A 57,098-nucleotide genomic window follows, 5' to 3' on the forward strand; every position below is an offset into this window, starting at 1 on the left:
TCCACCACGGGGCAGGATAGTGCATGGTTCGTTTTGGATGACGATCTGGTGCCGAGGCCGGCCCCCATGCCGGATGACATCCGGCAGGTGGTTGACCGGATCGCGGAAAATTGTGAACCGGCGCTTTGTACTGTTCTTTTCATGGCTGGGGCGGGCGGGTCGCTTCGGGCCGGTGTGACGGAAAACCCGGTTCGCCTGACCCGGTCGGTCAAGGATGCCCTGACCCGTGTGACCTGCGGCGGGGCACCGGTTTATGTCTGGCCCGGCGGCGGGATCACGGTGCTGGTGGATGTGGCGGCCATGCCGGACAATTCCTTTGGATATGTGCCAACGCCCGCCCTTGTGGCTCCCATCGAATTTTCCATGAGCCGACAGGATTATGAGGCGCTGGGCGGCCATATGGACAGCATCATTCCCGTCAGCGAGGTTCTGGGACGGGACCGGATCATCACGCTGACCGGCGCGGACACACGCCCATGACGCAGGCAACCGGCAGACTTCTGGAGGATGGCCGGCGATTGCATCTGCAGCATGGCCCGATTGATATCATCGCCGAAGGGGTGGGCCCGGCCGCAGTGGTCGAGCAGGCCTATGATCAGGGGATGAGGTTTTTCGGCACAATTCTTGCCGATCTGGTGTCGGTTCTGGAGACTTTGCGAACCCCCATCCGGCCGGGGCCGGTTCCGGCCCTTGACGGGGTTGCCCGATCCATGTGGCTGGCGGCCCACCGGTTTTCGGACAATACGTTCGTCACCCCCATGGCAGCGGTTGCCGGGGCGGTCGCCGATGCGGTCAAGCAGGCCATGCTGGCAGGGTGCCCGCTGGAAAAGCTGTATGCCAATAATGGCGGGGATATTGCCCTGCATCTGTCGGGGGATGCCCTGTTCCGCTCCGGGATTGTCAATGATCCGGATGCGCCGTCCGTGGATGCAACCCTGACGCTGGGGGCTGCGGACGGGGTTGGCGGGATTGCCACATCCGGGTGGCGGGGCCGGTCTTTGTCGGCGGGGATTGCCGATGCGGTGACGGTGCTGGCGGATACCGCCGCTCATGCCGATGTGGCCGCAACCCTGATTGCCGGTGCGGTAAATGTGGACAGCCCCCGTATTGCCCGGAAACCGGCGCGGCAGGTTCGCGATGAAACCGATCTTGGCGACCTGCCGGTAACGGTGCAGGTTGATCCGCTCTCGCCAGAGGAAATCAATATGGCCCTTGACGCCGGGGTGCGACGGGCGGAACAGTATATGACGGCGGGGTTGGTGACGGGCGTTTACCTGTCCCTGCAAGGAACAACAAGAAACATATCAAACAGGATTATCCAATTGGGGAGAACAGAACATGAGTGAACTGGTCAAGGTTCGTAAAATTTCAACACAGGTCGAGGAAGTCTATCACGAGGGCGGACCCGTCCGGGCCGAACCGGTGCTGAAGGGATCAATCGTGGCGGTGGTCGAGAACCCGTACGCAGGGCGCTATGTGGAGGATATTACCCCGTTTATGGAGGCGTTGAAGCCGCTGGGTCTCAAGCTGGCGAAACAACTGATCGAGGCGCTGGGCGGGGATGCCGAGACTATCACCAGCTATGGCAAGGGCGCCATTGTGGGTGAGGACGGCGAAAGTGAACATGGTGCCACCTGGCATGTGGCGGGCGGATATGCCATGCGCGAGGCTCTTGGCAAGGCCTTGGCGATTGTCCCGTCCTCCAAGAAGGTGGGACATATGGGATCGCGCCTTGAAATCCCGCTGACCCACAAGGATGCGTCTTATGTGCGCAGTCATTTCGATGCCATGGAAGTAGGCCTTGGGGATAGCCCGCGCCGGGGGGAAATCCTGTTTGCACTGGTCATGACCACAGGCGGGCGGCCTCATGCGCGCCTCGGCGGTTTGGCGGCGGAGGATATTTCCCAGAATGACGGCCTGAGATAACGGGCACAGGCGGGACGCGCGGCAGACGGTAAAGGGTAGACGGCAGACAGCAGACGGCAGACGGGAGGCAAGATGACAGGAACAGTAATCGGCGTCGATGTGGGCGGGACCTTCACGGACCTGATTTCGGCGGACCCCGAAACCGGACAGGTGGCCGTTAGCAAGGTTCCCACAACCCTCGACAATCAGGCCTTCGGGGTTATCGAGGCCATGCAGGGGGTGGGCGTCGATCTTTCCGACGTGGTGGCCATCAATCACGGGACCACCACCACCACCAATGCGCTGCTGGAGCGGAAAATCGCCCGGGTGGGACTGGTGACCACCCGGGGCTTTCGCGATGTTCTGGAACTTGGCCGCCGGACCCGGCCCCAGCCCTATGGCCTGAAAGGCCGGTTCAAGCCACTGATTTCGCGAGAATACCGCATGGAGGTGCCAGAGCGTATCAATGCGGATGGCGAAGTTGTCGTCCCGCTGGACGAGGCGGCGCTAAGGGATAAAATTCGCACTCTTGTTGAGATGGGGGCGGAAAGCCTCGTCATTCATTTTCTGCACAGTTATAAAAATCCCGATCATGAAAAACGGGCGTTGGAGATTGCCCGCGAGATGTGGCCCAACCGGTTTGTGACGGCAGGCCATGAAATCCTGTCCGAATACCGGGAATATGAGCGCGGCACCACGGCGGCTATCAACGGGGCGATCCGGCCGGTGCTGGATCGCTATATCAACCGGCTTCAGGAAGAACTGACCCGGGGGGGCTTTGCCCATGATCTTCTGGTCATGCAGGGCAACGGGGGCAGTGTTTCCTCGCGCATTGTGGCGGAAAGTGCGGTCAATACGGTCATGTCGGGGCCAGCCTCAGGCGTGATGGCGGCGGCGGCCACCTGCCGCGAGGCCGGGATTGACAAGGTCATCACCTACGACATGGGGGGGACCAGTTCCGATGTAGGCATGGTTCAGGGCGGCGTTCCGCAGGTGACGGCGGAACTGGATCTTGAATATGGCATGCCGATCCATGTTCCCATGGTGGATGTGCATACCATCGGGGCGGGCGGGGGGTCCATCGCCTTTGTCAATGAGGCGGGCCTGTTGCAGGTCGGGCCGGAAAGTGCCGGGGCCACGCCAGGGCCGATCTGTTACGGTCGCGGCGGCACGCAGCCCACCATCACCGATGCCAACCTTGTGCTGGGCCGGTTGGATGCGGAAAAGCTGCTGGCAGTCGATCATCCGGTGTCATTAGAGGATGTCCGCCGGGCGTTTGAACGCGAGATCGGCCACCATTTCGGCATGACCGCAGAGGAAGTCGCCACGGCAATTCTGCAGGTTGCCAACAACCGGATGGCCGGGGCAATCCGTATGGTCAGTCTGTCGCGGGGCCATGATCCGCGGGACTTTGCCCTGTTCGCCTTTGGGGGCGCTGGCCCGTTGCATGGGGGCGCATTGGCGCGGGAACTTGGCATTCCGCGTGTGGTGATCCCGGCCCGGCCCGGCATCACCAATGCCCTTGGATGTGTGGTGTCCGACCTCCGGCATGATTTCGTCAATACGGTCAACACCCCGCTGGCCGCCGTGAAGATCGAGCAGGTGCGCGAGATCATCCGCCAGCAGATCAATGATGGCAAGGCCATGATCGAGCGGGACGGGGTCGCGACCCGTGAACTGGTCTATCTGTTTTCCGCCGATATGCAGTTTCAGGGACAAAGCCACATGCTGAGTGTGGAGATCAGTGGCCCGGACGTGACACGGGAGGAGTTACAGCGACGCTTTGACGAGGTTTACTGGAAACGGTTCGCGGTGGAACTACCGGAAATCAAGGCGGTGCTGGTCAATCTGCATACGGCCGTGATCGGCAAGCGGGACAGTGTTGATCTGAAAACCCTTGCCGGGACAGCACAGGCGGATCGGCTTGAGGCCGCACAGCGGACAACGCGCCGGGTCATGTTTGCCGGTGACTGGTTCGAGACGCCCGTTTTTTGGCGGGAAAAACTGCCGCAAAGCCTGAGTTTGACCGGTCCCGCCATTCTGGAGCAACTGGACACCACCATTGTGATCGAGCCGGGTGACCGGGTGACAGCGGATCCTGTCGGCAACCTGATTGTGGAGGTGCATGATGAAAGAGCTTGATCCCATTACCCTGTCGGTCATCCAGAATGGCCTGATCCAGGTCTGCAATGAAATGGATCTGGCCTTTGTGCGCGCGGCCTTCAGCCCGGTTATCTCTGAGGCGCTGGACCGGTCGGACGGGATTTATGCCGCCGATACCGGCGAGTTGATCGCGCAAGGGGAACTGGGCCTGCCGATCTTTGTCGGGACCATGCAATTCTCGACGCAGGCGGTGATTGAACGGGCGAAAGAGGTGCGGCCCGGGGACATCTATATTGTCAACGATCCCTATCTTGGGGGAACGCATCTGATGGATGTGAAGTTCGTCCGCCCGTTTTTCTATAAGGGGAAATTGTGGGCGTGGCTGGCCAATACAGGGCACTGGCCGGATCTTGGTGGTGCGGTCCCCGGCGGTTTTTCCGCCAATGCCACAGAAGTGGAGCAGGAAGGATTGCGCCTGCCGCCGGTAAAATTGTTCAAGGAAGGTACGCTGGACGAGGAAATCCTGTCTATCATCCTGTCCAATATCCGGATCGCGGACCAGCGGATTGGCGATATCAAGGCGCAGGCCGCGGCGCTCTCCATCGGGGATCAGCGCCTGACCGAACTTCTGGACCGGTATGGCGAGGATGTGGTCACCCGGTCCATTCGGGAATTGAAGGTCCGGGCGTCCGAGCAGATGCAGGCCAAGATCGCCGATATTCCCGATGGATGCTATCACGGGGTGGCGTATGTGGATTCCGATGGGGTTGTGGATGAACCCTTGAAAATCGATATGAAGGTGACTTCAAAGGGGAACCGCTTGCATTTCGACATGTCCGGTTCCAGCGCGCCCTGTATGGGGCCCATGAATTCGGTGCTGGCGACGACCAAATCCTCCATCTATCTGGCCATGAAGCATATTTTCCCGGATATCCCCATCAATGCGGGTACGTTTGAACCGCTGGATATTGACGATCCCGAGGGAACGTTTCTTTATGCCCGTTATCCCCGGCCCGTGTCGGGATGCGCCGCCGAGGTCAGCCAGCGGATTGCGGAGGCGGTGTTCAATGCGCTGGTCGATGTGATCCCCGACCTGCTGTTCGCGGCCCCGGCGGGGACATCAGGCAATCTTGCGGTAGGCGGATATGACCCTGAGCGAGAGAAGGCCTATGTGATGTATGTGATTTCGGGTGGGGGCTATGGGGGCTACCGGGAGGGGGACGGTCTGTCAAACGGCTGTTCCACGATCGGTATTTCCAAGACCACACCCATTGAGGTGATGGAGCAATATTACCCCGTTCTGTTCGAGGAATATTCCCTGCATGAAGGGTCCGGCGGTGCCGGGCGGCAGCGCGGCGGGTTCGGGGTGAATTACCGGATACGCCTGCGTCGCGGCGAGGCGCGGGCCTCCATGGTTATGGATCATGGCCGGTTTGGCCCGCTGGGGGCACTGGGCGGTGAGGATGGCGGCACCAACAAGGTGCTGGTGGAGGCCGGCGGTCAGGCGTATGTGCCGCCGCACCTGTCCAAGGATCAGGATATCCAGATCCGGGCCGGGGATTGCATTTCCGTATCCACACCGGGCGGCGGCGGTTTTGGTGATCCGTTTGATCGGTCGCCGGACCTTGTGGCCCGCGATGTCCGGCGGGGATATTACACAGCTGAACAGGTTCGCGAACGGTTCGGGGTGGTTATTGACCCCGGTACCGGCACTGTGGATGAACTGGAGACCTACCGCCTCAGGACGGCGGCGGAGTAGGCCGCCGCCGCCGGGTCAGGGCCTGCAGCGGTGTGGCGATCAGGCCGCGCGGCAGCAGGACGACGCTTGCCATAAAGGCAAGGCCAAGGATCAATGTCCAGAAATCGCCGAACAGTTCTGACAGCCAGCCTTCGGAAAAACGGGTCAGCAGCGCCCCCAGAAACGCCGCAAGCAGCATTTCTTTGCCGCCGATGGCAACCCAGATCAGAACCTCGGTTGATAGGGAAAAGCCGATCAGGGTGGGCGAGACAAAGCCGTCAACGGTAACAAACAGCGCCCCGGACAGACCCGCCAGTGCGGCACTTGCCGCAAAGACCACCAGCTTGATCTGAAGCACACTGAACCCGAAAAAAGCCAGTCGGTCGGGATGGTTTCGAAGGGCAGTCAGGACCAGCCCGAATGAGGATCGGGTGAGAATGTTGAGCGCAAGGAACAGCGTGACCACGATGGCCAGAATGACATAATAGGTCGGCAGCGCATCCCAAAGTTCATAACTGTATCCGAACAGGCCGATATCGAGGGGCGGAATATCCAGAAGCCCGTTATATCCGCCAAGGGCGTACCAGTTGCTCATCAGGCGTTCCAGAACCACGGCAATGGCCAGCGTGACAATCGCCAGATAGGCCCCGCCGATGCCCCGGCCCGCAAACAGGAACCAGCCAAGGGCCAGCGCCAGAAGGGCCGGTCCCGTGATCGCCACCAGCAAGCCAAGGTAACTGTTTGTCAGGTCCGGGAAGATCATGCCCTTGGTGACGATGGCCATCAGGTATCCCCCCGTCCCGAAGAAAATCGCCTGCCCCAGACAGAGAATACCGCCATAGCCCCAGACAAGGGACAGGGACAGGGCAAACAGGCCATAGATCAGGTAATAGGTGAACTGACCGGTCCAATAGTCCCCGGCAAACAGGGGCAGGGCGGCAAGGGCGGCAAAAATCGCGACAGTGACAAGGTTATTTCCCACGGCGCCCTCCCAGCAGGCCTTCGGGGCGAAGGCGGATGACAAGAATGGCCATGATGAAAACTGCAATCTGGGCCGCGACCGGCGATATCCAGACGGTCAGCAGGCTGTTGGTTCCGCCAACGGCAGCCCCGCCCGCCAGAACACCGGCAAGGGGACCGGCCCCGCCCACCAGAATGGACAGGAAACCGGGGATCAGATAGCCAAGACCCATTTGCGGATCAACACTGATCAGCGGGGCGACAAGGGCGCCGGCAATTCCGGCAAGGGTGGTGCCAATCACAAAGCTGCGGCGATACAGGCTGCGGGTGTTGATCCCGAGCGTGGCCGCCGTATCAGGCCGCGCAATCACGGCACGGGCGGTGAGGCCAAAATCCGTTTTCAGGAACAGCCAGAAGGTCAGGCCGATCAGGGCAATGGATGCCCCCATCAGAAGCAATCGGTACAGCGGATAGGAAAATTCCCCAAGTGACACGGTGTCGCTCAAAGGGGAGATAACGCTTTGCGCCTCGGGGCCGAAAATCAGCACAATGCCCTGTTTCAGGGCGATGGAAAGCCCCCATGTGGCAAGAATGGTGTCCAGCGTCCGGGTATAGATATGCCGGATCAGGGCGGCCTCGATCAGCAGGCCAAGCAACCCGACAAGGATCCCGGAAAACAGAACCCCGACCAGAAACGGTAGGCCCAAAGACTGGCACACAACCATCACATAGGCCCCGACCATGAACAATTCACCATGGGCCATGTTGATGACACCCATCATGCCAAAAACGATCATCAGGCCAAGGGCAACAAGGATCAGCACCAGAATATAAGACAGGGCGTCCAGAAGGGGGGGCAGGATTTCAATCATTCTTTTGCCTTCTCAAATGGACAGATACCGGTGGATCAGGGTCTCGTCCGACCGCAGTTCCTCGGCGCTGCACTGGTCCGCCAACTGGCCGTTTTCCATGAACAGGATATGGTCGGCCATGGTCCTGACCATATCCACATTTTGTTCGACCACCAAAATGGTCAGGCCGGTTTCCCGGGCGATCCGGGCCAGTTGCAGACTGATTTCGTGGACGATATTGGGCTGGATCCCCTCGGTCGGTTCATCCAGCAGCAGGATTTCAGGACCGGTCATCAGGGCGCGGGCAATGGCCAGAACCTGTTGCTGTCCGCCTGAAAAGGTGCCCGCTTTCTGGTCGTGCCGTTCTTTCAGGATGGGAAACCAGTCATGAATTTGCGGCAACCTGTCAAGGTTGGACAGGCTGGAGCCAAGGGCGGCAAGACGCAGGTTCTCGGCAACGGTGAATTGTTCAAAAACTTCCCGCCCTTGCGGAACATAGCCGATACCGGCGCGGGAGATTTTATAGGTTTCCTTGCCGTTGATCTGGATGCCGTTCAGGTGGATGGTGCCGGATTTTACCGGTATCAGACCCATGATGGATTTCATCAGGGTGGTCTTTCCCATGCCGTTTCTGCCCATCAGGGCGGTGACCTGTCCGGTTTCAATACGGCAGGAAAAATTCCTGAGGACGGTGACCTCGCCATATCCGGCATTCAGGTTGGATATCTCAAGCATGGGGGGCCTCCGTCCGTCCGAAATAGAGTTCCTGTACCTGTTCATCCTGACGAATGGACTGGAAATTCCCGGATTTCAGGATTTGCCCCTTGGCCATGACAAGCAGGGGGCATTCAAGCTGTTCGATAAACCGGATGTCATGCTCAATCACCAGAACCGTAATCCCGCCGGTTTGGTTGATCTGGCGAATGAGGGCGGCGGTGGCAGCGGTTTCCGCTGCGGTCATGCCAGCGGTGGGCTCATCCAGAAGGATCAGTTCCGGCGCTTGTGCCAGCAGCATCCCGATTTCCAGCCATTGTTTTTCCCCGTGGGAAAGATGCTCCGCCTTCCAGTCGGCCTTGTCAGTCAGCAATACTTGATCAAGGATTGCTGTGGTCCGGGCGTTGTTGGTATCGTTGCGAATAGAGGTGATGCGCCCCTTCATGGCGGGCAGGGCCAGATTTTCCCGAACGCTGAGTTCCCCAAAAACGGCGGGAACCTGAAATTTCCGTCCAATCCCGAGGCGGGCGATCTTGTGCGGGGGCAGTCCGGTAATATCCCGGCCCTTGAACAGAATGGTTCCCCGGTCCGGTGTCAGGGCGCCGGTGATCAGGTTGAACAGGGTGGATTTGCCGCATCCATTGGGGCCGACAATGGCCGTCAGGCTGCCGGCGTCCAGCGACATGTGAAAGTCGTCAACTGCGCGCAAGCCACCGAATGTTTTGTCCAAGTCTGTAATCTGGAGAAAGGGCATCATCCCAACCCATGATCATAAGTATACTGACAATTAAGGGATGTATTATGTAGGCAGACATATGAATATTTCATAGGCATACAGACGAACGAGCCCCCTGTTTGAAGAAATTGACCTTAAAATTGGCCATATTGTGCGACAGTCACTTGCAGGTCGCCGGTAAAACGACATACACCTGTGGGCAGTCAACTGGTTTGACCCTATGTAAAACATAACAATATCGTTCGTAAACGGATAAAAAAGAAGGTGGGCGAAGATGAATATCACGCGCAGAAATTTTATGGCCTCTGTCGGGGCGGTCACCGCCGCCAGTACATTCCCCATGCCGTCCCTGGCATCCGGGACGACCATCAAGGTCGGGGCGGTACAGCCTTTTTCCGGTGGATTGGAACTGTTTGGCAAGCAGGCAAAGATGGGCCTGGACCTCGCCATGGCGGAAATCAATGCGGCGGGCGGTATCATGGGGCATCCGGTTGAGGTCCTGTATGAGGATAACAAGACCGACCCGAAAACATCCGTCGAGCGGGCCCGCAAGGTCATCCAGCGGGATGGTGCCATGGCCGTTTCCGGCCCGATTACCTCGGCGGCGAAGGATGCCATGGCCGGGACCATGCGCCGTCTGAAGACCCCGCTTTTCTATGCCACCAATTATGAGGGCGGCATTTGCGACCGGTATCTGTTCTCGTTCAATACGGTGCCCAATCAGGATACGGCCCCGCTGATCCCGTATCTGAAAGAGATCGGTGCTGGCAGCCGATATTATATGTTCGGGGCCGATTATGTCTGGCCGCGCAACATGTTCAAGGCGGCCAACAGCATGATTGATACCATTGGCGGTGAGACAATCGCCGAGGAATATACGCCCTTTGGCGTCAAGGATTTCTCGTCCGTCATTCGCAAGATTGCCGATAGCGGGGCGGAAATCCTGCTGTTCGCCCTGCCGGGGGCCGATGGCATCACCTTTATCAAGCAGGCCGAGGAGTTTGGCCTGATGCAGAAGGTAACCGTGGCGTTTCTCGGTTTTGCGGAAACCTATCTTGGGGCGTTTGGTCCGGGCAAGGGGGAAGGCATGTATGCGGGGCTGCCGCTGATTGCCAGTTCCGAGGAGCCGGGGGTTCAGGAATTTGTCTCCAAAATCCGCAAGCAGGAAGGAGACGATGCGGTCGTGTCCTTCTATGTGATGACCCATTATAACTCGCTGATGGCCATGAAGGCCGGGATGGAAAAGGCAGGGAAGGTGGACCGGGAGGCCCTGATCGACGGGATGGCCGGGCTGACCTTTGACATTCCCACCGGAAAGGCCAGAATAACCGAGCAGGATCACCATATTGCCATGAACATGTATATCGGCAAGACGGCGGATGGCAGCCTGAAGGTTGAAAAGGCGCTTGGCATGATCGAACCCGCCAACCAGTGCGGTTGAGCGATGATCGATCACAACAGCAGGTATGAGGGCAGGAATGCAAACCAGTGAGATTACAAACCAGTTGAAGGGGGTCATGCCCCTTTCCCTTGAAACCCTGGATTTGACAGGAGGCGACCGCAAGGTTGGCCTGATCATCGTGGATGAGGTTGTCGGGTTCGCATCGGTTGGCGGCGGGAACCTTGCGCCGCCGGTGCCCAATGAACAGGTCTCCGTAATGGTTTCTGAAACCGACCGGTTGGCGCGGCATTTTGATGCCGAAGGCTGGCCCGTTCTGGCGTTTCTGGATACCCATACACCGGGCAAGCCCGAGCCGCCTTATCCCCCGCATTGCGAGGAAGGCAGCGGCGAGGAGGAACTGGTGCCGGAGCTGAAATGGCTTCAGGACGAGGGCAAGGCCACGCTGGTCCGAAAAGATTGTATCAACGGGTTTGTCGGTGCCTTTGGCAAGGACGGGCGGAACGCCGTGGTCGATTGGGTTAACGAAAACCACATCACCGATCTGGTGATTGTGGGCATTTGCACGGATATCTGTGTGATGGATTTTGTCCTGACCATGCTGAGTGCCCGAAACCACGACATGATGCCGCCGCTGAAAGAGATCCATGTCTATGAAAAGGGATGCTCCACCTACAGCCTTCCCCGGGAGACCGCAATTGAGGTCGGCCTGCCGGAGGTTGCGGCCCATCCACAGGATATCACCCATTATATGGGTCTGTATTTCATGGCGTCCCGCGGGGCGCGGCTGGTTGCCGATATCCGTCTTTGAGGCGGTTTTCCCTGTTGTAAAACACTATAAATCAAATCGATGTTTTAAATTATAAATATCGATTTGATTTATTTATTACCGCTTTTCATACTCCTCACACTCTTGAAACATGACGGGGCTATCCTGACCGGGTAAGGTTGGGGCGTATCCCCCTGAAAAACGTGCATTTTTGTTGTGAAGGACCACAGTATGTCAAAGACCCCCGCCACAGTCACGGTGAACGACCGGACCTATGCCTGGCCGAAGCAGCCGGTGGTTGTTGTCTGTATTGATGGCAGTGAACCCGCTTATATCGAGCAGGCCATCAAGGACGGTGTCATGCCCTATATGGAAAAGGCGCTGGCGGGCGGGGCGGACCTGCGCGCCGATTGTGTGGTTCCCAGTTTCACCAACCCCAACAACCTGTCCATTGTGACAGGCCAGCCGCCCCGTGTGCACGGAATTTGCGGTAACTACTTCTATGACGTGGAAAATGACGTCGAGGTCATGATGAATGACCCGAAATTCCTGCGCGTTCCAACAATCTTCAAGGCGTTTTTTGATGAAGGCGCGAAGATTGCGGTGGTGACCGCAAAGGACAAGCTGCGGACCCTTCTTGGCAACGGTCTGGATGTCACCAGCGGCCGGGCGATCTGTTTCTCGTCCGAAAAATCCGCAGAGGCCACGATGGCCGAGAACGGGATTGATAACGCCTCCGAATGGATCGGGCGCGAGGTGCCGTCCGTCTACTCCGCTGAACTGAGCGAGTTTATCTTTGCCTGCGGGGTCAAGCTGATGGACGAGTTCAAGCCGGACCTGATGTATCTTTCCACAACCGATTATATCCAGCACAAACATGCGCCGGGAACGCCGGTGGCCAATGAATTTTATGCCATGCTGGATGGGTATCTGGCGGAACTGGAGGCCCGGGGGGCCGTGATCGCCCTGACGGCGGATCATGGTATGAAGCACAAGCATACGGACGCCGGAGAGCCGGACGTGATTTTCCTGCAGGATGTTCTGGATGACTGGCTGGGGCAGGGCGCTGCCCGGGTGATCCTGCCGATCACCGACCCTTACGTGGTGCATCACGGGGCGCTGGGGTCTTTTGCAACCGCGTATTTGCCCGAGGAAAACCGCGAGGAAACCATTGCCCGGTTGGCGGCGATGGACGGCATCATGGTGGCGCTGGATCGCAAGGCGGGGTGTGAGCGGTTTGAATTGCCGGAGGATCGGACCGGGGATGTCATCATTGTGTCCACGGATCACAAGGTTCTGGGAACCAGTGCCAGCCGCCATGACCTCAGTGCATTGAAAGAGCCGCTTCGCTCTCATGGTGGGATATCAGAGCAGCGGGTGCCGCTTCTGTGTAACCGTCCGGTGGATGGAATGGCAACAAGCCGCCCCTTGCGCAATTTCGATATTTTCGATCTGGCGCTGAACTACGCCCAGTAACCGAACCCGTAACAGAACCAGCAACAGGAAGGTTCACGATGTCCGTTCAGATACGTGTTGAGGCCATGCGCATTGCGGGAGAGAAAGTCACGACCCCGGATGTAGTAGAGGTGAGAAGCCCCTACAACGGGGAGGTTGTTGGCACCATTCCCAAGGGGCAGGTCGCTCATGTGCAGGCGGCGTTTCGCGCCGCTGCTGCCTATCAACCGACCCTCAGCCGTCATGAAAGATACGAAATTCTGCAAAAGGCCGCCGATATTCTGGTGGCCCGGAAGGAAGAGATTTCCGACCTGATCACGGCCGAGTCGGGTCTTTGCAAGAAAGACAGTCTGTACGAAGTGGGCCGTGCCTATGATGTGTTCAGCCTGTCGGCCCGCCTTTGCATCATGGATGACGGGGAGGTTTATTCCTGTGATATCACGCCCCACGGCAAGAAGCGGAAAATCTTCACGGTTCGGGAGCCGCTGACCGCGATCAGTGCGATCACCCCGTTCAACCATCCGCTCAATCAGGTGGCGCACAAGGTGGCCCCGTCCATCGCTACAAATAATTGCATGGTCCTGAAGCCTACGGAAAAAACGCCACTGACCGCGTTGTTGCTGGCCGATATTCTATATGATGCCGGGTTGCCGCCCGCCATGTTCTCGGTTGTGACAGGGGCACCGGAAGACATCGCCGATGAAATGCTGACCAACCCGGATGCGGAACTGGTCACCTTTACCGGTGGGGTGCCGATCGGCAAGTATATTGCCGAAAAGGCGGGGTATAAACGCAAAGTTCTGGAACTGGGCGGGAACGATCCGCTGATCGTGATGGAGGATGCGGATCTGGACAAGGCGTCCGATCTGGCCGTCGCGGGTGCGTATAAGAATTCCGGTCAGCGCTGTACGGCGGTCAAGCGTATTCTGGTGGCGGACAGTGTGGCGGACCGGTTCGTGGACTTGCTGACGGAAAAGACGGCGGTGCTTAAATACGGGAATCCGTTCGATCCTGAAATGGATATGGGTACCGTGATTACCGAGCAGTCCGCCAAGCTGTTCGAGGCGCGGGTTAATGATGCTGTCGCAAAAGGGGCTGTCCTGAAATATGGAAACAAGCGGGACGGGGCGGTTTACTCCCCCACGGTGGTGGATCATGTCCCCTTTGATTGCGATCTGGTGCGCGAGGAAACCTTTGGCCCGGTGGCACCGGTTATTCGCTTTACCGATATTGACGATGCCATCCGGATTTCAAACTCAACCGCTTTCGGTCTGTCGTCCGGGGTGTGTACGGATAACTGGCCGCATATCCAGCGATTTATCCGGGACCTTCGGGTGGGTACGGTGAATATCTGGGAAGTGCCCGGATACCGGATCGAGATGTCGCCTTTTGGGGGGATCAAAGATTCCGGGCTCGGATACAAGGAAGGGGTTCTTGAAGCCATGAAAAGTTTCACCAACCTGAAAACCTATTCCCTCCCGTGGGAGTGATCCCCAACCATTTCTCCAGGAGCTATTGCTCCGTTCAGTGAAAAAGGCCAGAGACCGGGCATTCGGTCTTTGGCCTTTTTTGCATCGCTCCCTGTCTGACCGCCCTGATTGTCCTAGATGACGGCAGATCACGGATTTTTGAGGGCAATCTCCCGCCGACTTATATAGAGTATGCCCAAAATAATGATTGGGGTTAGGTGGGTATGAGCGGATTGAGGCTGGACGGGATTGTATCCGCGTTTGAGGATGGTACCCGGATCGGGCCCGTTTCAATGACGGTGCCTGAAGGCCGCATGGTGGCCCTTCTCGGGCCCTCCGGTTGCGGGAAGACCACCAGCCTGCGCGTTGTTGCCGGATTGGCACCGGTCCATTTGGGACGCGTGACCTTTCGCGGGCAGGACATGACGAACGCGCCTGCGGCCCGCCGGTCGGTCGGGATGGTGTTCCAGAATGCGGGACTGTTCCCCCATATGACCGTGGCAGAGAATATCTCGTTCGGTCTTCGCATGGGAAAACGGCCCCGGCAGGAAATTCGGGACAAGCTGGACTGGATCACGGAAAAAACAAACCTGTCCGGTCTTGAACACCGATTGCCGGCCCAATTGTCCGGCGGCCAGAAACAGCGGGTGGCGCTGGCCCGGTCTCTTGTTCTGGACCCGGATATCCTGTTGCTGGATGAACCCCTGTCCGGGCTGGATGCAAATTTACGCGAAAGAATGGCCGGGTTTATCCGCGATCTGCAACAAGACCTTGCCATCACCACCTTATTCGTCACCCATGATCAGGAAGAGGCCCTGATGCTGGCGGACGAGGTGGCCGTTATGGCGGCGGGCCGGGTTTTGCAGCAGGGCACACCGCAGGCCGTCTATTCCCGGCCCGCCTGTCTTGAGGTGGCGACCTTTATGGGGGGCACCAATTTCCTGTCGGTCACGGGCTGCCGGGATGGTGCCTTTGAAACCGAAATTGGCCGGATTGCAGGGCCGGTCAGCACCAGCGCGGCAGGCGGGGTGAGCCACCTGATGATCCGCCCGGAAAATATCGGCATTGAGCCCGCCGGGGAGGCACCGGGAAATGCCAAAGATGGCGGCGGCGCGGCGCTGAATGTTTGGCCCGCGAAGATTATATCCGTCCGCTATCATGGCGGGCTTGAAACCATCCTTCTGGAGGTTGCCGGGCGCCAACTGGTTGCGCGCCAGAAGGCAGGCCAGCTTCCCGCAGCAAGCGCGGCGGTGCGGATCGTGCTGTCCCCAGACCATATATGTCCCTTGAACGATGAGATACCGGGAGAAAAAGTATGACGTTGAAACTTCCAATGATGGCCCTTGCCGGTTTTGTGGCGCTGGGCATGGTCCCATCCGTTGCGGCGGCTGCCGATACGGCGGCGGAACAGTTCCGGGATCAGTTTCTGAACGGTGAATTGACATGGGACGATGTTTCGGCCCGCGCCCGGCAGGAAGGCGAGGTCAACTGGTTCCATTGGGGCGGCAGTGAGCAACTGAACAGCTGGATTGAACAGGTCGCGGCCCCGGAAATGAAAAAGCTGGGGGTTACCCTGAAGACTACACGGTTGGCCGGAACACGGGAAGCCGTCGATCTGGTCCTGACAGAGAAGCAGGCCGGGCGCGGTGTTGGTGAAGGCAGTGTGGACCTGATCTGGCTGAACGGCGATAATTTTTATACCCTGTCCAGTCAGGACGCCCTGTTTGGGTCCTTCGCGGAAAAACTGCCCCAGTCCCGGAATTTCGAGTTTGATAGCACCGATCCCCGGTCCCAGTTGAACCTGTCCGATTTCGGAACCCCGACGGGCGGGCAGGAAATGCCGTGGTCCGGTGAGCAATATATCTGCTACGCGGATATGGCCCGCCTGCCGAGGCAGGAGGCCCCGGCGGATTTTGAAGAACTGGAAGGCTGGCTGAAGGAAAATCCGGGCCGGTTCACCTATGTCAAACCACCGCATTATATCGGCAATACCTTTGTTCAAACCGTGCTGTATGCCTTTAATCCGAGCGGGCGCGGGTATCAGGATTTCCAAAAACCGATTGAGGAATTTACACCGGAGGCTCTGGCGGAGATTATGCTGCCGGGGTTTGAGTATCTGAAACGGATCGAGCCGCATCTGCTGCCGGTCTATCCCCAGAACCAGCAGGCCAATCAGGCGCTTTATAATAACGGCGAAGTGGATCTGGCCTGCGAGTTCGGATTGTATCTGGTCGACAGCTACCGGAAAACCGGTGCCTTTTCCGAAACAACAGAGACCTTGCTGTTTCCCAATACGGGCATGATCAAGAACAAGAACTTCCTGACCATCCCGGTCAACGCACCCCATCCGGCGGCGGCGCTGGTCTTTGCCGACCTGATGTCGCGCTTTGACATGCAGGCCTCAAAGCTGGAAAAGATCGGGTATCCGCTTGGCATTGATCGCTGGAAACTCAGCAAGCAGCAGCAGGAGACAGCGAACAGTGTTGCCCCGTCCCATTTTGGTGTAACGGCCGAGGATCTGGCGGCGGTTGCGGTTCCCGATACCAATGCCTCCCTCGTCAAGGTGATCGAGCGGGTCTGGCAGGCCTATATTGAACGAAAGTCGGACAAGCCGTTCCCGGAAATTGTCCTGAACGCCATGAAGGCCGGTTAAGGCAATGAACGGCAAAGAAGGGCGCTTGACCCTGACGAAATGGCTGGGACTGCTTCCGGCCCTGACAGTGTTGGCGGTTCTGTTTGCCGGCGCCCTTGTCTTTGCTGCCGTTCAAAGTTTTGGTCATGCCCCCCAATATGGGGTGACCGAGTTCCCAACCCTGAAATATTACAGGGGAGTTCTTGGGGATGATGGCTTCTGGGTGTCTCTCGGGATCACGTTTTATTATGCACTGGTTCCAACCGTGTTGGGGGGTGCCCTCAGTCTGGCGCTGGCCCTCAGTTTGTCCCGGCGGTTCCGGGGCAAGGCGCTGGCCCTGTTCCTCTATCGCATTCCCATGGTTGTTCCCTATCTGGTGGGGGTCAGTCTGGCCATTCTGCTCTTTGCCAATGGGGGGCTTTTTGCCCGGCTTTTTCATGCGCTTGGGGTGATCGCAACACCCGCAGACTTTCCCCGCCTGATCCAGACAAGTGGCGGGGTCGGGATCATGATGGTTTACCTTTGGAAGCAGGTGCCGTTCATGACGGCCATGCTCTATGCCAACCTGATTGTGATCGGCCGCCAGCCAGAGGAAGCGGCCACGTTGCTGGGGGCGTCGCCGTGGCAAACCTTTCGCCATGTCACCCTGCCGCGTCTCATGCCGGCGCTGGTCGGCAGTACCCTGATTGTGTTTGCCTTCAATTTCGGGGCGTTCGAGGTGCCGTTCATTCTTGGGGCCGGGTATCCCAACACCCTGACTGTGGAAGCGTGGCGTCTGTTTGATAATCCTGACTATAGCCAGCGACCCGCCGCCATGGCGATTGTCTGCCTGTTGACGCTGATATCCGCGGTTTGTGTCCTTTTATACCTGATGCTGTCCCGGCGTTTTGACAGAACCGTGGGGCGGGCCGCATGATCGGAAAACTGGCCCCGTGGCAGCGGATCTTGCTGCTGTTCTTCCTGTTCGTGATTGCCGGACCGTTCCTTCCGGTTGCCGTTGCCTCGTTCGCGTTTCGCTGGGGCTGGCCCGATTTGCTCCCCTCCATCTGGTGGTGGGAGCGGCGGGACGCGGCCCCTTTCCCGCTGGGGTGGGATTATATTTTTGATCCGGTGTCCCGTGTGGTGCCAGCGTTGGGAAACACGCTTCTGATTGCGGGGCTGGTCACGCTGATTGCGCTGGCACTCAGTATCCCGGCGGCAAGAACCTTGGCCCGGCACCGGTTTCGCGGGCGCAGCGGCATCGAACTGTTCCTGACCTTTCCCCTGATCGTGCCGGAAATCGCCGTCGGGATCGGCATGTTGTTCATTTTTATCAGCCTTGGGCTGTATGGCAGCCTGTGGGCCGTGGTTCTGGCCCATCTGGTGCCGGTATTGCCCTATATGATCCGGGTGCTGATCCCGGTTTACCGGGAACTGGATGCGGGACTGCTGGAGCAGGCGGCCCTATTGGGGGCGGGGCGACGGCAAACCTTTTTCCATGTGGAACTGCCGCTGATTGCACCGGGGGCCTTGGCGGCGGCCCTGTTTTCGGTGGTGATTTCCACGAATATCTTTCTGCTGACCTTCTATATGGGGCGGGGGCAGATTGATACGCTGGCCACGTTGCTGTTTTCCAAGGTCAGCGGGGGCGGGGCCCTTGATCCCGTGGCCGCCGGCCTGACCCTGATCATCTGCATTCCGGGTTTTCTGTTCCTTGCCTTGTCGCACCGGATCATTCGTGAAAACGTGTTTTCGGACGGCATAGATAATTCGTGACCAGACGACATTTTCCGCTTATAGATCGAAGAACAAATAAAAGAGCCGCAAAGGGAGGCCGGAATGTTTGTGACCGTTAATGGAAATCGGTTCGAAGCATTGCTTGAGGGGCCGGACGGGGCGCCTGTCGTTACCCTCAGCCATTCACTCTGTACGAACCTGAAGGCATGGGATGACCTGACCGAGGCGCTGGTCCCGGATTTTCGGGTGCTGCGCTACAGTATGCGCGGGCACGGCCGTAGCGGCGCGACCCCCGGACCTTACAGCCTGTCCGGTCTTGCCGCGGATGTGGCCGCCTTGCAAACGTCTTTCGGGATTACGAAAAGCCACTTTGTCGGCCTGTCCATTGGCGGCATGATCGCCCAGACCTTTGCCCTTGAGCATCCTGAACGACTGGACAAGCTGGTCATTGCCAGTTCCCTGTGCGAATTGCCGGAAGGGAGTGCCCCTCTTTGGGCTGAGCGGATCGCCGCCGCACAGCAAAACGGGATAGAGGCATTGGTAGAGCCAACGGCGGAGCGGTGGTTCACCAAGGCAGCCTTTGATGCGGGGCATCCCGCCATTGAACGGGCGCGAGCCATGATCCGGGAAACATCGCTTGAGGGCTATATCGGTTGCTGCCACGCGATTTCCAATCTGGACCTGTCCGGCAGGCTGCCTGGGGTCAAGGCTGAAACCCTCGTCATTGTGGGGCGGGAGGATCAGGGAACGCCCGTTGCCGCGTCAGAGCGGATCGCCGCCTGTATTCCCGGAGCGGTATTAAAGGTTGTCGAGGAAGCCTCCCATCAGGTGGCGCTGGAGCAGCCGGAGATTTTCCAGTCCACCCTAGTTGATTTCCTGAAATCCTGAGAGGTTCCATGATTGTCGTTTTCGGGTCCATTAATATTGATCAGGTCTATCAGATGGCATCCCTGCCTGAACCGGGAGAAACGGTTCTGGGTACAGCCTATTTTCAGGTTCCGGGCGGCAAGGGAGCCAATCAGGCGCTGGCGGCCCGGCGGGCCGGGGCCCCTGTCACCATGATCGGGTGCGTAGGGCGGGATGCCAATGCGGAACCGGCCCTGCACCTGATGCGAGAGGGCGGGGTGAATCTGGATCATGTGGTTGAGGACAGTGCCCCAACGGGCAGCGCTTCCATCTGGGTGGACCGTCAGGGTGAAAACTCGATTGTTGTCTGCGCCGGGGCAAACGGTTCCCTCGCGGCGGAGCATGTGCCTGATGCGGTCCTGAAAAAGAACGGGCTGTTGCTGCTTCAGATGGAGACCGACCCGGAAGAAAACTGGAAGCTGCTAACGCGGGCCAAGGCGCGGGGCATGAAGACCCTTCTTAATCTTGCCCCGGCGGGAGAGGTTCCGAAAACGGCCCTGAGCGCCGTCGACTACCTGATCATCAACGAGGGAGAAGGCCGGGCCCTGACCACGCAATATGATCTTGGAGACAAGCAGGGGGCGGCGTTGGCCGTTTCCCTGTCTGACCGGTTTAACCTGTGTTGTATCCTGACCCTTGGCGGGAAGGGGGTTGTTGCAGCCAGAGACGGCGATGTCATGGCCCAGCCGGCGCTGGAGGTCACACCGGTGGATACAACCGCAGCCGGTGACAGCTTCATTGGCGGTTTTGCGGCTGCCCTTTGGGAAGGCCGCGACCTGCGGTCGGCATTGCGCTTTGCCACGGCAACCGCCGGGCTTGCCTGTACCGTCGCCGGGGCACAATCCAGCCTGCCGGAGCGGGCGGATATAGACCGGGTTCTGGAAGGCTAGCGCTTCCGTCAAGGGGAACCCGAAACATTTTCTGTATAAAAGGCAGGTCTTAGGCTGATTCTCGTGCGTCAGGCGCAGGGTCGGTGTTTCTGCTGTTGTCGGCATCCTCTAAATTATGATATTTTAATTTAGTATCTCCCGGAAAATATTGAGAAACTGCCCGGCAGAGGGGCATCGCCGCAAAACCTTATAAAATTAGAACTTGTATTCTAATTCAAAATCGTAATTATTATTATGTTTTTTGTAAAAAGGCCGATTTTTAGGTGTTTGCACGTATCAGCATCTACCAGGCGCTTTCCTATAATTCGGAAGAGACCATGCGTTAGGGGGGTAAGTATGTTCGAAGTGTGTAGTCGAGGATATCCGGAAACCGGTATCCATGGGCGGGTTGTACATGAATTGGGTCGCGATATTGTGGGCGGCCGTTTCAAGCCGGGCGAAAAATTACCGGAAGAAGCCTGGATGATCGACAGGTTCTGCGGTAGCCGGACCGCCATTCGGGAGGCGTTGCGGGTTCTGACGGCCAAGGGCCTGTTGGAGGCGCGGCAAAGATATGGAACCAGTGTCCGGGAAAAGCGGTTCTGGAACCTGTTGGACCCGGACGTCCTTTCTTGGCAGGCGCTCGATGAACTGGATGAAGAGGCTGTTCGCAATCTGATGGAAATAAGGGTGTCTGTTGCCCCGCTGGTGGCCCGAATGGTGTCGGAGCGGTCAACGATTGATGAACTGCGGGCCATTAATGGCGCCTGTGAGGCGATGGAGCAGGCGGAAAGGCTTGGCAACAAGCATGACTTTTTCCGGGCAGCGGTCGAGTTCAACATGTGCCTTTTCGAAGCTTGCCACAATGATTTCATTGTTCGGCTTCGGGATGCCATCAAACTGTTGCTTGAATATGGGTATCGGCAAACGGAACTGAAACGGTGTCAGCCGTTTGCATCCTCGCGGATGTATCGGGCGGTGCTGGAAAAAATCAGGAAAAGGGATGCCAACGGGGCAGAACTGGCCATGCAGTCCATCATTGCGCAGGCCACCGAAGCGTTGGAGATTGCCTTCGCGTTTGAGCGGCGGGAGTTCAGGGAGCGGGCCTGAAACCCGCTACCCTGTTGATGGGAAAAGATAAGATAGGGATTAGCTGTTGATACGGTAGGCCGGGTGAATCTGGTCATTCCCGGTAATATCCACCTTCAGGTCGCGCATCCGGCCGTCTGTCAAACCGTAGATCCAGCCATGGATGGTGACATTCTTTTTATTGCGCCATGCCTTCTGGATAATGGAGGTCTTGGCCACATTGCGGACCTGCTGGATGACATTCAATTCACACAGCCGGTCAACCTTGTCATTTTCATCCGGGATGGCTTCGATTTCCGCGTAGTTGTTGCGCAGGACATCCTTGATATTTGCCAGCCAGTTATCAATCTGGCCATGATCCTTGTCACCGAGTGCCGCCCGGATGCCGCCGCACCCGTAATGTCCGGTGACGGAGATATGCTCAACGCCCAGAACCTCGACGGCATACTGGATAACGGCCAGACAGTTGGCGTCACTATGGGGCACCACATTGGCCACATTTCGGTGAACGAACAGTTCCCCCGGGTCCATTCCGACAATTTCGTTTGCCGGTACACGGCTGTCTGAACAACCAATCCACAGGTAGTTGGGCCTTTGAATCTCACTCAGTCGGGTAAAATACTCGCTGTCTTCCTCCAGTTTTTTCTTGGCCCATTTCTCGTTCCGAATAAACAGTTCCTCGGGTTTTATGCACATGAGATTATCCACAATCAAAAGAATGAAAGACTAGCAATGTCAACATTGTATGACGCGAAAATAATCTAGCTTGAGTTTTTTTCAAGGATTTTAGCAGGGACGCTGGGTTGCCAAAAATTCATTGTGATACATTTTTTATTGATAATATTTTTCAATTGTATCATTTTTATATGAGGCAATTGAAAGGTAGTCCGGCATGGCGGAAGAAACAGCGACTGCTGCCGTTCTGGTTCGAAAAGAGCCGGATCGGGAGGTTTTGGAAGAGGCGTTTCAGGTCAAGGTGGATGCGGAAACCCGCATTGAGCCAAAGGACTGGATGCCGGATGCTTACCGGAAAAACCTGATCCGCCAGATGTCGCAACATGCCCATTCGGAAGTCGTGGGGATGTTGCCGGAAGGAAACTGGCTGACCCGCGCCCCATCGCTGAAGCGGAAGGCGATCCTGATGGCGAAGATACAGGATGAAGGCGGGCACGGCCTGTATCTGTATAGCGCCGCCGAGACACTGGGAATAACCCGCGACCAGATGTATGACCAGCTTCTGGACGGGTCCGCAAAATATTCCAGCATCTTCAATTACCCCACCCTGAATTGGGCTGATATCGGCGCCATCGGCTGGCTTGTGGACGGGGCGGCAATTACCAACCAGATCGCCCTTTGCCGGTGTTCCTATGGCCCCTATGCGCGGGCCATGGTGAAAATCTGCAAGGAGGAAAGTTTTCATCAGCGTCAGGGCTACGACATCATGATGGTCATGGCAGAGGGGACTGCGGAACAACGCCGCATGGCGCAGGATGCCCTGAACCGGTGGTGGTGGCCTGCCCTGATGATGTTTGGGCCCCACGATGCGGAAAGTGCCCATACCAGCCAGTCCATGAAATGGAAGATCAAACGATCGTCCAATGACGAACTGCGCCAGAAATTCATCGATGCTACGGTTCCGCAGGCGGAGTATCTGGGGCTGACCATTCCCGATGATCAGTTGGCCTGGAACGCGGCAGAGGGGAAATATGACTGGGGGGAAATCGACTGGGATGAGTTTCGGAATGTGGTCAACGGCAATGGCCTGTGTAACCGGGAGCGTCTGGAAACCCGCCGCAAGGCCCATGAAGGCGGCCAATGGGTGCGCGAGGCTGCGCTTGCCTATGCGGAAAAACGGCAGCAACGGGCGGCGTCCGCGCCTGAAAAGAAGGAGATTTAGGTCATGACGGACAAAGCCCCCCTTCACGAGTTGCCCCTTTTTGAGGTGTTTATTCGCAGCAAGAACGGCCTGCATCACAGGCATGTGGGAAGCCTGCATGCCGCAGACGCGGAGATGGCATTGACGGCAGCGCGGGATGTTTATACCCGCCGCAGTGAAGGGGTCAGTATCTGGGTGGTCAGGACCAAGGATATCACCGCCTCTTCGCCTGAGGACAGGGGACCGTTCTTTGATCCCAACGAAGACAAGATGTATCGCCATCCCACCTTTTATGACTTACCGGATGAAGTGGGGCACATGTGAGGGGCGTATCCGGGCAGAAGACGGGGGAGGAGAAGATCATGATGAACCGACCGGAGACCGACCCCCATTTTGAATATCTGCTTCGATTGGGGGATAGCAGCCTGATTTTGGGGCAGCGTCTGGCAGAATGGTGCGGCAAGGCCCCGATCCTTGAGGAAGAACTGGCCCTGATGAATATCGGGCTGGACCTGATCGGGCAGGCCCGGTTACTGCTGTCCCATGCGGGGCAGGTGGAGGGCCGGGGCCGGGATGAAGACCGACTGGCGTTCTTCCGGGATGTGCAGGAATGGCGAAACCTTCTGCTTGTGGAGCAGGAAAATGGGGACTTCGCGAAGACCATGGCGCGGCAATTCCTGTTCGATACCTTTCAGGGGTTGCAGTATCGGGAGCTTGCCGCTTCGGCCGACAGCACGCTTGCTGAAATCGCGGTAAAGTCCCTGAAGGAAGCGGAATATCATCAGCGTCACAGCCGGAACTGGATGCTGCGGATGGGGGACGGAACCGAGGAGAGCCACACCCGTCTTCAAAAGGCCCTTGATGAGTTGTGGGGATATGTGCCGGAACTGTTCGAAATGGATGAGGTTGATCAGGCCATGATCGCCGCAGGGATTGGCATTGACACGAACGCCTTGCGGGCGGAATGGGACAGCCGGGTGAGGGAGGTCCTGTCTGAGGCCACGTTGACGGTCCCCGATGTGGGGTGGGCGGTGAGTGGCAGCCGGAAGGGACAGCATACAGAGCATCTGGGATATCTGCTGGCGGAGATGCAGTTCCTGCCCCGTGCCTATCCTGATGCCCGGTGGTAGAACCGTCATGGCCCCCCTTTCCCAAGCGACGGAGCAGGAGCGGATCCGGGAAATTCTGACGATGGTCAAGGATCCGGAAATCCCCGTTCTTTCCATTCAGGATATGGGGATCCTTCAGTCCGTTCAGGTGACGGCGGGCAACGCAGTCCAAGTCTCAATCATTCCCACCTATTCCGGGTGTCCTGCGATGGATGTGATCCGCGAGGAAATCAAAACGGTTCTGTTGCTTCATGGATATGGGGATGTGTGCGTCAAAACGATCCTGTCGCCGGCGTGGAGTTCGGATCTGATCACTGCACACGGACGCCGGAAACTGCAGGAGTTTGGCATTGCCCCGCCTGCGGGAAAATCGTCGGATCAGACAGGGGAGGGACCGGATGTCGCCTGCCCTTACTGTCAGTCCACCGATACCCGTCTAGTCAGTCAATTCGGGTCGACGGCATGCAAGGCCCTTTACAAATGCAACAATTGCCTTGAACCTTTCGATTATTTCAAATGCGTATAGGATTTCCCGAATGACACCCTTTCATCCCCTTGAAATCATCGATGTGAGACGCGAGACAGAGGAGGCGATTTCCGTTGCCTTTCGTGTGCCGGAGGCGTTGCGGGAAGCGTATGTCTATTATCCGGGGCAGCATCTGACCCTGAAGGCTCGCGTTGACGGGGAAGAATTGCGCCGGTCCTATTCCATTTGCAGCTCCCTGAAAGAGCAGAATTTGCGTGTTGTCATCAAGCAGATCGAGGGCGGCACGTTTTCAACCTTCGCCAACCGGATGTTCCAGAAGGGGCAGATTGTAGATGTGATGGTTCCGCAGGGGCGCTTTTTCACCCGCCTGATGCCGGACCACAAGAAGCGGTACCTGTTCGTTGCGGCGGGAAGTGGCATTACCCCCATATATTCCCTGTTGAAATCCGTTCTGGAGGAGGAGCCGGAGAGCAGTGTCACGCTGGTTTATGGCAATCGCAGGGCATCAAGTGTCGTGTTTCTGGAGGCGCTGGAAGACCTGAAGAACCAGTATGCTGAGCGGGTCAACCTGATCTACATCATGAGCCGGGAGCCGCAGGATATTCCGCTGTTCAATGGTCGGATCGATCGGGCCAAATGTGCTGAGCTGTTTTCGGGCCCGCTGGCCGGAGAGCCGTTTGACGAGGTGTTCCTGTGTGGCCCGGAACAGGTGATTACCGAGGTGCGGGATTATCTTCTGGAAGAAGGTATGGCGCCCGCACGGATCCATTTTGAACTGTTCGTCACCGATACCGTGCGAGAGGCGGCCGCCCGCGCACCGGAGGATATCCACAAGTTTGATACCGGGCCGGAGCGGCAGGTGACAGTAATCCTCGATGGACGCAGAACAGACGTTGGCATCCCGGCAGAAGGAGTTTCCATTCTGGATGCCGCGCTGGAAGCCGGGGTGGACCTTCCCTATGCCTGTAAGGGCGGGGTGTGCTGCACGTGCCGGGCCAAGGTGGTAGAGGGGGATGTGCGTATGGACGTGAATTATGCCCTTGATGATGACGAGGTGGAGGACGGGTATGTCCTGACCTGCCAGTCTCATCCGCTGAGCGATGGCGTGGTCGTCGATTTTGACGCCTGAGCCTGGCGGACCATAAAAGACGTTTCACCCTTGCATTGAATTGATCCTGAATTGTTCTATTATCTCCGGGGGCGGCCCGACCGGGGCGCCCACAAGGGGAGGATGGACGTGTTCGGACAGGCGGAAAACGCAGCGATCTATTATGAAAGGGAGGGGTTCAGTACCGACGGCAATCGGTTGCTGGGGCGCCAATCTGCGGGTGAAAGTTTCCTGAAAGGCTTTGTCCAGCACGGGGATGTGGACCGATTATATTGCTACACGGATCATCCCGGAAAGTTCGAAGCCTTTAAGCAGCAGGTGCGTGCGTGGGGGGCAGACTGTCCGCCGCAAACATGGATCAACCCTCTGACCGCCGGGGGGCTTGAGCAGGCCGGGTGCCTTTTCTATTCGGGGCCGGGCATTGGCAATTTTGCGTGGCAGCGCCGCCATGTGGGGCCAAACCGGTACAGCCTGTGCGGGCTGACCCATACCATCTCCAGCATGGAGGTCATGCAAGCCTTCGGTGATTTCGCCATTGCCCCGGTAGAACCGTGGGACGCCCTGATCTGTACGTCCCGGTCCGTCAGGAAGACCGTTACGCATGTGCTGGAGGAATGGGCCGACTATCTGGAGAGGCGTAATGGCGGCGAGGTAAGGCTGCCCGTCCAGTTGCCGGTTATTCCGCTGGGGATCAATTGTGATGACTTCGGCCACCCGCCGGACGGAGAGCGGGACAGCTTTGTCCGGTCTTTTCGCGCCCGCCACGGGATTGGGGAGGGGGACGTGGTTTTTCTTTATGTGGGGCGTTTGTCCTCCCACGCAAAGGCGCATCCGCTTCCCCTGTATCAGGCGCTGGAAAAGGCGGCCCGTCGGACCGACCGTAACATTCATCTGGTTCAGGCGGGCTGGTTTGCCTCCCGCGCCATAGAAGATCAGTTTGTCAAAGGGGCAGCGCGGTTCTGTCCTTCCGTGAATTGTATTTTTCTGGATGGCCGCAAGCCGGATATTCGCAAGCATATCTGGCATGTGGCGGATGTTTTCACGTCCCTGTCCGATAATATTCAGGAAACCTTTGGCATTACGCCAGTGGAAGCCATGGCCGCAGGCCTGCCGGTGGTGGTCAGCGATTGGGACGGTTACCGGGAAACGGTGCGGGACGGTGTCGATGGCCTATTGGTTCCGACCTCCTTGCCCGGGGCGGGGCACGGCCGGGATCTTGCCTATCGGTATCTGGTGGGTGTGGATGGATATGACCGCTTTGTCGGGCAGGTCAGCCTGTTCACGGATGTGGAGACAGAGGCGGCTGCGAACGCGTATCTTTCCCTGATTGAAAATCCCGACCTGCGGCGAAAAATGGGCAGTGCCGGTGCCAGACGGGCGCGGGAGACGTTCGACTGGAAGGTGATCATCAGGGCGTATCAGGATTTATGGGCAGAACTGGCCTCGCGCCGGCGGGCGGCGGCAGACCCTTCCCCAAAGGTTTATCAGGTGAACCCGGTTCCGCTGATGCAGGACCCATTTGCCCTGTTCGAGAATTACCCGACCCACCTGCTGACGGCCCGGACCCGCATAAAAGGCAAGCCCCGAGAAGAAGGACGGGCCGCGGACTATCTTTCCAGCTCTCTTGGCAATGGTGTTGCCCATCTGCTGCCAAAGGCAGAGGTTCTGGATAAAATGCTCGATCACTTGCGCACAGCAGGGGTTATGAGCGCAGGAGAGCTTGGGGCGCTCTATTCACTGGGGGAAAGCAAAAGCGTGCGGATCGTCGGCTGGCTTCTCAAAATGGGGCTGGTCCAGCGTGTCGATGACGGAGAGCCAACCGCCCCTGATCAATAGTGATCCACACCCTGTATTTGGCAGCTTCCCCGGGTATAGATGCTTCGCACGGCGCAGGATGTATTTGTGCGAATAACCAGATTGCCGGTGCATTCGTTGAAACTGACCCATGCTTCCGCACCAACGGTGTGGTTGCCGCTGCGGTGCGTCTTGATGACATCGGAAATGGATATCTTGCTGATCGTCAGGGCGCCGGTATCAAGGGACCGTATGGTCTGCTGCAGTTCCTGCTGACATATCTGCTGTCCGCCGGCCGCGGCACCGGTTGCTGTCAGGGCGGTGAAAAGAAAGCTGGCCGCCAGCAGGGTGGTTTGTTCCTTTAAAAGTCGGTCCATCATGGGCGTTCTCCTTTCATCCAGTGGGGGCGGGCCTGCCTCCCCTTTGGCTGTCAGCTTTTGGGGCGCCATTGAAGGGTGTTGGATGTTCCCTCCAGAATGGCATCCCGCTCCTGAAAGCGGAGGCGGGCCAGCCTGTTAACATTGGTCAGGCCGTCCAGCAGTCCGGGAATGACAATCTCGGACGGCTTCTTTTGTTGATAGAGTTGCTTCAGGGCCGTTGACATCATCTCGGCGGACCGGACCCCGTCATCAATCAGGACACTGATCAAGCCCAGTTCAGCAGCACGGGTCGCCCGGATATATTGCTCAAGGCGGGGAACCGTGCGCGGGATGATCAAGGCCCGCTTGTCAAGGGATAGCACCTCGCAGAACGTATTATAGCCGCCCATGGCCACAACCGCCGTTGCATGCTGCATCAGGCTTTCCATATGGTTGTTGAAGGTCACGGCCCGCACATTGTCAAGCTGGGCGATCCGTTCCCGGAAACTGGTCCGGGTTTCCGGTGGCATGAAGGGCCCCAGCACAAACAGGGCATCCATGGGCGGGCGCTCATCCGCTTCATAGGCGCGAAGAACCCAGTCAATGAGGACCTCGCCATCGCCGCCGCCGCCAACCGTGATCAGCACATAGGGGTTCTCGATTTCTTCCAGAATGGCAGGTTCGTTGCTGATCTGCTCGTTGCGGGGCAGGTACCCGGTATAGGTGACCTTGCGTTTCACATCGGCGGGCAGATTGATTTCCTGTAAGGGGTTGTAAAGCTGCTCAACCCCGAAAATCCAGATGTCATCATACAGCGACTTGAGGGCCGGCATGACATTCTTGCGAGTCCATTCAGGGACCAGCAGGGCAGGGTCGTCAAGAACATCCCGAAGACCAAGGACCAGTCGCGTTCCCTTTTCCTTCAGCATGTGGAGGGTTTCCTCCACCTCGCCGCGAAGGCCGAACGGTTCCTTGTCCACAATGAAGATATCGGGGTCGAACGTTTCAGCCGTATGGCGAATGATCGAGGACCGCATGGCCAGTGTCTGTTCGGTGTCGATATGCAGGCTGAGGGATGTATATTCCCCGTTTCTCAGCTTGATAATGCCGGGAATACGAACGAAATCCACCCGCGCCTTGAAATCGAAACTTCCAATAATCGGAGAGCCGGAAAGGATGAGAACGGAAAGGTTGGGGTTTTGTTCGACCAGGGCATGGGCCAATGTGCGGCATCGTCTCAGATGTCCCAGTCCAAAGGAATCGTGGCTATAGATCAGCACACGTCTTGCCTTGTTTGTACCCGCCATACCTTTTCCTTCCCAAACATCGATTCCGGTACAGGTACAGTACCAATGTCCCGACGGTATAAACCCTGTCTTGCCAGAATGCACGATCAAAACAAAAAGGCGTATCGGAAATCACAGGATGTGACATGGAATCATCACCGGGGAATCGATCACACCGGATTTGATACTTGGCCGTTATTCGACACATAAGCTAATTTTTTCGATTTTTAAAAAGCTATTTTTTTGGGCTTTTGTATTTACGGTTTTCGCAAATTTTAACGAATATTATAAATTCATTTATGTTCAAAAATGGCGCTAAAATATTATAAGAATATTATATTGCCGAATTTTGATGACAGGGGCGGCGGCGTTTTCTATTCAAATTTCCTGTTAAGTCTTTCGTTTTGTTTTGATTTTTTTGTCTTGTGTCAGGTCGTCTCACCCCGGCACGGAAGATGTGAACCCGTGCGGGAAAAGCGGCGCTTTTTATGAATTTGGTAAAATAACAAAACCGCTGTTTGTCAAAAAATCAGATCAATAGGGAAACAGCAAGGGGGGGAACATGAAAATACATCTGAAAAGGGTGCTTCTGGATGAAAGCGGCGTGACCTCGGTTGAATATGCGCTGCTGGCGGCGGCGGCGGCCGTCGGGATCGGCGCAGTTGCCGGGGATTTCTACGGCAAGGTTGGCACTTTCCTGTCGAATATCGACCTCAACGGAACAGACGCTGGCGCAGGAGGGGAAACCGGAGGGCCGCCGAACCCGGATGGAGGCGGTTGATTGTTCCGCAAAAGAGAAATGCCATAGTCATAAAGATGGGGGGAGCCTTATGCCGAATATTCTGCCGGTGACAGTGCTGGCCATTCTGGCGACGGTTTCCTTCTATGATCTGAAGGATCGCCGTATCCCTAACCTTTGTCTTCTGGCGCTGCTGGTCCTGTTTCCGGTTTTCATCTGGCAGACCGCAAACTGGGAGAATATCGGCCTGCATCTGTTGTGGGGAGGCGGGGCCTTTGCCGCCCTGTTTCCTTTTTTTGTTCTGGGGGGTATGGGCGGCGGCGATGTGAAGCTGATTGCTGTTCTTGCTCTGTGGGCAGGCCCAAAGGCAGGAGCTGATTTTCTGTTAATCACCGCGCTGCTGGGGGGCGGGTTGTCGCTGATTGTCTTGATGCCGGGGGTGCAAAATCTGGTTGAGCGTGTGTTGGCGCAGGGGGGGATGATCCACCTGATGCGCTGTTATCCAACGCCCCGGTCCATTCCCTATGGCGTTCCGGTGGCGATGGGCGGGGGATTGGCCCTCTATCAGGCATGGTGGCAATAGGCAAGGCAGCGAGAGAAAAGGGGGGGCGGCATGAAATCGGTGTTTTTGTTTCTGTGCAGTTTCGCCTTCATGGTCGCGACAGCCTATCTGTCGGTGCTGCTGCTGGGCGGGGGGCGCCCGGAACAGGCCGCGTCTCCTTCATCCGTTGCCGTGCAAGCAGAGAAGGCGGCCTTTGCCGTGCAGCCCCTAAAGGCGGGGGACATTCTGCAACCGTCGGACATTGTCTGGCGACCGATCCGGGATGGTGAGCGGAAAGACGCCTTTTTATTGGCGTCCGCCTTCCCGTCCGGGATCGGTGGATATGGGGTTGTGCGGGCCGTCCGTTCCGGGCAGCCGGTTTTGATCAAGGATGTGATCGCCCCGGATAGCCCGGTATTCCTGTCAGAGATTATCCCGCCGGATAGCCGTGCGGTTCCGATTTCCCTTCCTGTGCAGGCGTCCTATCACGCGCTTCTTATCCCCGGAAAATGGTTTGATCTTTTTGCAGGCCCCCCGGCGGGACCAGAGACACACCGTACCGATGCCGGACCGCAGGTTCTTGAAAGCCTTCGTTTGCTGAAGGTCGGGGACAGGCAGGCCGGACGGGTGAACCTGATTGTCGAGGTGCCAGACCGCGAGGTGCAAGCTCTGGCCATGTTGGCGAGGAAGAAAGAAGTGATCCTTGTCGCAAGGCCGGACGGCGCACCTTCCCGGCCTCAATTTGGAAACCGGCAACCTGAGACTGTGCCGACAGAGACGTTTCCGAAAGCGGATCAGGATGCAGGGGGGAATACCGTGTTCGAAAGTCCGGTCAGCGCCGGTTATCGGACGGTAGTTTTCCACCGGGCGGACAAACGGACCGTTCTGAAATTACCCGCCCTTGAGGCGACAGGCGGGAACGGGGGATAGGGCGGCGCATGATGTTGGTGATATTCCGATATGCCGGCTGTTTGGCAATGTTCTTTCTTGCAGGGTTGATGGGGGCGCACCCGGCCTATGCCGGTGCGGAGAGGCTTGACCTCCATGTCAATGAGGGGAGCTTTTATAAGCTGACGGAACCGGTTGTGGATGTTCTGGTAACCAACCCCGCTATTGCCGATGCCCAGTTCACGCAAGGGAATGGCCTGTTCGTGTACGGGAAGCGGGCGGGCCGGACCCATATCCTGGCTGTGGCAAAAAACGACAAAATCATTTTTAACCGGTTAATTGAGGTAAGGAGGAGCCTTGCGGCGTTGGAAACCACCTTGGACGATGAGTTCGGCGCGGCCTCTGTCCGGGTTGTCTCCTCTGCGGGGCGGTTGATTGTCAGTGGACAGGCCACCAGCCATGACGAGGCCGGGCGTATTCTGGATGTGATCCGGGGCTATCTTGACGAGGGAGAGGAAATCGTCAACCGGATTGCGGTGCCCGGCCCGGGGCAGGTGAACCTGAAGGTCAGGATCGTTGAGGTGAACCGGAGGGCGACAAAGGATTTGGGGATCAACTGGGATATCCTTCTCAATCCCGGTTCCATAACGGTGGGCCTGTTAAGCGGGCGCAGCCCCTTTCTGGCGGGGGGCAGGATCATCCCCCAGCGCAGTCTTGCCGGGGGGCAGAGCAGTGCCGTCTTTGGGTATGCCGGGGACGGGTTTTCTGTCAATTCCGTGATTGATGCCCTGGTGGAGGATAATCTGGTCACCGTCTTGGCGGAGCCAAACCTGACTTCCCGTTCGGGAGAGAAGGCGAGTTTCTTCGCGGGGGGAGAGTTTCCCGTTCCCGTATCGGCATCGGATGATCGCATTACCGTTCAGTTCAAGCAATTCGGGGTCATTCTGGACATGACGCCAACGGTTCTGTCACCGGACAGGATCAGTTTGCATATCCGGCCAGAGGTGAGCGAGTTGTCTTCATCCGGCGCGGTGGTGATCGATGATGTGAGCATCCCCGGTATCTCGATCCGGCGCACAGAGGCCACCATTGAACTGGCCAGCGGACAGAGTTTTGCTGTTGCCGGGTTGCTTCAGAACCGCAATCGCAATCTGGTGAAGGAGGTGCCGTGGCTGGCGGACCTGAATGTGCTGGGGCCGTTGTTCCGGTCGTCCCGCTATCAGAATGAGGAAACCGAACTGGTCATTATCGCCACGGCCAATCTGGTGCAGCCTTTGTCCCGCGATGATTACACAACGCCGCTGGCAGGTCTTCGCGAAAATTCCCAGAGCCGGAAATTGAAAACCGGGCGCAATCTGACCCCTTCCCCGGTCCCGGAAATACCGGATGGCCCGGCGGGGAAAGGCGGCCGGGTGTATGGGGCGCATGGGTATATTTACTGAGCAGGCGGGTCGGAAATGAAAAGATTTGCGCAAATACTGGGATTGACGGCGGCGGGCCTCTCGGTCGGGGGATGCCTTCTGGTGGAAGACGATATTCCGCCTATCCCCCTGACGGCACAGGCCCCGGAATTGGGCATCTCGCAGGTTGCGCGGGACTTTGAATATCATGCCGGACAAAGCCGGTTCCTGACGGCGGGTGGTGTGTGGGTGGAACAGGCCCTGTCCGAATTTCAATCACAAGGCGGCCGTCATGTCCATGTGCTTGCAAGAACCGAAAGGGCCGCAGAATATATGGCCGGGTTACAGACAGTGTTTCCTGCGCTGACCCTGACCGTTGAGGAACGGCCCATTTCCGAAGACAAGGAGCGCGTCACGGGGGCAGAACTGGTAATGACCCTTAACCGGTATCTGTTGCAGGTGCCGGATTGCGTGATGGGAGACCGGCGGCGCCCGCTTGGCTGCGCGGTGGAGAGGAACCGGGCGTTGAGCCTTGTCGATCCGGCAGAACTGCACGGAGGAAGGCCCGTGCCGGCGGGGGAAGGCGGTTCTTTTGTCCTGTCCTTGTTCCCACCGGAAAAGGCGCAAGCCGAAGGCATTTCCCCCGCACCGGAAAAGGGAGGGGGGAATGAATAGCGTCGCCCCGGTCCTTTCCGTACAGGCCCCCCTGACCGTGACCGTGTTTGCCAGTGACCGGGAAACCATGGCCGGGATCAGGACCCTTCTATCCGGCCAGCTTCGAATGGAGCCGGAATGCCGGTCTGGCAATGTTACGGCGGCGACGGCCTATTTCGCCAGAAATCCATCGCCGGATGTGCTGATTGTCGATATTTCCGGGGTCGATCTGCCCCTGTCGCACATGAACGAACTGGCCAAGGTTTGCGCACCGGATGTCAAGGTGATTGCCATCGGGGATCGGGATGCGGTGGGCCTGTACAGGAACCTTCTGGATATCGGGGTGCAGGATTATCTGGTGACACCGGTTCCGGCGGATATTCTGCACCGGGCGATCCTGCGGGCCACCCGTCCGGATAATCAATCAACCCCATCGGCGGTGCGCGGAAAGATCGTTTCTGTCTTGGGGGCATCAGGCGGGGCCGGGGTTACCAGCATCCTGTCCCTGCTTGGCCTGTCCCTGTCCGGGAGCCGGGGCCGGCGGGTCATGATCGTTGATCTGGACGCGGGCCATGATGGTGTGGGCGGCTTTTTCAAACAGGAGCCGGAAGCACAGGATCAGGGGTTCCTGCAATCGCCTGAACGGATCGACCAGCTATATCTGGACCGGGTGATGCGACCGGTGACAGAGCGCCTGCATATCCTGTCATCTCGCGGGTCGGTCTCCCGTGTGTCCCGATATGGCCCCGAGATGCAGGACAGGCTGACCAGCCTTCTGGAGAACCGGTATCATTTTCTGTTTATGGATTTTTCAGGGCTGCCGATCAGTCAGGCGGTCCCGCTTGTTGCCAAAAGCGATATCCGGTTGATCCTGTGTCAGCCTACCGTTCCTGCTGCCCGGCAGGTTGATGCCCTGTTGAAAGCCTTCAACGGAAATGAGGTCGGCAAGGAACTGGTTTTGCTGAACCGCTGCCGGCCCGGCACCTCCCTTGATGTTCCCGTTCAGCGTCTTGAAGCGCATCTGGACCGGCAGATTGATGGGGAAATACCGTTTGATGGTGCCGGTTTTGCGGCGCAAGGGGTTTATCCGCCGGACCTGTCCCGACTGTCCGCGCGAACGCAGGCCAGCCTGAACCGCTTTGCCGATCTGCTGACAGGGGAGGGACGCCGGAAAGCTACAGGCATGTTGGGCCGGATCAGGGAGGCCACGCGCCATGTTTGGTAAAAAGAATGATCCGTTCCCCACTGGTCTGGAGGATCCCGCCGCCCCGTTTCAGGGGCCGGAGGGGGCGGCGGCAGACCCGCCCGCCGATCCGGTGGTTATAGAGCCCCCTATAAGGGCGCGGGTGGAAGCCCTGTTTTATCAGCAGGTCAATCCGGCCCGCGTTACGGGCCTTTCCCGCTCGGAACTGGCCATTCAGGTGACGCAGGCGGTGTCTCAAATCGTCGAGAATGAGAAGATCCCGCTCAACTGGAAAGAGCAGTCCTCCCTGACACGGGAGTTGCTGGATGATCTGCTGGGCACCGGCCCGATCCAGCCCTTGCTGCGGGACCCGGAGGTGAGCGACATTCTGGTAAACGGGCCGAATTCCGTGTTCGTTGAGAAAAAGGGGACACTGGTCGAGACTGCAATCCGCTTCCGCGATGATGCGCATGTCTTGTCGGTGGCGCGGCGCATGGCAGGGTCGGTCGGGCGGCGGGTGGATGAAAGCAGCCCGATGGTTGATGCGCGTCTTCCCGATGGCAGTCGGGTCAACATTATTGCGCCGCCCTTGTCCATTCACGGCACGATTATCTCTATCCGAAAATTCTCGGAGCGGGGGTTGAGCCTTGAAGATCTTGTCAGCCGGAACAGTGCGTCGGACGAAATGGTCCGGTTTCTGGGGGCGGCTGTGGCCAGTCGGATGAATATTCTGATTTCGGGCGGCACCGGCGCCGGAAAGACAACCGTCCTGAATGCCCTGTCCGGCTGTATCGGCAAGACAGAGCGGATTGTCACCATTGAGGATGCCGCCGAGATCAATCTTCAGCAGACCCATGTGATCAGTCTGGAAACCCGACAGCGCAGCGCCGAAGGGGTGGGAGAGGTAACACAGCGCGACCTGCTTCGAAATGCCCTCAGGATGCGCCCCGACAGGATCGTCATTGGCGAGGTTCGGGGGGATGAGGTTGTCGATATGCTGCAGGCTATGAATACGGGACATGACGGGTCCATGTCCACGGTCCATGCGAATTCAGCGCGGGAGGCGTTGGTTCGCCTTGAGCATCTGATGCTGTCCAGTTCCGGGAACTTTCAGGTGGAAACAATCCAGCGGCAGATTGCGTCGGCGCTGGACCTTGTGGTGCATGTGAAACGGGACCCCGCTGGACACCGGTCCATCCGGGCCATCACCGAGGTTATCGGGATTGAAAGTGGCACTATTGTAACGCAGGACCTGTTCAGGGCATCCGCATCCCCGCCGGGCGCAGGTGGGGGCGGGTTTGAACAGGTCCGGGTCCGGCCCCATTGCCTGACAAAGGCCGCGCAATATGGGCTGGATCAGGACATCCGGGAGATCCTGTCATGAGCGCGCTTACCCCGGAATTTGCATTTCTGTTTGTTCTGATCCTGTGCGGGATCGGGGGCACGGTTTGCCTGTTTTTATTGTTCCGGCATGTATTGGCAGGGCGGTGGCCTTCGTGGGACAGGTATCTTTCCGCTTCACCGGGGAGGGGGGCGTCCGGGCCTCCCGCACGATCGGAACAGGAACCCCGAACGGAGGCCCTGTTGCTGACACTGGCGCGGGGGACACCCGGCCGGGGCAAGGTGGGTCTGGCTCGCCTGCTGGCGATCTTTTTGATGCTGTTGGTTTTGCTTGCCCTGCTGTTGGTCTTTCTCGGGATTTGGTGGGGGGCATTGTTGGCGGCAAGTCTGGCGTTCCTTCTTAAGGGGGCCTTCCGAAAACAGGGCGCGCGCCGGGATCGATATCTCAGGGAACAGTTTCCTGAAGCCCTTGATTTGCTGGTGCGCGGGGCGCGGGTCGGGGTCTCGCTGGAGGAAAACCTGCGCACGGTGGCCCGTGAAATGCCCGCCCCGACGGGCCCGTTCTTCGCGGGGATGGTCGGGCAACTGGATATGGGGGTGCCGTTTGAAACTGTCCTGAAAAAGGTGGCGGGGCAGACAGGTCTTCGGGAATACCGGTATTTCGTCGCCACCCTGTCCATTCAGCGTCTTACCGGGGGTGCCTATGCAGATGTCCTGCACCGGCTCAGCCGGATGCTGCGGGACTATGAGGAACAGGCAAAAAGGGCGGATGTGGCAACGTCCGAAGCCAGATTGTCCGCCCGGATTGTTGCCGGGCTGGGGATCGTTTCCACGATTTCGCTGTTTTTCCTCAACCGCCAACAGTTCGAATTTCTGGCGACAGACCCGGAGGGGCAGCAGATCCTGCTTTATTGTCTGGGCAGTGTGTTGACAGGGTTTGCCGTGATTTCCCACCTTGTCGGACGAATTCGGGAGTGACGGGATGAGCGGCGCGACTATGACCGTTATGGGGGCTGTGGTTCTTATGGGTACGGGCGTTTTTCTGGTGATCTGGACCTTCCGGGCCGCCCTTGCCGCCCGGCGGGCCAGAAAGATTGACCATTGCCTTGCCCCGGAACCGGTATCCGGGAAAATCCCCCCGGACATCGTCAGGGAAACCGTCCCCGCACGGGCGCAGGCATGGCTTGCCGCGTGGATCAGCGAAGGCGGGATATGGCCTTGGGGGGTGAGCTCGCGCTCGGAGGACAGAGCAGATGACGGGCACGGGGCCATTCCTCTGGTCCCAGGCAATGGCGTGAAGGGGGTGTTCGCGCTGCTTGGCATGGGGGGCGCAGCCATCGGATTGATGCTGCTATCAGATCTTCCGCTTGTGTCTGCAAAAGGAATTTCGGCCCTGTTTGTGGGGGGCGTTGCTGGCTGGATGATCCCCGAACAGATCGGCAAGGGGATCAGGCTGTATCGCCGCCGCAGACTGGATCGGCTGGCCCCGGATATGATCGACCTGTTGATGTTGGGGGTTGAGGCCGGGATGACCTTTGATGCGGCTTTACTGGAAACCGAGGGGCATATTCGGGATTTCGCCCCCGAACTTGCCGGTCAGATGCAGCGGCTTTCGGCGGATCTTTTGGTGTTGCCACGGCGCCGGGATGCGTTTGACAAGCTGTATGCCCGAACCGGCGCGGAAACGTTGCGCTATCTGGCGGTTGCCATCGCACAGGGAGAGCATTACGGAACGCCACTTGCAGCGTCTTTACGGGTGGTGGCCGAGGAAAGCCGCCGTCACCGTCTGATCGAGCGGGAACGGCAGGCGGCCCGGCTGCCGGTTTTGCTGAGCCTGCCACTGATCCTTTTTATTGTGATCCCCATCGTGGTGATTTCGGCGGGGCCGGGTTTTGTGTCCGTGATGCGCCTGTTTGACGGAGGCGGACATTGAGACATGTATTGGCAATGCTTCTGCTGGGGATCACGCTGTCCGCCTGTTCGGGGAGCAGTTCGTCCTTGCGGGACCAGTTTTTTGCTTCCCCTCCCGATACGGGGCTGGCCGGACAGAGTGTGGCCGTCGCCGCGGCACAAAACGGGGATTATGTCTCTGCTGCCCGGATATACGCGGCTCTTCTCGGGGCGGGGAGGGAGACACCGGCACTTTGGGCAGGGTATGCGGAGGCCCTTTTCCGGCTGGAAGCCTACCCGGAAGCGCTGGGCGCTTATGACCGTCTGGCGGTGTTGACCGAAAAGGGCTGTACCGCCCGGATCGGGCAGGGCAAGACCAGCCTGCGATTGAAGCAGCCGTCCGTTGCCGTTCTGCATTTTCAAGGCTGCATCGGGCGGGAGCCGGAGAACCGGGCCGCCCTTGCGGGATTGGCCGTTGCCCATGACATGGCGGGAAAGCCAGATCAATCTGCCCCCCTGTATCAAAGGCTTTTGGAAAGCCGGCCCGACGATATCCAAATCCTGAACAATTATGGGGTTTCCCTGTTGCTGGCGGGCCGCCTTAAGGAGGCCATCACCCGGCTGTCCCAAATCGCCTTTGGGCCTGCTTCCACGCGTCGGGTTCGGCAAAATCTGGCCTTGGCCTACGCCCTGAACGGGGACAGCGGTGCAGCTTTCAATATCGGCTTGCTGGACCTTGGCGCGGAGGAGGCGACCGCCAACCTGAAATACTATGAGTTGCTTCGATCCATGAAGAGCAATGTGGCCCTCCGCGCTTTTCTGTTCGCCGGGGAGGGGCCGAAAACATGATGATCAGAAAGGCCCGTCGCCCGTCGCCCGCCCGTCCGCCGCTGCTTGCCGCGTTTCTGGCAAGTTGCCGGGGGGTGACCAGCGTCGAATTGGCCCTGACCCTGCCGGTCCTTCTGGCAATGATCTTTCTGGTTATCGATCTGCAACGGCTTTCCTTGACCGATAGTCTGCTGCGGCGGACGGGCGGGCATATTGATCCGCCGGGGGGGCAGGCGGTGACATTGCCCCTGCCATCGGAAGCGGAGGTTCTGGCGGGGTTGCAATCGGGGATCGGCGGGGGGCTGCCAGACTGGCTGGAGTTGGCGGGGCTGACCGTGGCCCGAACCGGGATAGAGAATGCTCCTTCCGGGGATTGGCTGTTTGTCACCTACCGTCTTGCCTATACGCCGCCGCTAATCTCGCCGGTGGGGTTCCTGATCCCGGCGGATGTTCGCCGGCGGCAGTCCCACCATGTTGTCACCCTTCGGCTTGCACCACAGCAAGGGGGGTAGGGAATGTTTCTGCCTGAGGCATTTGCGCGGTCAGAAGGGGGCAGCGTGTTTGTGGAAACGGCCCTTCTGATGCCGGTTCTGGTATTTCTTCTTGTGCTTGGTTTTGATCTTGTGCGGCTTGTCCAACTGGATCATGAGGCAGAAGAAATGCTGACGCAGGGGTTGGTACACCTGAGCGAGGCTGACTATCCCGATCAGGAGACCGTCCAGTCTCTCCATGGCCGGTTTCAGGCCCAGTTGCACGAGGATATCAAGGCGGTGGGGCTTGGGCTTTCGGCCCATATCCTGCACCTGCCGGGAGAGGGGGGCGAGGGATTGCCGCTTTCGTTGTCGGGGCGTCTTGTGGGGCGCGATTGCCCGCAAGCGGGGCGGGCATGGCTGAAGGGCGGCAGCCAGAGTGAACCGGCGCCTTTCGAAACCGGGCAAATAAATGCCCCAGTCCTGCCAGACCAATATCTTGCGGTTTTGACCCTGTGCCTGTATCCGGCGGACGCCTTTTTTCTGACCGGCTTTTTTGAAGCATCGGCAGAGGGCATGACAGTCAGCGGTGCCCGCCCTTTGTCCTATCGTCAGGTTCCCCCGGAATGACCCGTTCGAAGGGGACGGGGGCAGGTCGCATTCCCTTCTTCCGGTGTGAAAGCGGCAGCATGGTACCAATGGCGGTTCTGGGCGTGATCCTGATTGTGGGCAGTCTGGCGCTTGCCGTGGATATGACCCGCCTTTTCAGGGTGGAGGCTCAAATCCAGAGGATTGCCGAGAATGCCGCCCGCCTTACCGCGCAGAACCTGTATCTGATGGAGGATCAGGCGCTGATCCCGATGGTGGAAGGGTTCATCCGCCAGAGCCTTGTTGACGGAAGCGGTGTTTCTGCTGAGGGGGCGGGCACAAACATCGTCTTTATTGAGGTGGTGCAGGACCGGCAGGCGGGGCAGGTATCTGTTGCCTTTGAGGTTGCGGTGCCGACGGTTTTGATCTCCCTGTTCGGGGCGGGGGAGGGGAATGTCCTGCATGCAGAAAGCAGGTGGCAGATTTCCCTGCCGCCCTCGGAAATTATTCTGGTTTTGGACCGGACAGAACAGGCCGCCTTGCAATCCGCGCTGGAGGGCATGAAGGTAGGGGCTGCGCATTTTTCTCGCATTCTGGATGCCCTTCCAAAACAGCCCGAAACCGTGCGTATGGGCGTTGTTCCTTTGGGCGGGGATCGTGTCAATGTGGCCCCAAGGAAGGCATGGACGCGACCAGAGGAATGGCCGGTTCTGGTGCCGCCCGCAGTACCCGGCATCAAGGGGTGGTCCGGCCCGCTGGAGGAGGAGCGCTGGTGCGTGCTGCCGCGCTATGGGGAGGGCCGGAATATGCCGATCCCGCCGTCGGTGGAAAGGTTCCCGGTCTATTTGGAAATCACGGTTACCCCGGACCCGGAGACCGGCCTAGACCGATATGAGGTGACCACACCGGAGGATTGTGACCTTTTGCGCCTGTTGCCGCCGGAGGGTCAGCCGGGCCTTGTTCAGGCGTATCTTGAGGGTGTGACGGGACATGGGGTCGCCGCGACGGGCACTGCCCTTACATGGGCGGAACGCATGCTGGCCCCTGAATGGAGCGGGGTCTGGCAGGCGGGAACCTCCTTCCCGGCGGCATACGGGGCGGCGCAGAAGGCGGTTATTCTGGTGAGTGGCAGTGCCAATGCCGACGCCGCCCTTCAGGATCCCCTGATGGGGGCGGTGTGCGACCGGCTGAAAAGCGAGGGGGTTGCAATCCATGTGGTGGATTATCAGTCCCCGCCGGAGACCCGCGCTGGGTTGCAACAATGCGCCAGTGAGCCGGCCCGGTATTTCCGGGTGGAAAACAGCGGGCAACTGATCCGGGCCTTTCTGGATGTGATCCGCTTCCTGACGGAAATAGAGTCGGTATCGCCTTGGACCTGATCAGGGCCAGTCATTCGGCGTCACAAAAAGCCGCCGGATTTCAGTGAAATGGTCCGCGTCCTGCCGGGCCAGCAGAATGAGGTGAGGGGCCGCGTGGCCTTGGAAGCAATGGGCCAGCGCGGCTGAGGCCACGGTCTGGTCCCCTCTGACCAGATCATCGAAGTCACGGATCGGGCTGATCCAGCGGGGTTTTTTCAGGATACGAAAATGGGTGAAGGGTAAGCTGCTGTCCGCTTGGAACTGGTGGAGGGTCATCCAACAGCTTTGCAGGCATTGGGGGGATAGCGAGGGCGGTAACGGTGTGGTGCCCGGTTCGTAGGCGCTGTCTTGCCTTGCTGCGCTGAAAAGCATCCCCTTGACCATGGGGGAGGAGGTGACCTCCTTTATCCCGAGGCGGGAAAGGCAGGCCTGTCCAGCCGGTGTTTCCGGCAGGGTTAGCTGGTGAGAGAAAAGCCGGTCCAGCTTGCGCCCCAAGGTATCCCGTTTCATGGGGCCAACCCACTGCCACGGGTCCATCCTGTCGCCCGCATTCAGGTAGAACTTGACCGCCAGTTCCCAGTGCCAGCAGGCCCCGTCATAGTCGAACAGGACATCCATTTCGCCAAGGGTTTGCTTGTCTTCCCGGACCTGAAGGTTTTTACCCCGAACCTGCACGCCTGGCATGTTTTCAAGCCAGAAGAAAATCAGATGCTCGAAATAGGTGCCAAGATTTTGCCGCTTCATGGTGAGGAGCGTATCCAGCAGGGGGGATGGGTCGTTGCGAACCCTGTCAATCAGGGCGCGGGTTTCCGGCAGGCGGGCGAGATGGGCCTGAAGGCTGTTGGGAAGCAGGGGCGGGGACAGGATCGCCCATTCCAGATCACCGGCAAGAAAGGGGCGAAAACGGGCGGTCAGCCGCGCCTTCAATGTTTCCCTTTCCTGCCGGTCCGCGGTCATGACAGCAGGCTATAGAACATCCTGACAGATGTCAGGAACAGGAAGAAGGCAAAGGCTTTTTTCAGGGCGTTGGTGTTGATGCTGTGGGCGATATGGACGCCGACAGGGGCAAACAGCATGGTCATGGGAACGATGATCAGGAAGCCCAGAATATTGACATAGCCGATATTCCCCGGCGGCAGATCGGGCACGGAAAAGCCCGAAATCAAAAACCCGATGGTCCCCGGCACGGCAATGATCAGACCGATGGCAGAGGCAGTGCCGACGGCAAGGCGAATGGGGTAGTTGAACAGGGTCAGGATCGGGACCGTGAAGGTGCCGCCGCCAATGCCCATCATGGCAGAGAACCAGCCGATAAAGACGGCAATCGCTTCCTTGAGGGGAGAGCGCGGCAGTTGGTTGGAAATATGCACATCCGCCGGACGAAAGGCCATATTCGCCGCAACAACAAGGGCAAGAACCGCAAAAACACCGGTCAGAACGGCCGCGTTTGCCACGCTGGCAAGGGCGGTCCCGCCAAGAACCCCAAGAAAGATAAACGGTCCCCAGCGTTTCAGGAGGTCCACATCAATGGACCCTTTCTTGTAATGGGACCGGGCGGACGAGATGGAGGTCAGGATGATGGTCGCCAGCGAGGTGCCGACCGCGATATGCATGCGGATGTCATCCCCGACCCCGAAATAGGGTAAGGTGTTGTACAGGACGGGAACAATCACGATGCCGCCGCCAACCCCAAGGAGCCCGGCAAGAATGCCGCCAAAAATACCGGTGCCAATCAAGACAAGGACAAGACCGAGAAGAAGGGAAATATCAAGGGACTCAAACATGGATACGGGTGCCTGCTGGTTAGTGGATTAAGGACAGGTTCTTGCCCAAGTCGTACCACGTTTGGGCGACCCTTAGTAGAAGAAAGGTTTCTGCACGATAGAAATTGCTCAAGGGCGGGAAAAGCGGGAGGGGGCGGTCGGGCTGCTGGAAAAGCCTCGCCCGGGCAAGGTGGAACCATGCCCGAGGGAAGGAGAGCGGAACTGGCTGTTTCCCATGGGCGCCGAGGGGCGGCTGTTGCGGGGACTGACGCGGGGTTTCAGGCCTTCCGGACGGTATTTATACTGGCGGTCGATTGCGGGGACCTCATGGGTCGGGGCAACCTCCGGCATCATGTCTCCGTGAATGCCGAACTCGTTTTCCAGTATGGCGCTGCCGCCCATTGTCAGGGCGGACCCCAGCACAAGTGTTGCCAGCAACATGGTCTCTCTCCCGCGGAAGGGATTTACGAGGAATTTCCAGTGGGTTTCAAACAGGATGCCGTCATAGGCCACATTCCGGCGCATGGTCTTGCGAATATCAAGATGCCCCCGGTTCTTGACCTTGCGGACCCGTGAATTCATGTCGGTCAGGCGCTTTGCCATGCGGCGGACCATTTCCCGCATCAGCTTGAAGTCCCGTGTCTCGATATTGTTGAGCTTGACCTTCTTCAGGATTTCCTGCCGGAACTGGGTGTTTTTCCCCTCACTGGTCAGGGCCAGTTGCCGTTCCACCATGTCGCGGACCGCCTCGAACAGGATGTCCAACCGCTCGCTCAGTTGATCGGCCCCGGCGTCGTTGCCTTCCCGGCGACGATCGAAAATGGTCTGGTTGACATCGGCCAGTCCCATTTCCTCCATGATCCGGCGGGCAAAAAGACCGCGCTGGGTCATCAGGACGATGGAGCCCAGATTGACCTGATCGGCGGCGGATGTCATGGCCAGCGCCAGTTCGGTCCGATCGCCCTTTTCCAGAAGGTCGGTCAGGGAAGGGGAGGAGCCATCCGGGGCGCCTTCGCCGCTGCTGTCATTGCCTGTTCCGCTGCCCCCGCCATTCCCGCCGGAGCTTTGTTGCTGACCGCCGGCGGGTAACTGATCCAGCAGGGAGGACGCGTCCTCAAGGTCACTATTTTGTTCAGCGGTTTCCTGATCCCCTGCGGGCAGGGCGGTCTCCAGATCGAGGGAGATACCGGGCGTGAAGAATTCCTCAAAACAGGAATTGAAGATTTCCATTTCCTCGGTCGTCTTGGCCATCACCTGTGACAGAGCGGCTTTCAGCAGTCCCCGGTCGTCATATCCCAGTAGGTCGATGGTCCGGGCTGCATCCATTGTTTCCCCGATGGAGACCGGCACGCCCCCGTACCGCAACATGTTGACGAAATCGGCAAGGGGACGATCCATCAGCGGCTTTCCTTGATCGCGACAGTCACCAGGATCTTTGTCGATTACTGTCACGTGGATTTCCCGATTGTTTTTATTAAGGGCGATAACACGCTTTCTGTTATTGTTGATTATTGTGTACCGCGTTAATCAATTCCATATCAGGATTGTAAGCGTAATGCCAGTACAAGCGTATCCGTTTGCTGGAAGGGCGTGTTGTTTCTGGACACACCCTCGTCTGCACGGTAAAAGGCACGTTTGCTAATGATGGAAAGCAAACCGTAACTGATTTTTCATGTCCGCCGTGAAGGGGACGGGGTTAGAGAAAATGACAACAGCAAAAGAAATTCGTTCAGCCTTTTTGAACTATTTCGGGAAACATGACCACGAGATCGTCGACAGTTCACCGCTGGTGCCGAGGAACGACCCAACCCTATTGTTCACCAATGCCGGCATGGTTCAGTTCAAGAACGTGTTCACCGGGCAGGAAAAACGGGATTACAAGCGGGCCGTGACCACGCAGAAATGCGTCCGGGCCGGCGGTAAGCACAACGACCTTGAAAATGTGGGCTATACGGCCCGGCATCATACATTTTTCGAAATGCTGGGGAACTTCTCGTTCGGGGATTACTTCAAGGAACATGCCATTGAACTGGCCTGGAACCTGCTGACCAAGGAGTTCGGCCTGCCGCAGGAAAAGCTGCTGGTCACCGTCTATCACAATGACGAGGAGGCCGTTGGCCACTGGAAGAAGATTGCAGGCCTTGGCGATGACCGGATTATCCGTATCGCCACCTCAGACAACTTCTGGTCCATGGGCGATACAGGCCCCTGCGGTCCCTGTTCCGAAATCTTTTTTGATCATGGCGAAGGCATTCCCGGTGGCCCTCCCGGTTCCCCCGATGAGGATGGCGACCGGTTCATTGAAATCTGGAACCTTGTTTTCATGCAGTTCGAACAGATGGCCAATGGCGACCGTCTTGATTTGCCGCGCCCGTCCATTGATACGGGCATGGGGCTGGAACGTGTGGCGGCGGTTCTGCAGGGCAAGCATGACAACTATGACATCGACCTGATGCAGAAGATCATTCAGGCATCGGCCGATGTGTCCAATGTGGCCGCCGATGGAGAATTCAAGGTCTCCCACCGGGTGATTGCCGATCACTTGCGCTCTTCCAGTTTCCTGATTGCCGATGGCGTCCTGCCCTCCAACGAGGGGCGGGGCTATGTGCTGCGCCGGATCATGCGCCGGGCCATGCGTCATGCCCATATTCTGGGCGCCAAGGACCCGATGGTTTGGAAACTTGTCCCGGCTCTGGTCGAGGAAATGGGCTCCGCCTTCCCGGAACTGGAGCGGGCACAACCCCTGATCACGGAAACCCTGAAACTGGAGGAAACCCGGTTCAAGGAAACATTGGGCCGTGGTCTGAGGTTGCTGGAGGATGCCACCGACAAGCTTGGGGATCAGGAAGCCCTGTCCGGCGAAGTGGCGTTCAAGCTCTACGACACCTTTGGCTTCCCGGTTGACCTGACCAAGGATATCCTGCGGGGGCAGGGCCGTGATCTGGATGAGGCCGGGTTTGAATCCGCCATGCAGAAACAGAAGGAAGCCGCCCGTGCCGCATGGTCCGGGTCTGGCGAGGCCGCAACCGATCAGGTCTGGTTCGATATTCATGAACGGGCCGGGGCCAGCGAGTTTCTGGGCTATCAGACGGAAACTGCCGAAGGGCAGGTTCAGGCCCTCGTTGCCGGTGGCAATGAGACAGACGCGGTTTCCGAAGGGGCCGATGTGATGGTCGTTCTGAACCAGACGTCTTTCTATGGTGAAAGTGGCGGTCAGGAAGGCGATACGGGTTCCCTGAAATCCGAAGATGGCAAGACCGTTATCGAAATCACCGACACCCTGAAAAAGGAAGGCCTGCATATTCATGTGGGCAAGGTGACACAAGGGGCCGTCAAGGTCGGGGATGTTCTTGAAACCCATGTGAACCACGAACGCCGGGCGCGTCTTCGGGCGCACCATTCCGCGACCCACCTGTTGCATGAAGCACTGCGTCAGCGCCTGGGCGATCATGTCACCCAGAAAGGCTCACTGGTGGCGGAGGATCGCCTGCGGTTCGATATTGCCCACCCGAAAGCCATTTCCGAAGAAGAACTTCGCCAGGTCGAGAAAGACGTCAATGATCGCATTCGCCTGAACGCGGATGTGGCCGTTCATCTGACCACCCCGGAAGAAGCCATCAAGGCGGGTGCCATGGCCCTGTTCGGTGAGAAATACGGCGATGAGGTTCGGGTTGTCTCCATGGGCGGTGAGGATGCTGGCAAGGGCGCAGGCCGGACCTATTCCACGGAATTGTGCGGCGGCACCCATGTGGCCCGAACCGGCGATATCGGGTTCCTGAAAATCGTCAGTGAAGGCGGACTTGCCGCGGGCGTTCGCCGGATCGAGGCTGTTGCCGGTGCGGCGGCGCTTGAATATGTGAACGAACGGGAACGGCTGCTGAGCGAAGCGGCGGGCACCCTGAAGGTGGCACCGGGTGAGTTGGTGTCCCGCGTCAACGGGTTGCTGGAGGATCGCAAGAAGCTGGAACGGGAATTGAAAGAAACCCGGAAAAAGCTGGCGACCGGCGGGGGCGCGACCGAGCAGGCCGCCGAGAAGGTTGGCGATCTGAACTTTGCGTCCCGCCTGCTTGAGGATGTGCCCCCAAAAGACCTGAAGCCCATGGCCGATGAACTGAAGAAATCCATCGGCAGCGGTGTCATCGTTCTGATTGCGGCCAATGACGGCAAGGCGTCAATCGTGGTGTGCGTGACCGATGACCTGACCGACCGGTTCAGTGCCGTTGATCTGGTGCGGATCGGGTCCGAGGCCCTTGGCGGAAAGGGCGGCGGCGGTCGCCCCGACATGGCCCAGGCCGGCGGGCCGGATGCGTCAAAAGGCGAGGCCGCCATTGCGGCAATCAGGTCTGCACTGGCCTAACTGATTGCCTTATGGGATAACGGAAAACGGCAGGATTTCTCCTGCCGTTTTTTTGTTCCCGAAGGAACCTTTACACTCCCTGTGACCAGCCGCTCTTCGGTGCTACTTCACAATGTATATCAAGCATTTGTAAATTAAACTTTATGCTTAAGGTGAAGCTAGCGCGATCCATTGACAGATCAAGTTCTTTCTGGAAAATCGGGGCCGGTGAAATGAGGCGTACCTCCCTTGAAGACGGGCCCGATTTTACCAATATAGGGAGAGAAACCGACTTCTTTTCAGGGTATTGCGTTTATGAACTTCGTTAAAACCGGAATGTTGATTGCCGCCATTACGGCCCTTTTTCTTGGGGTTGGCTTTCTGATTGGCGGAGAGGCGGGCATGCTGATTGCGTTGGTTGTGGCCATCGCCATGAACGGCTTTGCCTACTGGAATTCTGACAAGATGGTCCTGCGCATGTATGGCGCCCGCGAAGTGGGCATGGCCGATGCACCGGAATTTGTCGGATTGGTGCAGGATCTTGCGACACGGGCAGGATTGCCCATGCCGCGGGTCTACCTGATTGATACCCCGCAGCCAAACGCGTTCGCCACAGGCCGGAACCCGGAAAATGCCGCCGTTGCCGCCACCACCGGATTGATGCGGATCATGACCCGTGAGGAACTGGCCGGGGTGATGGCCCATGAACTGGCCCATATCCGCAACCGGGATACCCTGATCATGACCATCACGGCGACCATTGCCGGTGCCATCAGCATGTTGGCCAACTTTGCCCTGTTTTTTGGCGGCAACCGGAACAACAATATGGGCATTATCGGGACGCTTGCCCTGATGATCCTGGCCCCGTTTGCGGCCATGCTGGTGCAGATGGCCATCAGCCGGACCCGCGAATATTCGGCGGATCAGGCGGGCGGCGAAATTTGCGGCAACCCGGAATGGCTTGCCAGTGCCCTGCTGAAACTGGAAAAGGGCGCTGCCCATATCGATAACGAGGTGGCCGAACGTAACCCGGCATCGGCGAGCATGTTTATCATCAACCCGCTGCACGGACGGGGGGCGGATAATCTGTTCTCGACCCACCCGGCGACGGCGAACCGTGTGGCGCGGCTTCGCGAACTGGCGGCATCTGTCTTTACAGGATCAGGGCGCGCCGCCCGGCGCAGCGCTGACGTGCCGCTTCGCACTGGCGGGGCGGTGCCTCATACGCGGCCGGGAAAAACATCGGGGAAAAGAAAGGGGCCCTGGTCGTAAAGACCGGGCTCTACCCGTCTACAGGCGTTCCGGATTGCGAACCATGCCGCGGGTCAGGAAGTTGGCCATCAGGGAGACATATTGCTCGCGGCTTTTGCCCATACGATAGGCCTGCGGGGCGGATGCCTGTATCATGCCCATCATGGCGTGGCCCATCAATTCCGGGTCCACATCATCATAGAGTTCGCCGTTTTTCCGCGCCCGTTCCAGCACCTTGATAAAGCCGGAGGCAAAGCGGCTGCGAACCACCTTACCGGTGGTGTCGGAAGGATCGAATACTTTTGTGTCCACAAGCGCGGAGCGGAGCAGGCCGGGGTTCTGTTCGGCGAATTCCTGAATGGCGGTCAGGGCGTAATTCAGATATTCCTCGAAACTGTTGACCTCTGGCACGCGGCTGGAGACGAAATTATGCAGGTCTTCCTGTGCTTCGCTGGCAAAGGCGAGGAAAATTTCCCGTTTGTCATTGAAGTGGCTGTAAAAGGTGCCGTGGGCCACATCTGCTTCGCGGGCGATATCCTGGGGGCGGGTTTCGTGGTAGCCCCGTGTGATGAAAAGTTTTCGTGCCGCGGCCAGCAAACGTTCGCGCTTTTCCGCCTTGCGCTTGGAGGCGCGATCTGTTCCCAGTGCACCCTCTGCCGAATCCGTCATTTTTCGTATCCTGTTTACTTTTTTATTTTTTGCGGCTGGCGCTGGAATTTTTCATGACAATTTGTCAATATTCGCCAGAATATCAGTCTGCCAATAAAAACTGAAACAAAAATTAATGGGAGAAAGCGGCTGTATGACTCAAGAGATTCTGTTTAAACCTTTGAACCGTCCAGTTCCGGATATCTCCGTTAACAAAAGAAAGGACGGCTCATATCTGATTGAGAGCAACATTGCAATCGGGGACTACGAAAAAAATGTTGCGGTTTATTGGCGCCGGGCCGCAGAGGAACTCCCGGACCGGCCGTTTCTGGTGCAATGCCAACCGGCGGCGGACTGGCCGGAGCTAACCTATGCCGAGGCGCGGGATCAGGCGGACAGGGTCAGTACATGGCTGCTGCAGCAGGGTTATGGCCCGGACACGCCGCTGTTGATCCTGTCGGGCAACAGCCTTGCCCATGCGGTCCTGTCCATGGGGGCGATCCAGATCGGGGTTCCGATTGTGCCGGTATCGCCGTCCTTCTCCCTGATGACCGGGGATTATTCCAAACTGAAATACGCGGCGGAACTGGTCGGTGCCCGCATGATTTTCGCCGAAAGCGGGGATGTATACGGCAAGGCCATCCAGACGATCCTGAAACCGGGAATGGATGTGGTGACTGTCGGCGGCGAGGCGCATGGCGGCCTGCGTTTTCAGGATATGCTTGCAGGCATGGACGCGGCATTGGTTGCGGAGGCCTATGACAAGGTGGACCGGTTGTCGCTGGCCAAAATCCTGTTCACGTCCGGGTCGACCGGCATGCCGAAGGCGGTCCCCAACACGCAGGGCATGATTTGTTCCGCCCTGAAAATGCACGAACTGATTGGGGAGCCACGCGATCCGATCAACAACCCCATGATCACGCTGGACTGGCTGCCCTGGCATCATACCTATGGCGGGAACGTCAATTTCTTTGGCACCATGCGCCTTGCCGGGACCCTGTATATGGATGATGGCAAGCCCATGCCGGGCATGTTCCAGCGAACCATCGATAACATTCGCCGGGTCAGGCCGACACGGTTCAGCAGTGTACCCATGGCGTTCAGTTTCCTGCTGGACGAACTGGAGGCCGACGAAATCCTTGCCGAGGCGTTTTTTGACCGTCTGAATGTCTGCAATTACGGCGGCGCGGCCCTGTCGCAGGAATTGTATGAACGGACGCAGGTGCTGTCCATCCGCCACACCGGATACCGTATGCCGTTTGGCACAGGCTGGGGATCAACCGAGACGGTGGGGACCGGTACGGCGGTTTACTGGAACACGGAAAAGGTGGGTTTGATCGGGGTGCCCTATTCGGGAGTTCAGGTCAAGCTGGTGCCAGTGGCGGACAAGTATGAAATTCGCATTCGGGGCCCCCATGTTCACGACGGATATTACAAACGCCCCGACCTGACCGACCAGTATTTCGATGACGAGGGGTTTTATTGTATCGGCGATGCGGTCAGCTTCGAGGATCCGGACAGCCCGGAAAAGGGATTGCGGTTCAGCGGCCGGGTTTCCGAGGATTTCAAGCTGTCCAATGGCACATGGGTCAATATGGGGGCCTTGCGGCTGTCCATTATTGACGCGCTGGACCCGCTGGTTCGGGATGTGGTGATCACGGGGCATGACCGCGAGGCATTGGGCATTCTGATTGTTCCGGCGGAAGGGTTGCTGAAAAGAAGCGGCCTGCCGGATGTTGCCCGTTCTGATGTGACGGCGGTTATAAAGGATGCGTCCATACTTGACGAAATCCGGTCAAGGCTTGAAACTTACAACAGGAGGAACCCCTCGAAAAGCCGGTGGGTCGGACATGCGCTTGTCATGGCGGCCCCGCTGTCGGTGGATCGGAATGAAATAACAGACAAGCAATATATCAACCAGAATGCGGTGCTGGAGAACCGGGCAGAGCTTGTCCGGCGCCTTTACGAGGATACCGCATCGGATCAAATCCTGACCTTTAACGAATAGAACGGAAATCAGAATGACTGAAATGAACAAGCAATGGCTTTTGAAATCCCGCCCTGTGGGAGAGCCCACACCGGACAATTTTGAGCTGGCGGAAAGCCCGGTTTCTGAACCCGCCGAAGGGCAGTTTCTGGTCAAGGTGATCTATATGTCGCTGGACCCCTATATGCGGGGCCGGATGAATGCCTCGAAAAGCTATGCCGTCAGTGCCGAACTGGGCCAACCCATGACCGGCAGCGGCGTTGGCGTTGTGGTGAAATCCCGGCACAAGGGGTTTGCCGAAGGGGATTACGTCATGGGGATGACCAACTGGCAATCCTATTGGCTGTCCGATGGGACCGGTGTGATGAAGCTGGACCCGGCACGGGCGCCCATTTCCACTGCTGTCGGTGTGTTGGGGATGCCCGGTCTGACGGCCTATGTGGGGTTGCTGGATATCGGTCAGCCCAAGGAAGGGGAAACCGTTGTGGTTGCCGCCGCCTCCGGTGCTGTGGGCAGCGTCGTGGGTCAGGTTGCCAAAATCAAGGGGGCCCGCGCCGTCGGCATTGCCGGGTCGAAAGAGAAATGTGATTTTGTCGAAAAGGAACTGGGTTTCGACATCTGTTTGAATTACAAAGACCCGGACTTTGTCGCAAAGTTGCATGAGGCCTGCCCAAAGGGTATTGATGTCTACTTCGAGAATGTGGGCGGCGCGGTTTTCGAGGCGGTTTTCCCGCTGATGAACGATTTTGCCCGTATCCCGCTGTGCGGCCGCATTGCGAATTACAACATGACCGCCGATCCGGAAGGTCCCAACAAGCTGCCTGCCTTCTTCGGGGATATGCTTGTCAAGCGGATGACCCTGCAAGGGTTCATTATTTCGGATCGGTATAATCGTCTGCCCGACTTCCTGCGAGACATGGGGGCTTGGGTGGCCGCAGGCGAGGTGAAATACAAGGAAGATATCGTCAAAGGTATTGAAAAAGCACCGGAAGCCTTTATTGGTTTGTTGAAAGGGGCGAATTTCGGAAAACTGCTGGTTCAGGTTTCCGACGATCCGACCCGAAAATAAGAAATTTTCAGTCAGAATAATCTGGGAAAGGAATAATAACCCATGACTGCCATTACAGAATTTGTCAGCTACGAGGCGGAAGGTGACGTTGGTGTCATTACAGTCGACAGCCCTCCTGTAAACGCCCTGAGCTTCGGCGTGCGTGCCGGTATCAAAGGAGGTATCGAGGCCGCCGATGCAGACAGTTCAGTGTCTTCTGTCGTTCTGGTTTGTGCTGGCCGGACCTTTATCGCTGGTGCGGATATCACCGAATTCGGCAAGCCGCCAAAAGCCCCGAGCCTGCATGAAGTCATTGCCGCGATGGAGGCTTGCAGCAAGCCGGTCGTTGCTGCCATTCACGGAACGGCGCTGGGCGGCGGACTGGAAACGGCGCTTGGCTGTCATTACCGCGTTGCCAGTCCGACCGCAAAGGTCGGCCTGCCGGAAGTGAAGCTGGGGATCCTGCCGGGTGCCGGCGGTACGCAGCGTCTGCCGCGTGTGGTCGGTGTTCCCATGGCACTGGAAATGATTACCTCTGGCAACCCGATCGGCGCCAGCAAGGCACTGGAAGTGGGTCTGGTCAGCGAAATCATTGACGGCGACCTGAAGGAAGGCGCGAAAGCCTTTGCCCGCAAGGTTGTGGCTGATGGCCTGCCGCTGGTGAAAATCAGCGATCAGAACGACAAGCTGAAGGAAGCCCGGGAAAATCCCGGCATGTTTGCTGACTTCCGCAAGTCCATTGCCCGCAAGACCCGCAACTTCGAAGCCCCGGAAAACTGCATCAAGGCCATTGAGGCCGCTGTTGAACTGCCGTTCCCGGATGGTTTGAAGCGCGAGCGCGAACTGTTCATGGAACTGATGCAGGGCGAGCAGTCCTTCAGCCAGCGTTACTTCTTCTTCGCGGAGCGTCAGGCTGCGAAAATCCCGGATGTCCCGAAAGACACCCCGCTGATCGATATCAAGACAGCCGGTATCATCGGTGCGGGCACCATGGGCGGCGGTATCGCCATGAACTTCCTGCAGGCAGGTATCCCGGTGATCATCGTGGAAACCACCCAGGAAGCACTGGATAACGGTATTGCGATCATCAAGAAGAACTATGCCGCCACGGTTTCCAAAGGCCGCATGAGCCAGGACGCCATGGACAAGTGCCTGTCCCTTCTGACCGGTACCACCAACCTTGAGGATATCAAGGATGTGGATATCGTTATTGAAGCCGTGTTCGAGAACATGGACGTGAAGAAGGAAATCTTCACCAAGCTGGATGCGATCTGTAAGGATGGGGCCATTCTGGCGACCAACACATCCACGCTGGATATCAACGAAATCGGTGCTGTGACCAAGCGTCCGGAATATGTCATCGGCCTGCATTTCTTCAGCCCGGCCAACGTCATGAAACTTCTGGAAGAAGTCCGTACAGACAAGACCAGCAAGTCTGTCATGGCAACCTGTATGGCACTGGCCAAGCGGATCGGCAAGGTTCCGGCCATGGTTGGTGTTTGCGATGGCTTTGTTGGTAACCGTATCCTGCACCGCCGTGCGGAACAGGCAACCCAGCTGATCCTGGAAGGCGCCCTGCCGCAGGATGTGGACCGGGTTCTCTATGACTTCGGTCTGCCCATGGGTCCGTTCGCCATGGCCGATCTGGCCGGCAACGACGTTAGCTGGCGTATCCGTCAGGGTAAGGGGCAGAAGAGCCCGATTGCCGATGCCATTTGCGAACTGGGCCGTTTCGGCCAGAAGACAGGCGCCGGTTATTACCTGTACAAGGATGGCAGCCGCACCCCGACACCGGACCCGGTTGTTGAGGACATCATCCTGAAGGCTTCAAAGGACGCCGGGATTGAACGCCGCGAGATTTCCGATGAGGAAATCCTGAAGCGGTGCATCTATCCGATGATCAACGAAGGCGCGAAAATCCTGGAAGAGGGCATTGCCACCCGGGCCAGCGACATCGATGTTATCTGGGTTTACGGATATGGCTGGCCGATCTATCGGGGCGGCCCGATGCGCTATGCCGACTATATCGGTCTCGACAATGTGGTGAAAACCCTGCGCGAGTATCAGGAGCAGTACGGCGATTACTGGAAGCCGGCACCGCTTCTGGAACGTCTGGCGAGTGAAGGAAAGACCTTTCAGGACGCCTGATCGTTTCGCGTAATCGTGACGTAAAAAACGGGAACCCCGCCGGATCTAGGTCTGGCGGGGTTCTTCTTTTTTGCGGTCCCGCTCGGTTCGGATGGCAATATACAGGCCGGGGATCAGCGAGAGGGAGAAAACCAGCAGGGTGATCAGGAAACAGTCCTGAAAGGTCTGGGTTTCGGCCTCAATGCGCTGTGCTTCCGTCAGGAGGGAGACACCGTATTTCTGCGCGGTTTCCTCCAGATGAAAACTGCTGCGGGCGGTGATCAGGATGGCTGTCAGGTTGACGCCCACCGTGCCCCCCAGCATGCGCACGAAATTCAGGGAGCCGGATGCCTGTGTAATCAGGTCCTGTTGCACCCGCGACAGGGCCAGTGTGCTGTTGGCCGGCATGACAAAACCCAAGGCCACGCGGCCAATCAACACCCAGCAGGCCAGAACCCAGAAATCGCTGGTTTCATGGGCAAAGCTGAGGGCATATGTGGCGATCAGGAAGGTCAGCAGGCCCGCGATGATCATGCGATAAGCGGGGAACATGTCAACCAGTCGGCCCGCAATGGGGAACACGGCCACCAGTGTCAGGCCCGCCGGCAGCAGGATCAGGCCGGCATCGGTGGCATTCATGCCCTGAACCGTCCGCACAAACAGCGGAATGGCATAGATGCTGGAGAAAAGCCCGGCACTGACCAACGCCCCGATGATCGCCGTAGAGGTGAAAACCGGGTTGCGGAAAACCTCAAGCTGGACAAGGGGGGCCTTGCTGCGGGTCTCCCGGACCAGAAACAACAGCAAGCCGGTCAGGGACAGGATGAAATAGGGATAGACCTGAACCGAGGTCAGGGTATCGAACTGGGAATTGGTCAATCCGATCAGCAACGATCCGACGGTCACGCCGATGATGATGAAGCTGAGCCAGTTAAAGGCCTGATGGCGGAAGTCCTGACGCCGGTCGGGCAGGAAGATCCAGCCCAGAATACCGGCAACCATCGCCAGCGGCAGACTGATGGCAAAGGTCATGTGCCAATCCAGCGTGTCGGTGATGATACCGCCAACCACCGGGCCAATGGCCGGTCCGATCACCACCCCCATGCCGAACAGGCCCATGGCGCGACCCCGCATGTCAGGCGGGAACAGGATAAAGACCAGTGACATGGAAAGCGGTTGCAGGATACCCGCCCCGGCCCCCTGCAGCAGGCGCGCCAGAATAAGCAGCGGATAGTTGGGCGCGGCCCATCCCAATGCCGATCCGGCAAGGAACAGGAAGATGGCCGCCATAAAGGTCAACCGTGCCCCGATTTCCCGCGTCAGCCACGCGGTGGTCAGCATCATGACCGCATTGGCACACAGGAAGGCCGTGGCCATCCATTGCGCTGATCCTTGCGTGATGCTGTAATCCTCCATGATGTCCGTCAGGGCCACATTGACCATGGTGGAGGAGAAGATCGTTGTCAGCAGGCCCAGAATGACGGACGAGACCGCCAGCCACTTGTAGGCGGGACCATATTTTCCAACAAGGCGGTTATATCGGGACGGTTGTTCCATGGGTCAGTCTTTGAATTCCTCCCGCAAGGGAGCGTTATGTTCGCCAAGGGCAGGAATGCGCCCGAACCTGTCTTCTGTGCCTTCGAACCGGATGGGAGAGGCGACAAGGTTGATCGGGCCGTTTGGCGCGTCCACAACCGTGCGTTCAAGCTGTGGGTGATCCGACAGATCCGCCACACTGTTGAGGGAGCCAAAGGCAATCCGGGCCGCAAGCAACCTGTCGGCGGCTTCCGGACGTGTCATTCCCTGAAACAGGCGGGCAATATCCTGATGCAGTTCTTCCCGGTGGGCGACCCGGTCTATATTGGTTTTGTAGCGCGGATCATCGGCAAGGTCCGGGGTCTTTAAGACCTTTTCACACAGGTTACGCCATTCGGTCTGGTTCTGGATTGACAGGACGACTTTGCCGCCGTCGCCGGTCTCGAAGGCTTCGTAGGGGGCGATGGACGGATGGCGCAGGCCAGCGCGTCCCGGCGCCTTGCCGCCATATTCCTGATGCAGAAGCGGAACCGTCATCCAGTCCGCCATGCCGGCAAACAGGGTGGATTTGATGGCCCGGCCTTCTCCGGTTCGGGTGCGCTCATACAGGGCTTCCAGAACAGCAACAAGGCCGTGCATCCCGGCGGCAATATCACAGACGGAAACCCCGACCCGGCCGGGCTCATCCGGCGAGCCGGTGACGGCGGCCAGTCCGGTTTCCGACTGGACCAGCATGTCATAGGCCTTCATCTTGGCGAACGGGCCTTCTTCCCCATAGCCGGAAATATCGACGGTAATCAGTGCAGGCTGTTGCGCTCGCAGGGTCTTGCTGTCGAGGCCATATTTGTCGACAACGCCGGGGGCCAGATTCTGGATGAAGATATCCGCCTTCAGGATCATCCGCTTGAGAAGGGCAAGGTCTTCCGCGTCCTTGATGTCAAGCTGGATGGATTCCTTGCTCCGGTTCAGCCAGACGAAATAGGCGCTTTCCCCGTTCACCACATCGTCGTAATAGCGGGCGAAATCACCTTCTTCGCGCTCTATCTTGATGACACGGGCGCCCGCATCGGCAAGGCGCGAGGAAAGATACGGGGCCGCAACGGCCTGTTCGAGGGACACGACGACGATACCGTCCAGTGGATTGCTCATTATTTTTCTTCTTGGTCGCTGGGAATAGAGATTTGAGAATATC

53 protein-coding genes (1 of these 53 cut by a window edge) are annotated in these 57,098 nt (G+C 58.2%); 40 read left to right on the forward strand and 13 right to left on the reverse strand.

Annotated features, from left to right (window positions below; genetic code table 11):
* From FQB27_RS09510 to FQB27_RS09530, 5 genes are all read left to right on the forward strand, one after another.
* Positions 1-480, forward strand: the 3' portion of a protein-coding gene (locus tag FQB27_RS09510; RefSeq protein ID WP_169560780.1) for a 6-hydroxynicotinate reductase. It extends 954 nt beyond the left edge of the window; only the last 480 of its 1,434 coding nucleotides appear in the window; its start codon lies off the left edge, out of view; the stop codon is at positions 478-480.
* Positions 477-1,346 carry a UPF0280 family protein gene (locus FQB27_RS09515; protein WP_169560781.1) on the forward strand — a complete coding sequence of 290 codons (870 nt, stop codon included), beginning with the start codon at positions 477-479 and terminating at the stop codon, positions 1,344-1,346. The genes FQB27_RS09510 and FQB27_RS09515 overlap by 4 nt, the downstream gene beginning before the upstream one ends.
* A complete protein-coding gene (locus FQB27_RS09520; protein WP_206374493.1) occupies positions 1,339-1,926 on the forward strand; it encodes an amino acid synthesis family protein in 588 nt (195 codons plus the stop codon). The genes FQB27_RS09515 and FQB27_RS09520 overlap by 8 nt, the downstream gene beginning before the upstream one ends.
* Positions 1,927-1,998: 72 nt before the next feature.
* On the forward strand, positions 1,999-4,047 hold the full coding sequence (locus FQB27_RS09525) for a hydantoinase/oxoprolinase family protein (protein WP_169560782.1): 2,049 nt from the start codon (positions 1,999-2,001) through the stop codon (positions 4,045-4,047).
* Positions 4,034-5,767, forward strand: a complete 1,734-nt coding sequence (locus FQB27_RS09530; protein WP_169560923.1) for a hydantoinase B/oxoprolinase family protein — start codon at positions 4,034-4,036, stop codon at positions 5,765-5,767. Before FQB27_RS09525 ends, FQB27_RS09530 begins: the two co-directional genes overlap by 14 nt.
* On the opposite strand, the gene FQB27_RS09535 is transcribed toward FQB27_RS09530, so the two are convergent.
* The 4 genes from FQB27_RS09535 to FQB27_RS09550 are packed head-to-tail and all read right to left on the reverse strand — an operon-like array spanning position 5,748 to position 9,001.
* Entirely contained in the window at positions 5,748-6,728 is a 981-nt protein-coding gene (locus FQB27_RS09535; protein WP_169560783.1) for a branched-chain amino acid ABC transporter permease, read from the reverse strand. The two genes, FQB27_RS09530 and FQB27_RS09535, sit on opposite strands and share 20 nt — an antisense overlap.
* Positions 6,718-7,578: a branched-chain amino acid ABC transporter permease gene (locus FQB27_RS09540; RefSeq protein WP_169560784.1), complete on the reverse strand. Its 861-nt coding sequence runs from the start codon at positions 7,576-7,578 to the stop codon at positions 6,718-6,720. Before FQB27_RS09540 ends, FQB27_RS09535 begins: the two co-directional genes overlap by 11 nt.
* 12 nt (positions 7,579-7,590) lie before the next feature.
* Positions 7,591-8,292 (reverse strand): ABC transporter ATP-binding protein, encoded by a 702-nt coding sequence (locus FQB27_RS09545; RefSeq protein WP_169560785.1) that lies wholly within the window; start codon positions 8,290-8,292, stop codon positions 7,591-7,593.
* Positions 8,285-9,001 (reverse strand): ABC transporter ATP-binding protein, encoded by a 717-nt coding sequence (locus tag FQB27_RS09550; protein ID WP_206374497.1) that lies wholly within the window; start codon positions 8,999-9,001, stop codon positions 8,285-8,287. The genes FQB27_RS09545 and FQB27_RS09550 overlap by 8 nt, the downstream gene beginning before the upstream one ends.
* Positions 9,002-9,281: 280 nt before the next feature.
* On the opposite strand from FQB27_RS09550, the gene FQB27_RS09555 reads away from it, so the two are divergent.
* The 11 genes from FQB27_RS09555 (at position 9,282) to FQB27_RS09605 (ending at position 21,332) form a co-directional block, all read left to right on the forward strand.
* Positions 9,282-10,448, forward strand: a complete 1,167-nt coding sequence (locus FQB27_RS09555) for a substrate-binding protein (RefSeq protein WP_169560787.1) — start codon at positions 9,282-9,284, stop codon at positions 10,446-10,448.
* A 37-nt stretch (positions 10,449-10,485) separates the two neighbouring features.
* Positions 10,486-11,217 (forward strand): isochorismatase family protein, encoded by a 732-nt coding sequence (locus FQB27_RS09560; RefSeq protein WP_206374499.1) that lies wholly within the window; start codon positions 10,486-10,488, stop codon positions 11,215-11,217.
* Between the two features lie 189 nt (positions 11,218-11,406).
* A complete protein-coding gene (gene phnA / locus FQB27_RS09565; protein WP_169560789.1) occupies positions 11,407-12,651 on the forward strand; it encodes a phosphonoacetate hydrolase in 1,245 nt (414 codons plus the stop codon).
* A 38-nt stretch (positions 12,652-12,689) separates the two neighbouring features.
* Positions 12,690-14,120: a phosphonoacetaldehyde dehydrogenase gene (gene phnY / locus FQB27_RS09570; RefSeq protein ID WP_169560790.1), complete on the forward strand. Its 1,431-nt coding sequence runs from the start codon at positions 12,690-12,692 to the stop codon at positions 14,118-14,120.
* 203 nt (positions 14,121-14,323) lie between these two features.
* The gene (locus FQB27_RS09575) at positions 14,324-15,418 is read left to right on the forward strand and encodes an ABC transporter ATP-binding protein (RefSeq protein ID WP_169560791.1); all 1,095 of its coding nucleotides are present in this window, start codon (positions 14,324-14,326) and stop codon (positions 15,416-15,418) included.
* Positions 15,415-16,752 carry an ABC transporter substrate-binding protein gene (locus tag FQB27_RS09580; RefSeq protein ID WP_169560792.1) on the forward strand — a complete coding sequence of 446 codons (1,338 nt, stop codon included), beginning with the start codon at positions 15,415-15,417 and terminating at the stop codon, positions 16,750-16,752. The genes FQB27_RS09575 and FQB27_RS09580 overlap by 4 nt, the downstream gene beginning before the upstream one ends.
* Before the next feature lie 4 nt (positions 16,753-16,756).
* Positions 16,757-17,647: an ABC transporter permease gene (locus tag FQB27_RS09585; RefSeq protein ID WP_169560793.1), complete on the forward strand. Its 891-nt coding sequence runs from the start codon at positions 16,757-16,759 to the stop codon at positions 17,645-17,647.
* Positions 17,644-18,486, forward strand: coding sequence for an ABC transporter permease (locus FQB27_RS09590; protein ID WP_169560794.1), 843 nt, complete (start codon positions 17,644-17,646; stop codon positions 18,484-18,486). The genes FQB27_RS09585 and FQB27_RS09590 overlap by 4 nt, the downstream gene beginning before the upstream one ends.
* Before the next feature lie 63 nt (positions 18,487-18,549).
* Entirely contained in the window at positions 18,550-19,335 is a 786-nt protein-coding gene (locus tag FQB27_RS09595; RefSeq protein ID WP_169560795.1) for an alpha/beta fold hydrolase, read from the forward strand.
* Positions 19,336-19,343: 8 nt separating this feature from the next.
* Positions 19,344-20,243 (forward strand): ribokinase, encoded by a 900-nt coding sequence (locus tag FQB27_RS09600; protein ID WP_169560796.1) that lies wholly within the window; start codon positions 19,344-19,346, stop codon positions 20,241-20,243.
* 336 nt (positions 20,244-20,579) lie between these two features.
* Positions 20,580-21,332 (forward strand): FadR/GntR family transcriptional regulator, encoded by a 753-nt coding sequence (locus FQB27_RS09605; RefSeq protein WP_169560797.1) that lies wholly within the window; start codon positions 20,580-20,582, stop codon positions 21,330-21,332.
* Positions 21,333-21,371: 39 nt separating this feature from the next.
* On the opposite strand, the gene can is transcribed toward FQB27_RS09605, so the two are convergent.
* Positions 21,372-22,007 (reverse strand): carbonate dehydratase, encoded by a 636-nt coding sequence (gene can / locus FQB27_RS09610; RefSeq protein ID WP_169560798.1) that lies wholly within the window; start codon positions 22,005-22,007, stop codon positions 21,372-21,374.
* A gap of 196 nt (positions 22,008-22,203) precedes the next feature.
* Here can and paaA point away from each other — a divergent pair, with 196 nt between their 5' ends.
* The 6 genes from paaA to FQB27_RS09640 all read left to right on the forward strand — a co-directional run bounded on the left by paaA (position 22,204) and on the right by FQB27_RS09640 (position 27,727).
* Entirely contained in the window at positions 22,204-23,208 is a 1,005-nt protein-coding gene (gene paaA, locus FQB27_RS09615) for a 1,2-phenylacetyl-CoA epoxidase subunit PaaA (RefSeq protein WP_169560799.1), read from the forward strand.
* Between the two features lie 3 nt (positions 23,209-23,211).
* On the forward strand, positions 23,212-23,511 hold the full coding sequence (gene paaB, locus FQB27_RS09620) for a 1,2-phenylacetyl-CoA epoxidase subunit PaaB (RefSeq protein WP_169560800.1): 300 nt from the start codon (positions 23,212-23,214) through the stop codon (positions 23,509-23,511).
* 38 nt (positions 23,512-23,549) lie between these two features.
* Positions 23,550-24,317, forward strand: coding sequence for a 1,2-phenylacetyl-CoA epoxidase subunit PaaC (gene paaC / locus FQB27_RS09625; protein ID WP_240953439.1), 768 nt, complete (start codon positions 23,550-23,552; stop codon positions 24,315-24,317).
* Between the two features lie 7 nt (positions 24,318-24,324).
* The gene (gene paaD, locus FQB27_RS09630) at positions 24,325-24,822 is read left to right on the forward strand and encodes a 1,2-phenylacetyl-CoA epoxidase subunit PaaD (protein ID WP_169560801.1); all 498 of its coding nucleotides are present in this window, start codon (positions 24,325-24,327) and stop codon (positions 24,820-24,822) included.
* A gap of 10 nt (positions 24,823-24,832) precedes the next feature.
* Positions 24,833-25,912: a 1,2-phenylacetyl-CoA epoxidase subunit PaaE gene (paaE, locus tag FQB27_RS09635; RefSeq protein WP_169560802.1), complete on the forward strand. Its 1,080-nt coding sequence runs from the start codon at positions 24,833-24,835 to the stop codon at positions 25,910-25,912.
* 102 nt (positions 25,913-26,014) lie between these two features.
* A complete protein-coding gene (locus FQB27_RS09640; RefSeq protein ID WP_169560803.1) occupies positions 26,015-27,727 on the forward strand; it encodes a glycosyltransferase family 4 protein in 1,713 nt (570 codons plus the stop codon).
* On the opposite strand, the gene FQB27_RS09645 is transcribed toward FQB27_RS09640, so the two are convergent.
* Both FQB27_RS09645 and FQB27_RS09650 read right to left on the reverse strand, forming a co-directional pair.
* On the reverse strand, positions 27,721-28,065 hold the full coding sequence (locus FQB27_RS09645) for a hypothetical protein (RefSeq protein WP_169560804.1): 345 nt from the start codon (positions 28,063-28,065) through the stop codon (positions 27,721-27,723). The genes FQB27_RS09640 and FQB27_RS09645 overlap by 7 nt on opposite strands.
* Positions 28,066-28,115: 50 nt before the next feature.
* Positions 28,116-29,351 (reverse strand): glycosyltransferase family protein, encoded by a 1,236-nt coding sequence (locus FQB27_RS09650; RefSeq protein ID WP_169560805.1) that lies wholly within the window; start codon positions 29,349-29,351, stop codon positions 28,116-28,118.
* Positions 29,352-29,892: 541 nt separating this feature from the next.
* Between FQB27_RS09650 and FQB27_RS09655 the strand changes: the two genes are divergently transcribed.
* From FQB27_RS09655 to FQB27_RS09715, 13 genes are read left to right on the forward strand one after another with little or no spacing between them, the layout of a single operon-like run.
* Positions 29,893-30,111 (forward strand): Flp family type IVb pilin, encoded by a 219-nt coding sequence (locus tag FQB27_RS09655; protein ID WP_169560806.1) that lies wholly within the window; start codon positions 29,893-29,895, stop codon positions 30,109-30,111.
* Positions 30,112-30,160: 49 nt separating this feature from the next.
* Entirely contained in the window at positions 30,161-30,652 is a 492-nt protein-coding gene (locus FQB27_RS09660; protein WP_169560807.1) for an A24 family peptidase, read from the forward strand.
* A gap of 30 nt (positions 30,653-30,682) precedes the next feature.
* The gene (locus FQB27_RS09665; RefSeq protein ID WP_169560808.1) at positions 30,683-31,540 is read left to right on the forward strand and encodes an SAF domain-containing protein; all 858 of its coding nucleotides are present in this window, start codon (positions 30,683-30,685) and stop codon (positions 31,538-31,540) included.
* 47 nt (positions 31,541-31,587) lie between these two features.
* The gene (locus FQB27_RS09670; RefSeq protein ID WP_169560809.1) at positions 31,588-32,940 is read left to right on the forward strand and encodes a type II and III secretion system protein family protein; all 1,353 of its coding nucleotides are present in this window, start codon (positions 31,588-31,590) and stop codon (positions 32,938-32,940) included.
* Between the two features lie 15 nt (positions 32,941-32,955).
* Positions 32,956-33,573, forward strand: a complete 618-nt coding sequence (locus FQB27_RS09675) for a hypothetical protein (RefSeq protein WP_169560810.1) — start codon at positions 32,956-32,958, stop codon at positions 33,571-33,573.
* Positions 33,566-34,777, forward strand: a complete 1,212-nt coding sequence (locus FQB27_RS09680; protein ID WP_169560811.1) for a CpaE/TadZ family protein — start codon at positions 33,566-33,568, stop codon at positions 34,775-34,777. Before FQB27_RS09675 ends, FQB27_RS09680 begins: the two co-directional genes overlap by 8 nt.
* Positions 34,767-36,119 (forward strand): TadA family conjugal transfer-associated ATPase, encoded by a 1,353-nt coding sequence (locus FQB27_RS09685; protein ID WP_169560812.1) that lies wholly within the window; start codon positions 34,767-34,769, stop codon positions 36,117-36,119. Before FQB27_RS09680 ends, FQB27_RS09685 begins: the two co-directional genes overlap by 11 nt.
* The gene (locus tag FQB27_RS09690; protein ID WP_169560813.1) at positions 36,116-37,054 is read left to right on the forward strand and encodes a type II secretion system F family protein; all 939 of its coding nucleotides are present in this window, start codon (positions 36,116-36,118) and stop codon (positions 37,052-37,054) included. The genes FQB27_RS09685 and FQB27_RS09690 overlap by 4 nt, the downstream gene beginning before the upstream one ends.
* Positions 37,055-37,058: 4 nt before the next feature.
* Entirely contained in the window at positions 37,059-38,009 is a 951-nt protein-coding gene (locus FQB27_RS09695) for a type II secretion system F family protein (RefSeq protein WP_169560814.1), read from the forward strand.
* Positions 38,006-38,815, forward strand: a complete 810-nt coding sequence (locus FQB27_RS09700) for a tetratricopeptide repeat protein (protein ID WP_169560815.1) — start codon at positions 38,006-38,008, stop codon at positions 38,813-38,815. The genes FQB27_RS09695 and FQB27_RS09700 overlap by 4 nt, the downstream gene beginning before the upstream one ends.
* A complete protein-coding gene (locus tag FQB27_RS09705; RefSeq protein WP_169560816.1) occupies positions 38,812-39,306 on the forward strand; it encodes a TadE/TadG family type IV pilus assembly protein in 495 nt (164 codons plus the stop codon). Before FQB27_RS09700 ends, FQB27_RS09705 begins: the two co-directional genes overlap by 4 nt.
* Before the next feature lie 3 nt (positions 39,307-39,309).
* Positions 39,310-39,894 (forward strand): TadE/TadG family type IV pilus assembly protein, encoded by a 585-nt coding sequence (locus FQB27_RS09710; protein ID WP_169560817.1) that lies wholly within the window; start codon positions 39,310-39,312, stop codon positions 39,892-39,894.
* The gene (locus FQB27_RS09715) at positions 39,891-41,231 is read left to right on the forward strand and encodes a TadE/TadG family type IV pilus assembly protein (RefSeq protein ID WP_169560818.1); all 1,341 of its coding nucleotides are present in this window, start codon (positions 39,891-39,893) and stop codon (positions 41,229-41,231) included. The genes FQB27_RS09710 and FQB27_RS09715 overlap by 4 nt, the downstream gene beginning before the upstream one ends.
* On the opposite strand, the gene FQB27_RS09720 is transcribed toward FQB27_RS09715, so the two are convergent.
* The 3 genes from FQB27_RS09720 to FQB27_RS09730 all read right to left on the reverse strand — a co-directional run bounded on the left by FQB27_RS09720 (position 41,232) and on the right by FQB27_RS09730 (position 44,371).
* Positions 41,232-42,167, reverse strand: a complete 936-nt coding sequence (locus FQB27_RS09720; RefSeq protein WP_169560819.1) for a DUF1853 family protein — start codon at positions 42,165-42,167, stop codon at positions 41,232-41,234. It abuts the gene before it with no gap.
* Entirely contained in the window at positions 42,164-42,994 is an 831-nt protein-coding gene (locus FQB27_RS09725) for a sulfite exporter TauE/SafE family protein (RefSeq protein ID WP_169560820.1), read from the reverse strand. Before FQB27_RS09725 ends, FQB27_RS09720 begins: the two co-directional genes overlap by 4 nt.
* A gap of 108 nt (positions 42,995-43,102) precedes the next feature.
* Entirely contained in the window at positions 43,103-44,371 is a 1,269-nt protein-coding gene (locus FQB27_RS09730) for a hypothetical protein (protein WP_169560821.1), read from the reverse strand.
* Positions 44,372-44,678: 307 nt separating this feature from the next.
* Between FQB27_RS09730 and alaS the strand changes: the two genes are divergently transcribed.
* Together alaS and htpX are read left to right on the forward strand one after the other, a co-directional pair.
* A complete protein-coding gene (gene alaS / locus FQB27_RS09735; protein ID WP_169560822.1) occupies positions 44,679-47,330 on the forward strand; it encodes an alanine--tRNA ligase in 2,652 nt (883 codons plus the stop codon).
* 294 nt (positions 47,331-47,624) lie between these two features.
* Positions 47,625-48,581, forward strand: coding sequence for a zinc metalloprotease HtpX (htpX, locus tag FQB27_RS09740; protein ID WP_169560823.1), 957 nt, complete (start codon positions 47,625-47,627; stop codon positions 48,579-48,581).
* Positions 48,582-48,599: 18 nt separating this feature from the next.
* Here htpX and FQB27_RS09745 read toward each other — a convergent pair whose 3' ends face one another.
* The gene (locus FQB27_RS09745) at positions 48,600-49,229 is read right to left on the reverse strand and encodes a TetR/AcrR family transcriptional regulator (RefSeq protein WP_169560824.1); all 630 of its coding nucleotides are present in this window, start codon (positions 49,227-49,229) and stop codon (positions 48,600-48,602) included.
* Between the two features lie 160 nt (positions 49,230-49,389).
* Between FQB27_RS09745 and FQB27_RS09750 the strand changes: the two genes are divergently transcribed.
* From FQB27_RS09750 to FQB27_RS09760, 3 genes are read left to right on the forward strand one after another with little or no spacing between them, the layout of a single operon-like run.
* Positions 49,390-51,216: an AMP-binding protein gene (locus tag FQB27_RS09750; RefSeq protein ID WP_169560825.1), complete on the forward strand. Its 1,827-nt coding sequence runs from the start codon at positions 49,390-49,392 to the stop codon at positions 51,214-51,216.
* A gap of 13 nt (positions 51,217-51,229) precedes the next feature.
* Positions 51,230-52,264, forward strand: coding sequence for an NADP-dependent oxidoreductase (locus FQB27_RS09755; RefSeq protein ID WP_169560826.1), 1,035 nt, complete (start codon positions 51,230-51,232; stop codon positions 52,262-52,264).
* A 42-nt stretch (positions 52,265-52,306) separates the two neighbouring features.
* Entirely contained in the window at positions 52,307-54,391 is a 2,085-nt protein-coding gene (locus FQB27_RS09760) for a 3-hydroxyacyl-CoA dehydrogenase NAD-binding domain-containing protein (RefSeq protein ID WP_169560827.1), read from the forward strand.
* A 45-nt stretch (positions 54,392-54,436) separates the two neighbouring features.
* On the opposite strand, the gene FQB27_RS09765 is transcribed toward FQB27_RS09760, so the two are convergent.
* Positions 54,437-55,927, reverse strand: coding sequence for an MDR family MFS transporter (locus FQB27_RS09765; protein WP_169560828.1), 1,491 nt, complete (start codon positions 55,925-55,927; stop codon positions 54,437-54,439).
* Positions 55,928-55,930: 3 nt separating this feature from the next.
* Positions 55,931-57,055 (reverse strand): CaiB/BaiF CoA transferase family protein, encoded by a 1,125-nt coding sequence (locus tag FQB27_RS09770; protein WP_169560829.1) that lies wholly within the window; start codon positions 57,053-57,055, stop codon positions 55,931-55,933.
* Positions 57,056-57,098 lie beyond the last annotated feature (43 nt).

Source organism: Sneathiella chinensis (assembly GCF_012720115.1).
Classification (GTDB): Bacteria; Pseudomonadota; Alphaproteobacteria; order Sneathiellales; family Sneathiellaceae; genus Sneathiella; species Sneathiella chinensis.

Bases quoted from the DNA above. Each gene is read 5' to 3' on its own strand.
- FQB27_RS09515 (WP_169560781.1), top strand. From the start codon at position 477: ATGACGCAGGCAACCGGCAGACTTCTGGAGGATGGCCGGCGATTGCAT.
- FQB27_RS09520 (WP_206374493.1), top strand. From the start codon at position 1,339: ATGAGTGAACTGGTCAAGGTTCGTAAAATTTCAACACAGGTCGAGGAA.
- FQB27_RS09525 (WP_169560782.1), top strand. From the start codon at position 1,999: ATGACAGGAACAGTAATCGGCGTCGATGTGGGCGGGACCTTCACGGAC.
- FQB27_RS09530 (WP_169560923.1), top strand. From the start codon at position 4,034: ATGAAAGAGCTTGATCCCATTACCCTGTCGGTCATCCAGAATGGCCTG.
- FQB27_RS09540 (WP_169560784.1), bottom strand. From the start codon at position 7,578: ATGATTGAAATCCTGCCCCCCCTTCTGGACGCCCTGTCTTATATTCTG.
- FQB27_RS09545 (WP_169560785.1), bottom strand. From the start codon at position 8,292: ATGCTTGAGATATCCAACCTGAATGCCGGATATGGCGAGGTCACCGTC.
- FQB27_RS09555 (WP_169560787.1), top strand. From the start codon at position 9,282: ATGAATATCACGCGCAGAAATTTTATGGCCTCTGTCGGGGCGGTCACC.
- FQB27_RS09560 (WP_206374499.1), top strand. From the start codon at position 10,486: ATGCAAACCAGTGAGATTACAAACCAGTTGAAGGGGGTCATGCCCCTT.
- phnA (WP_169560789.1), top strand. From the start codon at position 11,407: ATGTCAAAGACCCCCGCCACAGTCACGGTGAACGACCGGACCTATGCC.
- phnY (WP_169560790.1), top strand. From the start codon at position 12,690: ATGTCCGTTCAGATACGTGTTGAGGCCATGCGCATTGCGGGAGAGAAA.
- FQB27_RS09575 (WP_169560791.1), top strand. From the start codon at position 14,324: ATGAGCGGATTGAGGCTGGACGGGATTGTATCCGCGTTTGAGGATGGT.
- FQB27_RS09580 (WP_169560792.1), top strand. From the start codon at position 15,415: ATGACGTTGAAACTTCCAATGATGGCCCTTGCCGGTTTTGTGGCGCTG.
- FQB27_RS09585 (WP_169560793.1), top strand. From the start codon at position 16,757: ATGAACGGCAAAGAAGGGCGCTTGACCCTGACGAAATGGCTGGGACTG.
- FQB27_RS09590 (WP_169560794.1), top strand. From the start codon at position 17,644: ATGATCGGAAAACTGGCCCCGTGGCAGCGGATCTTGCTGCTGTTCTTC.
- FQB27_RS09595 (WP_169560795.1), top strand. From the start codon at position 18,550: ATGTTTGTGACCGTTAATGGAAATCGGTTCGAAGCATTGCTTGAGGGG.
- FQB27_RS09600 (WP_169560796.1), top strand. From the start codon at position 19,344: ATGATTGTCGTTTTCGGGTCCATTAATATTGATCAGGTCTATCAGATG.
- FQB27_RS09605 (WP_169560797.1), top strand. From the start codon at position 20,580: ATGTTCGAAGTGTGTAGTCGAGGATATCCGGAAACCGGTATCCATGGG.
- can (WP_169560798.1), bottom strand. From the start codon at position 22,007: ATGTGCATAAAACCCGAGGAACTGTTTATTCGGAACGAGAAATGGGCC.
- paaA (WP_169560799.1), top strand. From the start codon at position 22,204: ATGGCGGAAGAAACAGCGACTGCTGCCGTTCTGGTTCGAAAAGAGCCG.
- paaB (WP_169560800.1), top strand. From the start codon at position 23,212: ATGACGGACAAAGCCCCCCTTCACGAGTTGCCCCTTTTTGAGGTGTTT.
- paaC (WP_240953439.1), top strand. From the start codon at position 23,550: ATGATGAACCGACCGGAGACCGACCCCCATTTTGAATATCTGCTTCGA.
- paaD (WP_169560801.1), top strand. From the start codon at position 24,325: ATGGCCCCCCTTTCCCAAGCGACGGAGCAGGAGCGGATCCGGGAAATT.
- paaE (WP_169560802.1), top strand. From the start codon at position 24,833: ATGACACCCTTTCATCCCCTTGAAATCATCGATGTGAGACGCGAGACA.
- FQB27_RS09640 (WP_169560803.1), top strand. From the start codon at position 26,015: ATGGACGTGTTCGGACAGGCGGAAAACGCAGCGATCTATTATGAAAGG.
- FQB27_RS09645 (WP_169560804.1), bottom strand. From the start codon at position 28,065: ATGATGGACCGACTTTTAAAGGAACAAACCACCCTGCTGGCGGCCAGC.
- FQB27_RS09650 (WP_169560805.1), bottom strand. From the start codon at position 29,351: ATGGCGGGTACAAACAAGGCAAGACGTGTGCTGATCTATAGCCACGAT.
- FQB27_RS09655 (WP_169560806.1), top strand. From the start codon at position 29,893: ATGAAAATACATCTGAAAAGGGTGCTTCTGGATGAAAGCGGCGTGACC.
- FQB27_RS09660 (WP_169560807.1), top strand. From the start codon at position 30,161: ATGCCGAATATTCTGCCGGTGACAGTGCTGGCCATTCTGGCGACGGTT.
- FQB27_RS09665 (WP_169560808.1), top strand. From the start codon at position 30,683: ATGAAATCGGTGTTTTTGTTTCTGTGCAGTTTCGCCTTCATGGTCGCG.
- FQB27_RS09670 (WP_169560809.1), top strand. From the start codon at position 31,588: ATGTTCTTTCTTGCAGGGTTGATGGGGGCGCACCCGGCCTATGCCGGT.
- FQB27_RS09675 (WP_169560810.1), top strand. From the start codon at position 32,956: ATGAAAAGATTTGCGCAAATACTGGGATTGACGGCGGCGGGCCTCTCG.
- FQB27_RS09680 (WP_169560811.1), top strand. From the start codon at position 33,566: ATGAATAGCGTCGCCCCGGTCCTTTCCGTACAGGCCCCCCTGACCGTG.
- FQB27_RS09685 (WP_169560812.1), top strand. From the start codon at position 34,767: ATGTTTGGTAAAAAGAATGATCCGTTCCCCACTGGTCTGGAGGATCCC.
- FQB27_RS09690 (WP_169560813.1), top strand. From the start codon at position 36,116: ATGAGCGCGCTTACCCCGGAATTTGCATTTCTGTTTGTTCTGATCCTG.
- FQB27_RS09695 (WP_169560814.1), top strand. From the start codon at position 37,059: ATGAGCGGCGCGACTATGACCGTTATGGGGGCTGTGGTTCTTATGGGT.
- FQB27_RS09705 (WP_169560816.1), top strand. From the start codon at position 38,812: ATGATGATCAGAAAGGCCCGTCGCCCGTCGCCCGCCCGTCCGCCGCTG.
- FQB27_RS09710 (WP_169560817.1), top strand. From the start codon at position 39,310: ATGTTTCTGCCTGAGGCATTTGCGCGGTCAGAAGGGGGCAGCGTGTTT.
- FQB27_RS09715 (WP_169560818.1), top strand. From the start codon at position 39,891: ATGACCCGTTCGAAGGGGACGGGGGCAGGTCGCATTCCCTTCTTCCGG.
- FQB27_RS09720 (WP_169560819.1), bottom strand. From the start codon at position 42,167: ATGACCGCGGACCGGCAGGAAAGGGAAACATTGAAGGCGCGGCTGACC.
- FQB27_RS09725 (WP_169560820.1), bottom strand. From the start codon at position 42,994: ATGTTTGAGTCCCTTGATATTTCCCTTCTTCTCGGTCTTGTCCTTGTC.
- FQB27_RS09730 (WP_169560821.1), bottom strand. From the start codon at position 44,371: ATGGATCGTCCCCTTGCCGATTTCGTCAACATGTTGCGGTACGGGGGC.
- alaS (WP_169560822.1), top strand. From the start codon at position 44,679: ATGACAACAGCAAAAGAAATTCGTTCAGCCTTTTTGAACTATTTCGGG.
- htpX (WP_169560823.1), top strand. From the start codon at position 47,625: ATGAACTTCGTTAAAACCGGAATGTTGATTGCCGCCATTACGGCCCTT.
- FQB27_RS09745 (WP_169560824.1), bottom strand. From the start codon at position 49,229: ATGACGGATTCGGCAGAGGGTGCACTGGGAACAGATCGCGCCTCCAAG.
- FQB27_RS09755 (WP_169560826.1), top strand. From the start codon at position 51,230: ATGACTGAAATGAACAAGCAATGGCTTTTGAAATCCCGCCCTGTGGGA.
- FQB27_RS09760 (WP_169560827.1), top strand. From the start codon at position 52,307: ATGACTGCCATTACAGAATTTGTCAGCTACGAGGCGGAAGGTGACGTT.
- FQB27_RS09765 (WP_169560828.1), bottom strand. From the start codon at position 55,927: ATGGAACAACCGTCCCGATATAACCGCCTTGTTGGAAAATATGGTCCC.
- FQB27_RS09770 (WP_169560829.1), bottom strand. From the start codon at position 57,055: ATGAGCAATCCACTGGACGGTATCGTCGTCGTGTCCCTCGAACAGGCC.